Source organism: Roseibium litorale (assembly GCF_014842915.1).
GTDB lineage: Bacteria > Pseudomonadota > Alphaproteobacteria > Rhizobiales > Stappiaceae > Roseibium > Roseibium litorale.
Genome location: NZ_JACYXI010000014.1, coordinates 1 through 55515 on the forward strand (window position 1 = coordinate 1; position 55515 = coordinate 55515).

Sequence of the window (55515 nt, forward strand, 5' to 3'; positions counted from 1 at the left end):
ACATGAGCCCAAAACGAAGAAGGAGAAAGCCAAGAACTTGACCGAACCCACAGACCCGTAACATACCTAAAAGGAGGGTCAATTCTCGGTGGAAATGCCGGGTTACTTCTCAATGGAAATCAACAGCAGTCCCTTCAAGGTTTGTCTCAACTCGCCGGCCAGGTGGATAGCGTCCGGATCTTCGAGAGTGAGGGATCTAGTGAGGGGACCAAGGTGCGGGAGCTCGCGCACGTCACAGATGCGTCCGTTGTGATGAAGGAGCCGACGTCCTGGGCTGTCGATGCCGTGTTGGACGGATTATCGGCCAAGCTGGCGAAAACGGATCAGCTCTCAGAAAAGACACAGCATCTTGATCGGATCATCGAGGCGGCATCTGCTGGAACGGACGCGCATAAAGCGATTGCCGAACGCGCGGAAGCCTACAAGCAGAAGCTTGAAGGCCTCCAGGCTCCGGAGCGCGAGCGGGCGGCTCCCAGGCGTTCGGACGACGGGTATGGCCTGTGAACCAAGGATGAATGCAAGCCGTTGCAGCCTGTCAGGCGAAACAGATGGCGGCGATAGCAGGGGGCGGTCAATTTCCGGTTTTTCCTCAAAAGTGACTTTAGAGGCCGCGCAGCATGCGTAAAAACGGAATCTAGAGAATTTACCCTCTTGACAAGAGGGTCGAAATGTGATTTAATGGTTTGTTAACACAAAAAATGAACAGCATGAACTTTCACACTATCCATGACAAGCAAACTTAATTTTCAGCAAAATGAAGCTAGCGAAATATCCATGGGTAGTCAACAAAAATACTCATGGAGTTAGAGATTTAATGAAAGAAAAATTTACAGAAATGCCACTTGAGTGGTCCAGCGAAGCAGAGAGGGATGTGGCCAATATTGTTGGCTATATTAGGGATAGAAATCCGCAAGCCGCGCATAAGATACTTGATTTAATTGATGAAAAGGCAGCTAGGCTGCCGATCAATCCCAAAATGTGTCGTAAGGGTCGGATGCCAGGCACGCGAGAGATGCTGGTTACGCCGTCTTATGTCCTCATCTATGAGGAAAGTTCGGCTGGGGTTCGGGTTCTCCGAGTTCTCCATACTGCGCAGATGTGGCCGTAATATAGTGTGCTGGCAGGGTGTCCCTGCCAGCCATATTCTCATTCATCAATGGATGAACGGAGACGTTGCATTACCTCTGCATGAGGGCTGGACGGTTCTCTTCTGTTCAGCGCCTCAGAGACTTTGAGCCGGAACCATTCGTCATATGCATCTTCATCAACAATGAGGCCTACGGGAAGCGAGCCTTCCTTGACCACGCGTGTGAGCAAAATTCTGACAGCATCGGAAAGAGTGAGGCCGAAATTGGAGAGCGTTTCGGTCGCTGCGGACTTGAGTTCGTCATCTACGCGCACATGCAACATACTGGTCTGTGTAGCCATGAGTAAAATCTCCGGTTTGTAATCTGCATTATGTATCTCAAATGAGGTACAGTCAAGAGCTGGGAGCATTTTCCTGAATTTTGTGACGCAGCTAAAACAAAGGCCCCGCGGTTGATGGCGAGGTGGAATGCGAGAGATCCAATTTCGAAAGTTGAAGTAGCCTTTTCCAGCCCTTTAGGGCCGGAGCTATCTTTCTATGGAAAGATGGCGGAGCAGTCCGGAGGCTGAACGCGCTGCCCATCAAGCGCCGGAGAGAAGCCGTAGGATTGTGGGAAAGGCGGGCCGCTTGCGCTTGCCTATCCGTTTTTCTCATTTTTGAAGAAGGCCGCCAGGGCCGCGGTTGCGATCATCCTGCCGATTTTGTTCAGGGTGTAGACATCAAGAGGATCGAAAGCCTGTTTTACGACGTTAAAGGCTTCATGCTTTATCGCGCGCCGTGTTGTCGCTGTCGCTGGTTTTGCAGGGTAGTCCTTCGGAGATTTTTGGAACGATCCGTCAATGAGAGCACTTTCGTATATCGGAAGGGCTTTTTTGAGAATGAGACGAAGGGCCTCTTGCTCCGAATGGTGCTGTAGCAGGGCTTCGAAAAGTTTTGAGACCCCTTTTTCCGGGATCGGAGCGGAGACGGAGATGGTCATTTTTTCAGATGCTTCGGCATGCCCAGTCCTGGGCTCTGCTGAATCCGGACTACTCACTGGTTTTTCACGTCTGGTTTTAGGGGGGCGAAAGGCGGTTTCGGGCTCGGGATACGCGCGGGTGTTTTGTGCGGGGTCTGGTGTATTTGCCTGAGACGCGGAATCGGGTTCGAGGGAGGATCCCGCTTGCTCTTCCTTGCGCATTTCGTTGCGAAGTTCGGCATGTGGAATCGTTGGCTTTTTAATCGCCATATTCTCTAATCCTCCAGCTCACCGAGAATATCGAGCGCGATCGCATCGGCTTCGTCAATCGCGGTTTGAAAGTTCTTGGCAAAGAGCTTGTCGTTGGGATTGGCAACGGTTTTTTCCAGGCTCTTGTGAAGGAGACCACGGAATTTCATGTCTTCGAACGCGTTCCGGTTGTGAAGGACGTTCGAGAAGGCGGGGAGTTTGTCCAGTAGATCGCTGGTGCGGTTCTGGGCGACGGTCAATTTGCCGGTTGGGACTCTTGTTTTGAGGATGGCCGCAGACAATGAGATTTGCTCCCGCATCGCGAGCTTCACGGCATGCTGATATGTCTCAAGAGTTTCGTCGGTGTCCAGGGAGGTTAGGGCGGTTGGCAAGACCACGAAATTCGAGTTGACGAGAATGGCGTCGTTGAGATCCGTGCCGCCTCCCTGGGCATCTACAAGGACGATTTCAGTGCCTTCTGCCTCTGCCTGGCCGTAGGCGACTTCAAATTTTTCGAAGGTTTCTGCGATGAAGATTTTACAATCGTCGTCCCAAGTTTCCTTGCTCCTGGCATTGTCGCGCCACTGCGAAATCGGCCTGTTGATGTCGGCTTCGAAGATGGCAATTTTTTTCCGCGCTGGATGAGGCAGGAGGCAATTGCCATGAGCGCAGTGGTTTTTCCTGCGCCGCCCTTGAAGGACATGAAGGTGACGATTTTCATATGAGGATCCGTTTGAATGTGAGGAGGTCAAAAAGATGAAAAGTCTGGCTATCAGAACATCGAGATATAGCTACATCAAGACAACCTGATATCGCAATGTCACGACATTTCAACCAATCAATATCATAACAACATAATATTTCAACATTTCCACAAACTGACTATCTAAACAATCCAACATCCCAGCAAACGAACATTGTGACATTTGGATAGGTCTTGTTGCGCTCAGAAAAGCGGTTTTTGGGGTCTGGCTTCTTAGGCGTACATTTCGCTCGATCCCGGAGGTACGAAGACTGGACGGCGTGTCGAGCGGTGGTTGAGTTTGAGTGAAGAGATCAGCTGAAAGTGGTTGCTCTGCATTAGGGATTTGGGGTATCGTACGTGGCTGGATACTGCAAATGTAACACATTTGCGCTTGGGCGCTCCGCACCCCGCCACGTACCCCCACCAGCGCCCGAGGGCGAGCAAATCCAAGTCCAGATGAAGAGCCAAAACCAAGAAGGAAATCAGACGGCAGACGATGCCAAGACAGCCTCTCCGGAGGACGGATGGACCGTGTTCAGCGTCCGCATGAGAGTGTCCGAAGTTGCCGAGTTGGATGCGCTTTGCGCCGAGCTGGGCGTGAAGAGAAACAGGGTTTTGCGCACGCTGGTCCTGAAAGCGAATGGCTTCCTGGACTATGACAAAGAGACCACGGACGTCTTGCGCAATCTCACGCGGCAGATTTCCGGAATGGCAACGAACATAAATCAGCTCGCGAAACAGGCAAACAAGATGGGTGAACCTGACTTCATCGCCTTCATGGAAGACCGCAAAGGGCTTGGCGGGCTCTTCGCGAAGGTCGAGGCGCAGGTGCAAATTCTCCTCAACGTGAGAAAGCGGAAGGCCGCTGCGAAGGCCCTTTTAGAAAAGGCTCTCGGCAATGATTGAAAAGGTTGTCGATCCGCTCGAAGCGGTCATGGGCGAGGATTGGGGCATCCTGAAAATTCCGGCCTCGATGCGCGGGCCGATGCTGCAGTATGTCCTGGAGCTGCAGAAGAAGATCGCCGGCGGTGGTGGCGGAGGATCGGGTTCGAGCAGCTGGACCGACCGGATGACGACGGCCTTTCTGGCGCAGAAGCCGCAGGCTATGGCGAAGCTCATTCGAACGGGCGGCACGTCCGATTTGCGCGGCATTCGCGATCAGATGGATTACCTTCGCAAAGAGGGCAGCGTTGAGCTTGAGCGCTCAGACCGGTATTTCGGCTTTGTCGTCGATCAGGCGGCCGAGGCTGAAATGATGACCTCCTGGCAGCTCGCGGACGCTGGCGACGGCAAGGCCGACCGGACCAGTCATTTCAGGTCAGCTTTCCGGAAGGCACTGACCATAGTGCGGCTTACCGCACTGGCCGGGCCTGGGCCGAGGAGATGTTCGCCAGCGGCAAATACGGCGATCACTTCGACTATTTCACAGCGTTTCACACGGACCGGGCGCATCCTCACATGCATATCGTTGTGAACCGGCGCGGGCTTGAGGAAGGGTCGTGGCTGAAAGTGTCGCAGCGCGGGCATTTCGATTATGACGAGATGCGGTTCGTCCAGGTCCGGGTTGCGGCCGATCACGGAATTGAGCTCGAGGCAACGCCGCGATTTGCTCGGGGCATCGAGGATAGACCTTACACCGATTGCGAGGTGCAGCGCGCCCGGCGTGAAGAGCGTTCTCCGCAGACCCGCGCTCATGACGCCGTATCCCGTTTGAGGGCCTCGCTGGCAAAGACATTGTTTGTCCGTCAGGTCCGGGGCGATGCGGGCTTTATCGGAGGCGAGCACCCGAATTACAGCCTGCTTTTGCGCGAGGCGGCGCAGCTGATTGAGGAAGGGCGGCAGCTTAAGGCGAGCGGCCCCGCTCATCAGGCGAGGTTGAAACGGACGTTTGACAGCGGCCACAAATTCTACGGCGAGCTTGTGCCGGCCAATATTGTGACGATCAAGGAGATCCGCGAAATGAATGCAGCCATTGATGCGCGGCGGGCCGCGATCTTGAGCAACTTCAAGAAGATCGATGCCGAGCTTTCCTCGCTTCCGGAAGGTCCGGACAAGACACGGTTCGAACGGCTCGCGGCCAGGACCAAGACAGAGGCGGCCCAGTTCATGGCGGACGCTGCTGAGCTGCAGGGCTTCAGGCGTCCGGCCGCAGACAAAGCCTATCAGGGCGTGACCTCCTATGACGACTTCACGGATGAGATTTCCGGGAAGGCAAAAGGCCTGGTCATGGATCTGTCGCGCAAGGCCGGCTTGCCGCCTGAAATCATCGTAGAGCGTTATGGAGGCGACGAGCCTGTTGCCCGGGCCGTTGCTGAAAGCTGGAAGCAAGCCGAGCTGCAGCAGCTCTCGACCTACTATCAGCAGACAGAGGGCCTGGATGCCGAAGCCAGCCAGGCCAAGGCAGGATCAACGCTTGAGACGGTGCACGCGGAGATCCGCGACATCTTCAGCACAGCGCGGCGGGACATTGAAGCCTATGAAGGCCGAAAGGCGCGGCTCGTTTCCAGCATCGGCACGGATGACAATGTGAATGACCGGTTCGCGCAGATGTTGAAAGAGACACTGACAAGTTCGAGGCTCCGCGAGCTCGAAAATGGCGACAGGCAAGCCCTGTCGAGCTTGACCCAGGATCCGGATCAGCAATCCATGCTGGCTCGAAGATACTTGGAAACCGAATTGGCTGATGCCGAGGGAGCGCGCAAAGGTAAGATTGAACTCGCCCTGGGCAAACTGGACCGAGACCAGCAAAACGAGCGGGCGAAGCCGGCTGAAAACGCAAAACACCGGCCGCGCAGGGACGAGGAACATGGGCGGTGAACCCGGAATTGACGAGCCCTATCCGGTCTTGCTGCTAATGGACGAGTTTCCGGCGCTTCGCAAAATGGGTTCCTTGAGCCAGGGGATCACGACGCTGCGGTCCCATGGCGGCCGCATGATGATTGTCGCGCAGTCGATTTCCAACCTGAAGGCCGCCTATGGCAACGATGGCGCGCAAAACTTCTTGGCGAACTGCCACTTGCAATTGTTCATGGCTCCGGCCGATGCGGAGACACCTGAATATGTGTCGAAATCGATTGGCGATTTCACGCGCAAAAGCCGTTCAAAATCGTGGCAAATGAACGAGTTCGGCGGTGCCAACATTTTTGAACGGCAAGAAGGCACACGTCTTTTGCGTCCGGAGGACTTGCGCCGTCTCAGCGACGACGAGGTGGTCTTTCTGATTCAGGGGCATGACGCGGTTCGAGCCAAGAAAGTTTCCGGCACCAAAATCCAGGATGGGTCAATTGAAACAACAGCCGGGGCGCCTACAGTGTCATTCCGCCCTGTACCGCAACTGACCTCTTCTCCTGCTGCCTCACCCGGTAAAGCTCTGCCGGGCGGTAGGAGGTGCCGGATTCCCGTTCGCCGGTGGGCTCCAGCCAGTTCTTGTCCAGCAGGCGGCGGCGGAAGGCGGGTTTGTTGAGGGGGGTGCCCAGGATCGCCTCATGCACGTCCTGAAGGGCGCGGAGCGTGAAGCGCTTCGGCAGCAGGGCGAAGGGCGCTGGAGAATGGTCCAGCTTGCCGCGCAGGCGCAGGACCGCTGTTTTCAGGATGATCTCATGGTCAAAGGCAAGCGGCAGGGGCGTGCCATCCGGGCCAAGGGCCGCCAGATGCGCATCGATTGCTTCGCCTTCCGCCAGACGCAGCGGCGCGAGCTGCAGGCCGGAGCCGGTCTTGACGGCACGGGCCAGGACATCCTCAGGCAGCAGCGCGAAATAGGCGACGGTGATGATCCGCATGCGCGGGTCGCGGTCCGGGGCGCCGAAGGTGTAGAGCTGCTCCAGCCAGCCGCCGGGCGCCTCTTCCTCCGGCAAGCCCGCCTTTTGGGCCAGAACCCGCCTCGCGGCCGCGTCCAGCCCCTCGTCCGGACCGACAAAGCCGCCGGGAAGCGCCCAGCTGCCCTTGTGCGGATGGTCCTGCCGCTGCTGCAGCAGGCTGCAAAGCGCACCGCCGCGCACGGTCATCAGCACCAGATCCACGGTGACCGACGGCCGCGGGAAGGCGGCGGGATCATAGGCTTTGAGGAAATCGGCCTCTGTCATGGGCTTTCACTTATTTTCATATTAAGCATAAGATATGCGTTGACAGGATATATGTCAAATGAATATAAGGTCTGTGTCAGCGGAAGACAGGCAGGGCAGGACAAGTGGTCCAGCGCTCCCGGACAGGTCTTCAGGGCTGGCACATCCGCTCCGGGGAGGCCGGAGCCGTTCTTCAGATCGAGGGAGTCTCGACCATGGCCAAAGCCGATTTCGGCGTCTTCATCGGACGCTTTCAGCCGCTGCATATCGGGCACGAGCATGTGATCCGCCAGGCGCTTGAGCAGGTGGACCGGCTGATCGTGCTGGTGGGGTCCGCAAGCACGGCACGCAATCCGCGCAATCCCTTCACCTTCGAGGAGCGCGCCGCGATGATCCGTTCCGCCTTTGCCTATGAGATCGCGGAAGGGCGCCTGCTGATCGAACCGCTCGGCGATCATCTTTATTCGGACACCGCCTGGGTGACCGAGGTTCAGCGGCGGGTGAATGCTCTGGCGGGAGAGGCCGCGGGCGGCCATCCGGCGCGGGTGGCGCTCACAGGCTATGGCAAGGACGCAAGTTCTTACTATCTCAAGCTTTTCCCGGAATGGAGCAATATTCAGATCAACAGCCAGTATGGCACGTTCAGCTCCAGCGACGTGCGCAAGCGCTACTTCCAGCGCATTCCGGAGGTGCCTGGCACGATCCTGTCCGCCGGTGTCGCCGAGTGGATGGAGGAGTTCAAGATGGGCCCCGCCTTCCGCACCCTGCTGGAGGAGGCCGAATATCTGGCGGACTATCCCAAAAAATGGGGCAAGGGGCCGTTTGTCACCGCCGACGCGGTGGTGATCCAGTCCGGACATATCCTGCTGGTGGAGCGCGGCAACGCGCCGGGCAAGGGGCTTCTGGCGCTGCCGGGCGGCTTTGTCGACCATGACGAGCGCATCCGCGATGCGGCGGTGCGGGAATTGCGCGAGGAAACCGGCATTTCGGACGCCAAGGGGCAGATCCCCCCGGCCATGCTTGCCAGCTTCATCGAGGACAGCCGCACCCGGGTGTTCGATGCGCCGGGCCGCAGCCTCAGGGGCCGGGTCATCACCCATGCCTTCCTGTTCCGCCTGCCGGAGCGGCGCGAGCTGTTCCAGGTGCGGGGGCTGGACGATGCGGCCCATGCCCAATGGTTCCGCCTGGGCGACCTGAAGCCCGGCATGTTCTTTGAAGATCACTGGTCGATCATCGAAGAGATGGCCGATCTTTGAAACGGGTGAGCGGCGGGGGAGGCCTGCCGCGCCCTGGCATCACTGCCTGAAAACCCTGATTGTGAGGAGTTCACATCATGACCAACCTTATTCTGGCGACCGACAGCTACAAGCAGAGCCACTTCCTGCAATATCCGCCCGAAGCGCGCATCATCAGCGCCTATGCGGAAGCCCGCCGCAACGACTTCTCCGACCATGTCGTGTTTCTCGGTCTTCAGGCCTATCTGACCGAATATCTCGGCAAGCCGATCACGGCAGCGGATATCGATGAGGCGGAAGCGGTGTGCGCGGCCCATGGCGTGCCGTTCAACCGGCAGGGCTGGACGGCGATCCTGACCGATCACGGCGGTTATTTGCCCCTGGAATTCAAGGCTTTGCCGGAAGGCATGGTGGTGCCTGCGGGGGTACCTTTGCTGCAGGTGGAAAACACTGACGAGCGCATGCCCTGGCTGACGACCTTCATCGAGACCGCGCTTTTGCGGGCGCTCTGGTATCCGACCACGGTCGCGACGGTCAGCTGGATGTGCAAGGCGGTGATCCGGGCCGGTCTTGAAAAGACCTCGGACGACCCGGAAGGCCAGCTGCCCTTCAAGCTGCATGATTTCGGCGCCCGCGGCGTCTCCAGTGGCGAAAGCGCGGCCCTGGGCGGCATGGCCCATCTGGTCAATTTCATGGGCACGGACACGATGGAAGCGCTGATGGCCGCCCGCCGTTACTATGGCGCGGACATGGCCGGGTTCTCGATCCCGGCGGCCGAGCACAGCACCATGACCAGCTGGGGCCGGGCGCGCGAAGAGGCGGCCTATGAGAACATGCTCGACACGTTTGAAGGCGAAGGCCGCCTGGTGGCCGTCGTCTCCGACAGTTACGATCTGGATGCGGCCGTTCTCGGAATCTGGGGCGGCACGCTGAGGGACAAGGTGCTGAGCCGCAAGGGCACGCTGGTCGTGCGCCCGGACAGCGGCGACCCGATCGAGACGCCCCTGAGGACGGTCAAGACCCTCTGGGAAAAGTTCGGTGGCACGGTCAATGGCAAGGGCTACAAGGTGCTGGACCCGCATGTGCGGGTGATCCAGGGCGACGGCATGACCCTGCAGAGCATTGGCCGTCTGGTGGACCGGATGGTGGAAGAAGGCTTTGCCATCGACAACATCGCCTTCGGCATGGGTGGCGGGCTCTTGCAGCGCATCAACCGCGACACCATGCGCTTTGCGCTCAAGGCCGATGCCATGAAGGACGCGGACGGCACTTGGCGCGATGTCGCCAAGCAGCCCGCGACCGATCCGGGCAAGGCCAGCAAGGCGGGCCGTCAGGCGGTTGTGCTTGAAAACGGCAAGCTGACGGCTGCCCGGCTGGACGACATCGATCCGGCTCAGGACCAGATGATCCCGGTCTGGCGCAACGGCGAATTCCTCATCCGCCACAGCTTCGACGAGGTCCGTGCCAGGGCGAATGGATAAGAGCCAGCGGGTGAGGGCTTGCCTCTGGTGCCAATCCATCTCCGCACCGCTGTTCCCTGGAGACGGCGGTGCGGAGGGGTTTTGTCAGATGCCCAGTTCTCGGCGGAGGGTTTCAAGGCTGTCCATGGCGATGACGCCATCGGCGATGGTGGGGGCAGGGGTTTCCTTGCCCTGAAGCGCGGGGACCACATCGGCCAGCAGCGAATGATAGCCCTTCGGGTCCTCGTTGGCCGCCGCCGTGAAATTCGGCTTCCAGGTCAGGCTGTCCACGTCATCGGCCAGAATGGCCTTCGGATCGTCCACCTTGAAGGGCGGGTTCCGGTTCCAGCGGACCTCGATGACATTGTCGACCTCGATGCGCTGATGATCGCCCATCACCTCGATCCGCTCCACCGGAGCGCCGCGGGACTGCACCGTGCCCATGGCGATGGTGCCGATGGCGCCGCATTCAAAGTCGAAGTTGATGTGGAACAGCACCCGGCCCGGCGCCTTTTCCACCTTGCGGGCGGTCAGCTTCGTCACCGGCGAGACCAGGAAGGACACCAGGTCCATGTAGTGGACGCAGTGGTGCAGGAAGAAGCCGGTATAGTCGACGTTGCCGGCAAAATAGCCGGGCGCGGTCATGTAGTAGCCGGTCAGCCCCAGCACATCGCCGAAACGGCCGGAGCGCAGGATGTTGGCGGCAATCTTGTTGCCCGCCGAATAGCGCTTCATGAAGCCGACCAGCAGCGGCTTCTTCGCCTTTTCCGAGGCGGCCAGCAATTCCCGCGCCCCGGCGGCACTGCCCGACGGCGGCTTTTCCATGAAGACAGGCAGGCCGCGGTCAAGGGCGGCCTTGCCGAAGGCCAGATGCTGGTCCGGCCCGACGGCCATGCCGACCGCATCCAGGCCCGGCGTTGCGATCAGCTCCGCGGCGCTGGTGGTCAGGGTGCGGACGCCGAACTGGCGACCGGCGGTCTTCAGCCGTTCCGCGTCGATGTCGCAGAGCGCGACCAGTTCCACGTCGTGGCGCACCAGTTGGGGAAGAAGCATCTGGGTTGCGTGAACACCGCAACCGATCCAGCCGATTTTCAGGGTCATCTGCGATAATCCGTCAGCATGATGTGAGACTTGATGAAGTCGGCGCTGGCCTTGAGCCGGGCGCTCTCGTCCTCGTGCGGGGCGCGCCACTGGGCAAAGGGCACGCCGAAGCGGTCGTCGTTGCGGCGGAAGGGTTCGAGCGACACCGGGCCGGTGTAGCCGACCTCGTGCAGGGCGCGGAACACTTCAACCCAGTCGGTGGCGCCGGTGCCGGGGAAACCGCGGTGGTTCTCGTTGGCCTGGAAATGCACCAGATGCCTGCCGCCGAGCCGGATCGCCTCGGCCAGATTGGCCTCTTCCATATGCATGTGGAACGTGTCGAGCATCAGCTTCACCGCAGGATGATCGACCGCTTCCAGCAGCTCCATGGCCTGCTGGGTGGTGCAGAGTACGTCGCTTTCAAAACGGTTGAGCGGTTCGACCGCAAGCAGGATGCCGAGCTTTTCCGCATAGTCGCCGGCTTCCTTCAGCCCATCGACGCAGCGCTGCTTGCGGGCCAGGCGCTCGGCCTCTTCCACCGGCTTGGGCGCCCGGCCTGCGAAGACCAGCGGGTTGCCGGTCAGCGGGCCGCCGACGATGGTGGCGCCAAGGGCCTTGGCGCTGTCGGCCGCATATTTCAGATAGTCGATGCCCTTGCGGTGGCAGGCCGGATCGTGGGAGGACAGGTTGCGCTCCAGATTGACCCGGGCGGCCAGCACCACGCCGAGACCAGCGTCATCCAGTGCCTTGCAGGCCTCTGCCGCATCGATCTCGCCGGGTTCTGGAACCAGCAACTCGACGAAGTCGTATCCAAGATCCTTCATGGTCTTGAACAGGGGGAAATGCTCGGCGGTGAACGGCCTTGCATATTGCATTGATATCAACCCGACGGGGTTCATTTCAGGTCCTTCTTTCTTCTCGAAATGCCGGTCCGCATCAGCCCTTGACGGCGCCCTGGGTCAGGCCGCCGATCAGCCGGCGCTGAACGATCAGGAAAAGCAGGGTGGCGGGCATCGCTCCGACGACGGCGCCTGCAGCAAGCAGGCCCCATTCGATCTGGTACTCGCCGATGAGGGTCTGGATCGCCACGGTCACCGGGCGCACGTTCCGTCCGCCCAGGGTCAGGGCGTAGAGATATTCGTTCCAGGCCGTGATGAAGATGTAGATGCCGGTGGAGATGATGCCCGGCATGGTGAGGGGCAGAACCACCCGGCGCAGGGCCGTCAGGCGGGAGCAGCCGTCGATCATGGCCGCCTCGTCCAGGCTCTTCGGGATGGCGCCGATGTAGCTGGTCAGCATCCAGACCGCGAAGGGGATGGCGACCGTGGAATTGGCGAGGATCAGCCCGAAATGGGTGTCCAGAATGCCGGCTTTGCGCATCACCATGAACAGGGGCAGGATCAGGAGCACCACCGGGAACATGTTGATCAGCAGGAACTGCAGCATGAACAGCTTGCGGCCGGCAAAGCGGAACCGCGAGAAGGCATAGGCCGCCGTGACCGAGACCACCAGGCCCAGCACCACCGTGCCGCCTGCGATGATCAGACTGTCCAGCATGTTGCCGAGAAACGAGGTCTGGCGCAGCAGGCGGGCGTAATTGTCCAGGCTCCAGCCGGAGGGCGAGAGGGACACGCCGGTGGCATCCAGAACCCGGCTGGGGGTCAGCGAGGTCAGGATGATCCAGGCAAAGGGGCCCATGGCGAAGAGCACGATCAGGAGCACCGGCAGGTCGGTGGTCAGGATCCGGCGCAGGGTCGAGGGCTTGGTCATCTTTCGACCTCCCGCATGGTGCGCACCAGATAGAGAGCCACCACGGCGCCGAGCAGGATGGTGAAGGTGACGGCGATGGAGGTGCCATAGCCGAAGTCCAGGTTCTGCCGCGCCTTGACGAAGGCATAGAGCGGCAGGGTGTGGGTGGCATAGCCCGGCCCGCCGCCGGTCATGACGAAGATCACGTCCATGGAATTGGCGACCCATATGACCCGGAGCAGTCCGGCCGTTCCCAGCACCGGCGCGATGCCGGGCAGGGTGATATGCAGGAACTGCCGCCAGGACGAGGCGCCGTCGATGGAGGCGGCCTCATACTGGCTTTTCGGGATGCCTTGAAGTCCGGCCAGGATCATGACGGCAAAGAAGGGGAAGCCCTGCCAGGTCAAGGTGGCGATGATGGCGTAAAGGGCCAGATCCGGATCGGCGAGCCAGGGCACGGCCTGCTGCACGACGGAGAGGTAGATCAGGATGTCGTTCAGGACGCCGGTGTTCGGGTCATAGATCCACCGCCACATCAGCGCGATCACGACACTCGGCAGGGCCCAGGGAATGATGATCATCGCACGGGCCATGCCGCGCCAGGGAAATTCCCGGTTAAGCAGCAGGGCGGTGACCAGGCCGAGCGCCATCTGAAGCGGCACGGTCAGGCCGATCCACAGCGCCGTGTGACCAAGCGAAATCCAGAAGACCTTATCGCCGAACAGCTTGATGTAATTGCCGAAACCGACGAAGCGGCTGGCATTTGGCTTCCACAGGATCAGGTCGAAGAAGCTGGTGTAGACAGCCTGCACCATGGGAAAGAAAACGATGAACAGCGTCACCACGAAGGCAGGCGCCAACAGCCCATAGGGCATGAGCCTTGCCGAAAGGGGCGGGCTGATCTTCGTGCCCGGTGAAATGGTCTTGGCGGTCGTCAGCATGGGTCCGGCCTGATAGGGGAAAAGGGTCCCGAAGCGGCAGCGCTGAGGCGCCGCTCCGGGCAGGGGTCTTCGATGGGGTAAGACCCGGGGGAGGGGCTTACTGGTCGAACAGGCCTTCGAGCTGTTCCATCATTTCCTTCGAGGTCACCTGACCTGTCAGGGCCTGCTGCATGCCGATCTGCCAGGCCGTGTTCACGAACTCGGAAGTTGCCGGGGTCTGCGGCAGCACATGGGCGAAGGGCAAGGAGGCTACGGTCGCGTCGACGAAGCGGCGCTCATGCAGGGTCCAGTTTTCCGAACCGCTCTTGGTCACGGTCATCTGGCCGGTGGCCTTGTTGAACTCCACGTTGTTCTCGCCTTCCGCCAGGAAGGAGATCCACTTCCATGCCGCGTCCTTGACCTCGGATGCGGAGAAGACGGCCAGGGATTCATCGCCATAGGATGTCCACTGGCCACCGCCGCATTCAGGCACCGGAACGGCGGAAACCTTGTCGCCAAGCGCATCGACCATGCTCTTGGATGAGCCGATGTGGTGGATGGTCATGGCGGTCTTGCCGCTCTTGAACGCACCGGTGATTTCCTGGAAGCCGTCGTTCGGCGCGGACGGCGGAATGACCTTGTCCTTCTGGTAGAGGTCGATCAGCCACTGGTTGGCGGCAACCGCCTTGTCGCTGGTCAAGCCGCCCTTCTTCAGCTCGGCGCCCTGGGAGAGCACGAAGGCGCCCCACTGGTCCCAGCCGCCCTTGCCGCCGCGCAGGCCGAAGCCGTAGATGTCCGGTGCCTTGGTCAGCTTGATGGCCGCATCGCGGAAGTCTTCGCAGGTTGCCGGCGGCTTGAGGCCTGCCTCGTTGAAGAGGTCGGCGCGGTAATAGAGGTAGAGCACCACATACTGGATCGGCAGGTAATACTGGTTGCCGTCCGAGGCCTTGGTGAGGTTCAGCAGATTGTCGAGAAGATCCGCCTTGCCGGCCCAGGCGTCGATCCGCTCGCCTATCGGCTCCAGAGCACCCATTTCCATCAGCCGGGGCTGGGCGAACAGCTTGACCATGGCCGCATCGGGCGCATTGCCGCCGATCAGCGAGGTGTAGAGCATGTCGTAATAGCTGTTCCACGGCACGTTCTCGGCCTGGATCTCGATGCCCGGATTGGCGGCCTCGAACTTCTTGACCAGATCCTCCATCGGATTTTCCGGATTGTCGAAGTGGTACCAGAACCGCACGGTTTCGGCGTTTGCAGCGCCTGCGGCAAGCATCGCCGAAAAGGCGACACCCGTTGCCAGTGTCTTCAAGAAAGTCATGAACTCCTCCTCCTCAGGTTCAGCGGGCGGCTAGTCTTTGGCGGCCATCCGTCTTGCATCCATGCCTGCGCGGCGGAGCGCCTCCCGTGCCGCCTCCAGGTCGATGGTGTTCTGTAAAAATCCGTGGGTGACGCCCGGCACGATCGTCAGCCGTTCAGGCCGACCAATCGCTTCCAGCCGGGCGGTCAGATTGATGCTGTCCGACAGCAGCGGATCGACGCCTGCCGCCATCAGATGCAGGGGCGGCAGCGCGCTCAGCGCCGCATCCGTGGCCTGAAGCGGACAGGCCAGCACATCCTGCGTCTGATCAGCGGGACCCGCGTACCAGGTCCAGTAACGCTGCATCTTGCCCCGGGTCAGGCCCGGACCCTCTGCAAACTGCCGGTAGGACGGGGTGCCGAAATCCCGGTCGAACGTGCCATAGAAAAGCAGCGCGCCTGCTGCACCCGGCTTTCCGGCCGTCTGTTCATGCAGCAGCACCGAAAGCGCCAGATTGGCCCCGGCGGAATCGCCCGCAACCAGCAAGGGACCCGGCTTTACACCAGCGCTTGCCGATGCCTCGAAGGCCTGGCGGAAGGCGGCGATGGAATCCATCAGCCCGGCGGGGTAGGGATGCTCCGGCGCGAGGCGGTAGTCTGGCACCAGAACCGGCAAGCCGCTCTCGATCGCCAGCAGGCGGGCACAGCGCTCATGGGTTTCCGGGCTGCAGAAGGCAAAGCCGCCGCCATGGACGAACAGGATCGCGCCGGGCGCGGCGGCTTCCGGCACAAGGACTTCCATCCGGCAGGCGATGCTGCCGAGAGACGCATCGGCGGCAAGGTGAACCGTGCTGCGGGCGGCAAGCACCGGCAGATCCAGGTTCCAGTGCCTGTTGGACCGCTCGCTCAGGTCCCGGCCTTGCGCAGGCGAAAGCGTCGTCGGGTCGGGCTGCGGGCCATCTTCGGCCACCACGCGGGCCATCAGTGCCGCCATCTCGGGCGCCAGGTCCGCCGGCAGCCGGTCTTCCGTCTGAGGATCGGGAGCGCTCATTGCGCCGGCTCCACGAAGACATCCGGGCCGAGATCGACAATGGTTGCGATATGGTGGCGCAGAGCCTGGCTGGCGCGGAACAGGTCCTGCTCCTCGATGGCGTCGATGATCGAGCGGTGACGTTCTGCGGTCGCCACGAGATCTCGCGGCGTGCTGCTGCGCAGGATCTTGAAACGGTGATTGTGGATCAGGCAGCGGTGCAGGATGGGGTCCAGCGCAGGCAGATCCGCATCGTGGAAGATGCGCCGGTGGAACTCCCGGTCATGAGCCGCCAGCTCCAGTTCGTCATCCACCTTGGCGGCTGCGATCATTTCGCCCAGCAGGTCGTTCAGGTCGCCAACGAGCGAACGGCTGGGGCGGGACAGGGCCCGGATGATGCCGCTGCATTCGATCTGCTGGCGAACCTTGAACATCTCGATGGCTTCCGCCTCGGTGCATTCGGACACCTGCGTGCCCCGGTGCGCCTTGCGCAGGACAAGACCCTCTTCCTGAAGCTGCAGCAGCGCCTCGCGCACGGTGCCCTGGCTGCAGCCGAAGTGATTGGCCAGCTCCAGTTCGGTCAGCACGGTACCGGCGGGCAGAAGCCCCAGCATGATCTCCCGCTTCAGAGCACTGAAAGCCGCCGCCGACTTGGCCGGCTTGGCAGCGATCGTCTTTCCTGTGGTCCGCTCTGAAAAATACGACATCGCACTCGCTTTCCGCATATCCGCTTGACGCGTTAGGTTCATTATCGATAATGATATTGATAATGATGGTCAAGCCGGAATTTGCAGCAAGAGACGCTGGACCAGACGCTGCAGTTCCGCAAAACCTGACCAGACGATCAAGGGAGGACATGATTTGAGCGCGATTTCTTTGCGGCAGCTCCGCAAGACCTATGGGTCCCTGCAGGTGATCCATGGGGTGGATGTCGAGATCGAGAGCGGGGAATTTCTGGTGCTCGTCGGTCCCTCCGGCTGCGGCAAGTCCACGCTGCTCAGGATGATCGCCGGTCTGGAGGAGATCAGCGGCGGTGAACTGGAAATTTCGGGGCAGGTGGTCAATGCGCTGCCGCCTTCAGAGCGCAACATCGCCATGGTGTTCCAGGACTATGCGCTCTACCCGCACATGAGCGTGCGCGAGAACATGGCCTTCGGTCTCAAGATGCGCGGATCGGACACGCCAGCCATCGACAGCCGGGTTGCCAATGCTGCCGATATCCTGAAGATCCAGCCCTATCTTGACCGGCGGCCGGCCCAGCTTTCCGGCGGCCAGCGCCAGCGTGTCGCCATGGGCCGCGCCATTGTGCGGGAACCGGCCGCCTTCCTGTTCGATGAGCCCCTGTCCAATCTGGATGCGGCCCTGCGGGTCGAGATGCGTCTCGAAATCGCCAAGCTGCACAAGCGGATGAAGGCGACCACTGTCTATGTCACCCATGATCAGGTCGAGGCCATGACCCTGGCCGACCGGATCGTGGTCATGAATGGCGGCGTGATCGAGCAGATCGGCGCCCCGCTCGACCTCTATCACAAGCCCGCCAGCCTGTTCGTTGCCCGCTTCATCGGCAGCCCGACCATGAACACGGTCGCCGCCGATATCCAGCCGGATGGCGCGGGCGGCACGACGATCACTGCGCTTGGATCAACGTTCCGGATTGAAGGCACCGGCTTGCCAACGGGGGAAGTCACCTTCGGCATCCGCCCGAACGATCTGAGGCCCTGTGCTACGGAAGAGGCCTGGTTCACCGGCGAGATTTCCGTCGCCGAGCGGCTCGGCAGCCAGACCTTTCTCTATGTCGAGCTCGGAGACGGCCAGATGTTTTCCGTCGAGATCGACCGCAACGCGGATGTCACCGTCGGCGATCAGATCCACCTCGCCGGCGATCCGTCCGCCATCCACCTCTTCGACAAAACCTCCGGCCGCCGCCTGAACGCCTGATCTGGAAGGGGGGGAGAAGGGCACGGGCCTGCCCCGGACATCGATCCGGGGACTCATGCCGTTCCGTCTCCTGAAAGCAAAGCTTTTCTGCGAGGCCAGGTTACGGCGTGGATGCCATCGTCAAGCCATGGCAAGACGGAGGAGAGGTGGTGCCCCTTATCCCCTCGGCGTCATCCCGGTCAAGCGAAGCGCGAGCCGGGACCGGTGAGCCGGAAGATCATTGGTTTTTGAACCGTTCAATGCCGATAGACCCAGGCTCACCGATCCCGCATCTCTGCTTCGCTGCGTGCGGGATGACGATTTGAGAGTTTTGTCCTCAATCTCCTTACCGTCCAAACCCTGCCGTGTAGGGCAGCCAGGTGGCGAGGCTGGGGAAGGCGATGAGGAGAGCGAGGCTGACAATCATCAGCAGCACGAAGGGCGAGGCGCCCTTGACCACTTCCGACAGGGGCGCGTTGGTGATGCCCTTGATGACGAAGAGGTTCATGCCCACCGGCGGGGTGATCAGCGCCAGCTCCAGGTTGACCATCAAGAGCACGCCGTACCAGACCGGGTCGATCCCCAGATGGATCATCGTCGGCAGCAGGATCGGCGTGGTGATCAGGATGATGGCGATCGATTCCAGGAACATGCCCAGAATGAAGATCAGCACCATGACCGCCAGGATGAAGCCGGTGGCCGACAGGCCCATGCCGGCCACCATTTCGGTGATGGCAACGGGCAGGCGGATGATCGTGATCGCATGACCGAAGACCGCCGCACCCGCGATGATCATGAACACCATCATGGAGGTGCGCATGGTCTGGATGGCGCAGTCGAACAGCAGCTTCCACGAGAAGTTCCGGTAGACGAAGACAGCGATCACCAGTGCGTAGATCGAGCCTGCGGCAGCTGCCTCGGAGGCGGTGAAGATGCCGAAATAGATCCCGCCCATCACCACCGGCGGCGCCAGCAGGGCCCAGATCGAGCGCCGGATCGAGGCGGTCGCCTCCTGCCAGCCCGCCCATTCGGGCGAGGAAACCGCCGGGCGGCGGGAGGCCTGGATCATGCAGAAGACCGCGAAGATCAGCGCAATCATCAGGCCGGGAATGATGCCGGCCAGGAACAGGGCGCCGATGGAGGCTTCCGACACGATGGCATAGAGGATCATCGGGCCCGAGGGCGGAATGAGAATGCCGAGCGTGCCGCCTGCGGCAATCACACCGAGCGCGTCCCGCTCCGGATAGCCGAAGCGCTTCATCTGCGGGATGGAGCTGGCGCCAATGGACAGGGCGGTTGCGACCGACGAGCCGGAAATGGCGGCAAACACCGTGCAGGCAGCGACCGTCGCGACTCCAAGCCCGCCGCGGATATGGCCGATGACCGTGTTGGTCATGTCATAGAGGTCTTCGATCACCTTCGCCTTGATCATGACCTGGGCCATGAAGACGAAGAGCGGAATGGTCGTCAGCGTGGAGAGGTTGAGCGTGGAGAAGATCACGTCGGAGACAGCCCACAACTTGCCCTCATAGATCCACAGGATCGCGCTGCCCATGAGGCCAAGCGCGGCAAAGATCGGGATGCCGGTCAGGAGCAGGGCAATCAGCGCGGCGAAAATCAGAAGGGTCGTCAAGAGGCGCTCCTTCCCATGAAGACCTGGATCAGGCGGCCGAAGGCGGCCAGGCCCAGCAGGACCGCGCCAAGAACCAGGGCGGATTGCGGGATCCACATGGGCGTTTCCAGATACCCGGCGGAATAGGATTCAAAATCGCGGGAGAAGCTGGCCGTGTGCCATCCGGTCACGCCAAGGATCAGCGCGAAGGCCAGCACGCTGGCGTGATACAGCACCCCGGAAATATGCCTCAGGGCCGGTATGCGGGACGAGCGCAGGAAGTCTATCGCGATGTGATCACCGCGCCGGTAGGCTTCCGCCGCCCCGGCCATGACGAGAGACACCACCAGATAGCCGGTGAATTCCTCCGCGCCGCGGAACGGGTTGCCCAGGGCATAGCGGCCGATCACATTGACCGTCGTCACCGCGAGCATCACCAGTATGAGACCTGCGCTTAGCACTCCGCCGGCGCGGATGATCAGATCGATCCCCAACGGCAGACGAGAGGTGGATTGCTCCACCTCTCCCTGATGTGGCTTGCTCATCGCGCGCTTACTGCAGCTTTTCGATCAGCTCGAGCAGCTTGGCACCGTCTTCGCCGGTTTCCTTGGCAAACTCGGCGTCAAAGGCTGGCTTCATGACCGCCTTCAGGGCCGCGTTTTCCTCATCCGTGGCGATGTAGACCTGAACGCCCTTTTCTTCCAGCTGCTTGGGAGCGGCGGCTGCCGCTTCCTGCGAGGCTTCCAGCGCCCAGCCGGCAGCTTCGATGCCAGCCTGTTCAATGGCTGCCTTCGACTTGCCGGACAGGCCCGCATACCAGGACGGGTTCACATAGCCATGCAGATAGGCGGCCAGAACCGGAACCACGGTGAAGTGATCCTGCACTTCATAGTATTTGCGGGAATAGCCAGCGGCCACGTCGGTCACGGCGGCGTCAATGGTGCCGGTTGCCAGCGCCTGATAGACTTCGGAGCCCGGCATTGCGACGGTGCTTGCGCCCATGGCGGTCAGGCCGGAGTCAAAGGCCTTGTTCAGGCCGCGCATCTTGATGCCCTGGAAATCGGCCGGAGCCTTCAGGAAACGGCCCTTGGTGGTGAAGACCGAGGTGTTGGTCTGGAACATCCAGACAATGTTGTGAACGCCCTTGTCTTCCAGCTTTTCTTCCAGAAGCTTGGCAGCGTCAGAGGTCGGCCACTTCTTCCATGCGTCGATGGAGGACATGGTGTAGGGCCCAAGCGTCACGTTCATCAGCGGCAGGGTCTTGCCCCACTGGAAGTTCAGCGAGAAGGCGCATTCGATATCGCCCTTGGCGACGGAGATGATGTTGTCGTTGGCCTTGACCAGGCTGTCCGCGCCAAAGACCTGGACGTCGATTTCACCGTCGGACAGCTTTTCCACTTCCGCGGCCCAGCGGTCGACGACCTTGGCGATGTGGTGCGCGGGCGGCAGCTGGTGGCTGCAGCGCATTTCGGTCGCGGCAGATGCGATGGTTGCGGTCGATGCGGACAGGACCAGAGCCAGTCCAAGTGCTTTCAATGTTCTCATTCTTTCCTCCCAGAGTTTTATTGGCATTTTTCAACCATGCCCCTGACCGCTCCCACATGTCAGGGGGCATTTCTCAGGCGCGCCACTCCATGTTTTGCGGTGGCCCGGATTTCGCCAGAGCGCCGTAGAACACGTCTTCTGGCATGGACCCTTCCGCAACCTGCCGGGCGGCGGCAAGGCCGGTCAGGTCGATCCCTGTTCTGAAACCCATGGTTTCACACAGATAAACCAGATCCTCAAAAACCACATTCCCGGTTGCACCGGGCGCAAACGGGCAGCCGCCCAGCCCGCCAAGAGAGCCATCCAGAACCCGGGCTCCGTTGTCGAGAGCCGCTGCCGCATTGGCGATGCCCATGCCACGCGTGTCATGCAGATGCAGGATGAAGGGCCTGTTCCCGCAGAGCCTGTCCAGCGCTGCCGACAGCTGACCAACCTGCCTGGGCCCGGCGTAGCCGACCGTATCAGCGGCGCCCACGATATCCGCACCGGCGGCCAGGCAGTCCTCCGCCAGGCGCAGCACCTCTTCGGGGGCGACCGCACCGGAAATCGAGCAGCCGAAGGACATGGCAAGCCCGGCATTGACGATCTTGCCGGGCGCAACGGCATCGCGCATCTCCGCCACGCGGCGGACCAGCCCCACAGCCTCGGCACGCGAGCGGCGCATATTGGCTTGGCTGTGCTCCTCCGTGGCCGAGACTACGCAGACGATTTCGCCAACGGCGGTTTGCACCGCCTCTTCCGCGCCCCGTTCATTCAGGGCGAGCGCTGCGGAATGACCGCCTTCCAGCGCCGCGACAGCCTCCACCATCTGGCGCACATCGGCAAACTGGGGGAAGCGGGTGGGGGGAAGAAACGAGCCAATTTCGAAATGGCGCACACCGGCGCCATGCTCGTGATGCAGCCAGGCGCGCTTGGCGGCGCTGTCCGGAAAGGTCTTCACCAGCTGCAGCCCGTCGCGCAGACCGACTTCGCGCAGGGTGACCCGGTCAGAGGGGTAAATGCGTTCTCTTCTGTCCCCTGTGGCACCCATCACGCGGTTTCCTTCACGCCGCCGGTTACCGCCGCAATCGCTGCCTCATCCAGCCCGATGCTGGTGAGGACCGTGGTGGTGTCCGCGCCAACCCCGGCAATGTCGAGGCCGAAAGGTTCGGGCGCAGCGCCATCCACCTCAATGGGGAAGCCCGGCGCGCGGAAGGTCTGGCCCTCGGGCAATCTCGACGCATAAAGGCCGCCCGGCCGGTTGACATGCGGGTCCTGATACATTTCCGCAGGCCGGTGAATGGGGGAGAAGGGAATGCCCGCCGGCTCGAAGGCCGCAATCAGGCTGTCGAAATCATGTTTGCGCACGGCCTCGGCCACCACCGGAATGGTCCAGTCTCGGGCGCCGATCTGATCCATGCGGGTCTGCAGGCGCGGATCGTCCTTCAGGGCGCCAAGGCCGAGCAGGCCGCACAGGATCGCCCATTGGCCTTCGGTGACGGCACCGATGAAGATCTGGCGGTTGTCGCGGGTCTCGAAGATGTCATAGACCGGCCAGGAGAATTCACGCTCCGGCATGGGCGGGGCCTCGCGGCCCTCGATGTCATATTGCACCATGTGCTGGGCCACGAGCAGCAGGCAGTTCTCGAACAGGCCGACGCGCACCGCGTGGCCCTTGCCGTCCTTCTGCCGCTGGATCAGCGCGCCGAGCACGCCGAAGGCGCCGAACAGCCCGCCCATGATATCATTTGCGGACGAGCCGATGCGCAGCGGCCGGCCGGTCGGGCCGGTCATATAGGCCATGCCGGTCATCATCTGGACGACCTCGTCCATCGCCGTACGGTTCTCGTAAGGGCCCTTCAGGAACCCCTTGCAGGAAGCGACGATCAGCGCGGGGTGGCGCTTGCGCAGCTCGGCGGCGGAAAAGGCCATCTTGGCGAGGGATTCGTCGCGGAAATTTTCCAGGAAGACATCGGCGGTCGCGATCAGCTTGTCCAGCGCATCGCGTCCTTCGGCCGTCTTCAGATCCAGGGTGATCGACCGCTTGCCGCGGTTGAAGGTCGGATAGAAGCCCCGTCCCATGCCGGTCAGGTGCCGGGTCTTGTCGCCCTCCGGCGGCTCCACCTTGATCACTTCAGCCCCGAGAAAGCCGAGGAACATGCCGCAGGACGGCCCCATGATCATGTGGCTCATCTCGACGACGCGGATTCCCTCCAGCGGCTTAAAGGCATCAGACATCTATGGTTCCTCCTGAAGGAACCCTAGCCAAGGCTTCTCCATCGAGATATTACAATGTTTCGATAATATCATTCTGATTTATAGAACGCATGGACAGCCGCCAGCTCCGCTACTTTGCCGCCATCTTCGAGCACCGTAACCTGTCCAGCGCGGCGGCGACCCTGCGTGTGGCCGCCTCGGCGCTGAGCCATCACCTGTCCAATCTGGAAGCGGAACTTGGGTGTGTCCTGTTCGACCGCAAGCCGCGCGGCATGGAGCCGACGGCGGCGGGCCACCGGCTATACGACCACGCCCGGGTGATCCTGAAGTCGATCAGCGCGGCGGAAGCGGACCTGCGCCAGGCGGGCGGCAAGATCGCCGGTGCCGTGTCCGTGGGGATGGCCTATTCCGTGGTGAAGGCCATCGGCGTCGACCTGGCCCGCCGGGTGCTGAGCGACTATCCCCATGTGGATCTGGCTTTGACGGAAAGCCTGTCCGGGGCGACGCTGGCGAGCCTCATGGCCTCGGACGTCGACATTGCGATGGTCTATAATCCGCCGGCAGATCCGCAACTGCGCATGCGGGCCGTTCTTGACGAGCGCCTGGTGCTGGTGGGCAAGCCCGGGATCATTGGCGGGAGCCTGGAGCCGATCCCCTTCAATGAGGTGCTGGACCTGCCTCTCATTCTTCTGCGCCAGGGGGTTTCGGCCCGGGCGATCCTGGATGACATGAGCCTTCTGAAAAAGATCGAAAGCCGGGCGAAGCTGCAAATGAACTCTGTTCAGGCGATTGCCGGTTCGCTGGAGGCGGGCCTTGGCTGCGTGATCGGCAACAAGCTGTTCATGGCGGACCAGATTGCCCGGGGCGATGTCCATGTGCGCCCGATCACTGACCCGGTCCTGACCCGCACGCTTTATCTCTGCGAACTCACCAGCCGCCCGCCGACCTTCGCCATGGAAGCCATCCGCAATCTCATCCTCGACCTCACCCGCACCGCCGTGCGCAACGGCAAATGGGAAGGAACACTGATCGGGGAGTGAGAGAAGAAACCGTGACGCTCCTCCTCAACGCGTTGAAAGAGAAACCGGACGAATAGAGATTTTGTCTTGTTGATCTGGCCTCACAGTAGACTAAAAGCGGAAGTTCCAGAAATTTTTCAATAATATCAATAGCTCTCTTGTCATGACCTGACCGGGGTTCTAGTCAGGTGGCCGGGCGTGTCCGTCTTCAATTCGGGACACACTTTCTGCCGCGTGCGGATTTCTTGGGGCAGCAAAGGGCTGGCCTTCGCAAGACGGATTGCAGCCCGGGCAACTTGGGTAGTCCGGGCAATTGAGGAAGTTGGGGGGAATTTGGAATGATTTTGAGACGTCTTGCTTTGATGCTGGCCTTGCTGCCGGTCACGCCTGCGGCGGCGGAGCCTTTCTCCAGCGGGGACTGGGAAGCAGCAAAAATTGGCGGGAAATGCCTCGTCTACACCAACAGGTCAGCCCGGGACACCTCCGGCTCCCTGCAATTCAGCTTTGATGTCAAAGGCTATAACGCGGACTTCAGCTACGAATACGAGCCCTACACGGCCAATGAAGACGCACCCTGGAGCGACACAGACACGGTTCTGATCTCGGTCGACGATGAGGAAATCTGGCTGGGAGAAGAAATGTCTCCCGTTGGCCAGTCCAATCCGAACCGCCTGTCGATGACCTCCGGCTTCGTCAAGGACATGGTAGCGGCTGTCGCGAAGGCCGGGCAGATGATCGACATATCGGTCGAGCGGGAGAGCCTCGGCGAAACCTGGCTCTATGGCCGCTTCTCGCCTGCCGGCTTCAAGGAAAGCCTCTCGAAGGCTGCCGAAATGTGCGATTTCGACCCAGCCAAGCTGCCAGAATCCTGATCTGGTCAGATCTGGCCTGGTCGTGCCTTTCCAGATCGTCCGGCGGCACCCGATGCAGGTGCCGCCGCGCGGCTTCAGCCACCCGGGAATTTCAACCGGTGTTCAAACGCCCGGTTACTCCGCGTAGTTTAACGGGATGAAGCCATACATCGTTTCATCCCGCACCACATGGCCGATTCCCGGAAATGGGATATGTGCGCCGGCAACCAGATACTTCTGCTCGGCCGCTTCTTCCAAAGCAATGGCGCGGGTTTTTACGGCTTCGTGGCCATCAACGTCAAACGTGACATAGACGTCCGGATCATCGAACTGGATATAGTCTCCGTGGACGATATCGCCCCATATGACAAGCTTCTGCCCCTTCGAGGAAATCACGATCGAACTGTGACCGGGCGTGTGCCCCGGTCTGGGGATCGAGTCAAAGCCGGGTAGCGGCGGCGTGTTTTCCTTGAACAGCCGGATGCGGTCCGCTTTGATGTACGGATCAAGCGAGGCCTTTAAGCGGGTGAAGTCCGCCTCCAGTTCCTGAAGCTGTTTGGGGCGCGCAGAGCGGTTGATCCAGAAATCATATTCGCTTTCGGCAACATGAATGTCTGCGTTCGGATACTGCGGGATGCCGTCAACGGTCAGCCCTCCGCTATGATCGGCATGAATATGCGTGAGCACGATGGCGTCGATTTGCGGCGGTTGATAACCCGCATTGGCCAGATGGGAGATCAGCTTCCCCGCGACCGGGCCAAATAAAGTGCCTGTCCCTGCATCGACAAGAACGAGACGCTTCCCATCATTGATCAGGAACGCATTGATGGAGACATGGGGTTTCGTGCCAAGAAAATTGGCATCGAGTTCCTGCTGCAATTTGTCTTCGGCTTCATCCTGGTAAATCTTTGCAAGCGGCAGCGGCATGGTTCCATCTGAAATCGCGGTAATTTCCAGATCGCCCAGCATGAAGCGGTAGAACCCCGAATTCGCCACCTGTGAAAATGCGGCGGCTGGGAAGGCGATGCGAGGGGCGAGAGGCAGCATCGCGGATGCGGCTAAGAGAGACAGCGCTTGTCGGCGGGTGGTCATTGGTTTCTCCTTTGTATGATGGACCGGAGATAGCCATTGCCGCCCGTGCTGATTACCACTATTTTTCGAATTTCAGTGTTCTGAAAATCTAAGTAATTGCCAGTGACGGATCTGAACAAGCTCAAGATTTTTCTGGAAGTTGCCCGCACCGGAAGCTTTTCGGCTGCGGCGGCCCGGCTTGGTATTCCGGCAAGCAGGGTCAGCCGCAATATCTCTGAACTGGAAACGGATCTTGGCACGATCCTGCTGCTGCGAACGACGCGCCGCGTGTCTCTGACTGAAGCGGGAACCCAGCTTCTCGACATCACCGGAAAGCCCATTGAAACGCTCGACCAGGGGATCAACAGCTTCCTGACGTTTGGCCGGGCTGCCCGTGGCACCTTGCGTATTGCAACCTCGGTGAGTTTCGCACTGACCTTCCTTCCGGAGATCCTCGCCGATTATGGAAAGCGATGCCCTGAGGTTAAGGTGGATGTTGCAACCAGCCATCGGAACGTCAACCTGACTGGCGATAGCATCGACGTCGCGATCCGCACGGGCGAGCCGGCGGATAGCAACATGATCTACCGGAAAATCGGTCAGATAAGACAAGGGCTTTTCGCAGCGCCGGGCTATTGCAGCGCATTGAAGCTGTCTTCCCCCGACGATCTGCACGCGGCCAGGTTCATCGCCCATCGAGCGCGGATGAACCGGGATATTCTGGACGTGTCATTGTCGAACGGTCAGGACCGCTTCTCGTTGAAGCGGGTTCCTGCTTTGATTGCCGACGATCCCGCAATTGCGGAGAAAATCGCGATCAGCGGGGCCGGTATTGCATTTCTGAGTTACGATCTTGCGGCGGACAGCATCAGCCGTGGTTTGCTGCAGCCGGTGCTGCCGCAGTGGTCCGGGCCCGCAGTCCCTGTTTACTACCTTGTGCACAGAGGAACGGCCAAGCTGACGAAAATCGCAGAGTTCCTCAAATCAGCTCGTAAGATCATGGCGAAATGAAACGCGGGCGCCGCTAAAAATCGATAGCTGCTTTGACGCGCCCTGGGACATGACGGCGCCTCAGCGGGCCTGCCTTCACCCCGGCAGCATTCCCAATCGGGATGACGTCCTGGACCTGCCGCTGATACGCGAAGTTGCTCACCCCTCTTCAGCCAATGCGGGCCATGTGTGCGGAAAGGGAAAAGCCGTCTCGATCTGCCGCGCCAGACGCAGAAGCCGCCAGTCGCGGTTGAAGCCGCCGATGAGCTGGATACCGATTGGCATCCCTGTCCTGGAGGGCTCAGCGGGCAAGGTGATGGCCGGGTGGCCGATGGCATTGACCCAGCCCGTATAGACCGCATGGCCGCGCGGCCCCACCGGCTGACCATCAATCTCCGGCGGATAGTCTATGCTGATGGCCCAGGGCATGGCGGCGGCAGACGGCGTGAGGATGGCATCCACCTCGCAAAAGACCCCGGCCGCCTTGCGTCTGAGACCGGCAATGGCATCCATCAGCGCGAAGAAGCCGCCGCAGCCGGTGGCGCGGCCTTCCGCTGCCATGTCCCGGTATTTGGCGGAGGCCTTCTGGAAATCGTTCCCGATCGTCTGTTCCAGAAACGCCAGCCCGCTCTTGCCAATCAGCGGCCAGCCTGCGGTCAGCGGAGAAATATCCAGCGGCAAGGGGCCCTCCGTAACCGTGTGGCCCAGCTCCTTCAGCTGATCCGCGAAGGCGCGGCAGGAGGCGGCAATGGTGGGGTCCAGCGGGGCATCACCAAAGTGCTCCACATAGAGGATCTTCAGCGGGCCGGGCGCCTGATCGAGGCTTGCCCCGGCCTCCTCTTCTTGCCTGTGCCAGGACCTTGGATCCAGCGTATGCGGACCTGCCATGGTCTGGAAGATCAGGGCCGCATCTTCCACCGTGCGGGTGAGGGGTCCGATCACCTCCAGATCCAGGAGGATCTGGGGCAGGCACTCTACGCGCGGCACCCGCCCGATGCTGGGTTTCAGGCCGATCAGGCCGGTGTATCCGGCGGGCCGGCGGATCGAGCCGCCGCCATCGGTGCCAAGGGCGGCGGGAAAGAGCCCGGCCGCCACCCCCGCGACAGAGCCGCCGCTGGAGCCGCCGGGGGTCAGGGCCGGATCGAACGGGTTGCGGGTGGGGCCGAAGAGCGGATTGTCGGTGAAGCCTTCCAGGGTGAACTCGGGCACATTGGTCTTGCCCAGAATGACCATGCCGGCAGCCTTCAGCCGGGCGACCGCGATTTCATCCGCATCCGGCACATAATCCGCATAGCTGGGGCTGCCCCAGGTGGTGCGGATGCCTGCGGTGAGGATGTTGTCCTTGACCGCCAGGGGAATGCCGTCGAGCGGGCCAAGCGGGCGTCCCTCCGCCCGGCGGCGGTCGGAGGCCTGTGCCTGGGCCTCCGCCTCCGGATTGGGGGTGACAAGCGCGTTGAGCTGCGGGTCCAGCTTGCGGATCCGGGCGGTGAAGGCCTCCAGCAGGCTCACCGCCGTGACCTCTCCGGCTTGCAGCGCTGCGGAAAGCCCGGTCAGGGGCAGGCGCCAGACCTCCGTCATTGGAACATGCTCTGCGGCAGGAACAGCACGATCTGCGGGAAGGCGATCAGGAGCAGGGTGAAGACCAGCATGATCACCGCATAGGGCAGGGCGCCGCGCACCGCATCCATGAAGGGGCCGCCGTCGAGCCGCACGCCATGGACCACGTAAAGGTTCATGCCGACGGGCGGAGTGATCAGGCCCAATTCGCACATCAGCACGACAAAGATGCCGAACCAGACCGGATCGATGCCTGCGGCCACGATCACCGGCACGGCGATGGGAATGGTCAGGACCTGCATGGACAGGACATCCATGAACATGCCGAGCACCAGATAGAACAGGATCAGCACCAAGAGCAGGCCGGTGGCCGACAGGCCCAGGGAGGCAATCCAGGTGGTCATGGCCTGAGCCGCGCCGGTCAGGGACAAGGTGACGTTGAGCACGAAGGCGCTGGTGACGATCAGGAGCACCATGCCCGTAGTCTTGGCGGTCTGGATGAAGCAGCGGTTGAGGAAGTCCTTGGTGAACTTGCCATGCAGGGCAACGAAGATCATCGCGGCCACAACGCCGAGCGCGGCGGATTCCGTGGGCGTGGCAATGCCCAGATAGATCGAGCCCATGACGATGAAAAAGATCACCACCGGCGGGAACAGGGCCTTCAGCGCCCGCAACTTGACGGCAAGCGGCGCGGAGACTTCGGTCATGCCGTGTTCGCCCCGGTTGGCGAAGGCAATGTAGCCCATGAAGCAGAGGGTCAGGAGCACGCCCGGCACGATGCCGGCGACGAAGAGCTGGCCAATGGACTGCTCCGCCATGGAGCCATAGACGAGCAGGTTGACGCTTGGCGGAATGAGGATGCCGAGCGTGCCGCCTGCCGCCAGGCTGCCCAGCGACTTGTCACTGGCATAGCCGCGCTTGTCGAGGGTGGGCATGGCCACGGTGCCGATGGTGGCCGCGGTTGCGACGGACGAGCCGGAAGTGGCGGAAAACAGGGCGCAGCAGCCGATGTTGGTGTGCAGCAGGCCGCCCGGAAGACGGCCGAACCAGAGCGACAGCGCCCCGTACATCTGATCGGCGATGCCGCTGCGCAGCAGAAGTTCGCCAAGGAGAATGAACAGCGGGATGGCGGTCAGGAGGTTCTCGTTCTGAACGCCCCAGACAACGGCCCCCATGGATTCCACCAGCGGCCAGCCGAAGGCCAGAACACCGGCGACGATGCCGGTCAGGGCCATAACGGCGGCAATCGGAACGCCTGCCAGCATGATGGCCAGCATGAGGAAGAAGGCCAGGAAAATCGCGGTTACAGACATGCCAGATTACCTCTGCTCCAGATCGTCGAGTTCGTCGCGGAGCTCTTCCATGGCGCCTTTCGGGCCGAAGTTCCGGTTGATGGCGGCAATGTCGCCGCGCAGAAGGTCGCGGAGGCCGCATCCCAGCAACAGGACGCAGGCGAGGAAGAAGACGGCCAGCGCCCCGTACCAAAGCGATTGCGGATAGATCAGGGGCGTTGCCCAGGGCGTCGCGGCGGTGCTGCCATAGTCCAGCGTGTCCTTGATCACCGTGTAGCAATAGCGGATGAAGAACAGGCCGACGCCGGTGAGAAACAGCAGGGAAATGAGGTTCATCACCGCTTGCAGGCGCGGGCCGAGCCGGTCGTGCAGGAAGTCGATGCGCACATGCCCGCGTTCGATCAGGGCAACCGTGAAGGCGAGGGACCCGCAAATGGCGAGGACATAGCCCCCCAGCTCGTCGGCTCCCTGGAAGGAATGGTTGAAGAGCTTCCGGCTGACCGTCTCGAGGGAGACGAACAGGGACAGCCCCAGAAGCAGGATTCCGAAAATCCAGCTGACCGCGATGGTGAAACGATGCATGGCCCGGTTCCAGGATGCGCCGCACGGCACGCGCGGCAGGAAAGACGTTCATGCGCCGGACCCCGGGGCAGGGGCCCCTGAACTGAGATCCGGCGCATCAGGGCGGGATGGCTTACATGCCGAGGCGCTTGCCGACGGTTGCCTTCCAGTCAGCCGAGCAGGTCGGACGGGTGGCGTCGCAGACTTCTGCCCAGGCCGGGAAGGAGAGTTCCTTCACCGCATTCTGGACCAGAGCCAGATCTTCCTCGGAAATCGGCACTTCGGTGAGGTTGTACGGCTTGTTCAGCTCGCACGGGGTCTTGCCGACATTGCAGCGCATGGCATCGTCGAACAGCTCTTCCGAATAGACCCAGATGTCATCGACCAGGCCCTTGAAGGCCGTTTCCAGCTTGGCCTGCTCTTCCGGAGAGAACTTGTTCCAGGTGTCCAGGTTGATGCCATAGCCGTTGACGGCGATCTGGAAGGCGAGCGGCAGAACGTGGGTGGTGACTTCCGGCCAGGCGGCGGAGTTGGCCGAGCTCGGACCGGTCACGGCGCAATCCACGACGCCGCGGGAAAGCGACTGCTGCACTTCAGCAAAGCCGAGCGGAACCGGAATGCCGCCGACGGACTCGATGAACTTCGCCAGGTTCTGGTCATAGACGCGGACCTTGTAGCCCTTCAGGTCCTTGAGACCCTTGATCTCGGGCTTGCAGAACAGAACCTGCGGGCCGAAGGGCCAGACACCCAGAAGCTTGGTGTTGAACTTCTCCTGCAGGGCCTTGTCGACGATGGGAAGATATTCCTCGACCGTCTTCTTGCCATCCGCATAGGTCGGGTTCAGGCCGACAAGATCGAGGCCGAGAATGCTCGGGTCATCGCGGCTGACCTGGGACAGGCGCAGGGAGACCACGTTGAACAGGCCGCCCTTGAGGATGCGCAGTTCTTCCGTGTCCTTGATGCCCGTCACGTCCAGTGGCTGGAAATTGACGGAGATGTCGAGGCCGGTTTCCTTGGCCAGGTTCTCGAAGAAGGGAACTTCCTTGTTCTTCTGGATCAGGCCGGTGGAACCGGGCTGGCCGAGAACCTTGAGTTCGATGGTTTCTGCAAGAGCCGGTTGAGCCAGGCCGGCGGCGATTGTGAGGGCTGCTAAGATTTGACGCACTTGGAACTCCCCAGTTAGGTGACGGGAAGCACTTTGCAACCAGCATGCCACCCGCCGGACCAGCGCTGGGGAAGGCGCGCGCTCAGCCCCCGGCCGCAAACCCCTGAACAGCGCTTCCCGCGACATCACCCGTGCGTCTCACATGGGCCTTCAGGAGGCTTCCTGCACGCTCTGTATCGCCCGCTTCCATGGCCTCCATGATGGCGTCATGTTCGGCCATCGCCTCGTGCCAGCGGTCTTCGTCGGCCAGCGCCCAATAGCGGTAATGGCGGGCGCGGATCATCAGGTTTCCGTGGGTCTCGATCAGGATCGGGTTGCCGGACATTGCCACGATCTTCAGGTGAATCTGGTGGTTGAGCGCGAAATATTCCTTGCGCTCTCCGGCCTTGTGATGGCCCGCCATGCGATCGTGCATGGCCCGCAAGCGTTTGATATCTATCGGCTTTGAAACGGCGATCACTAGCTCGACGGCCAATTGTTCCAGTGCGGAGATGACCTGGAACAGCTGATGCATTTCGCCCGGCGTAAGACTGGCGACGCGCGCGCCCCGGTTCGGCAGATGCTCGATCAGGCCTTCGTGGGTGAGCGCCTTGATCGCCTCGCGCATCGGCGTTCTGGAGACGGACAGCGCCTCGCAAAGCTCCGTCTCCACGATCCGGTCGCCGTCCTTCAGCGTGCCCTCGATGATGAGCGTGCGCAGGTGCTCGGCGATCTCTTCCGGAAGGGACCGGCGGCGGATCGCATGCGTCTTTGTGGTTGTGTTTTTTATTTTCTCAAGCCGCACCGAAGCGCCCTTCCTGATCGTGTGATCTCATTTTCAGAAGATAGAAAATGCCTATAAGACAATCAACTAGGATTAAAATGTATACAGAATACAATATGGGATAAACAGAATATGCCATCCCCCGGCCGGAATGGACATACTCGGCGGAACAAGATCCAAAGGTTTGAAGGACTTGGCAGAAAAAGCGTGAGCCGCGCGGGCTTTGGCATGGGGGTTGCGACAGGAAAGGAGAAAGAGCGGCACAGCCCGCCCGCCCAAAGACCATAAAGACCGGAACCTGCAGAATGCCCCTTCCCAAGCGCCATCTCCTTGGCATGCTGACCCCGTCCTCCAACACCATCCTGGAACCCGTCACCGCCGCCATGCTGGCGGACACGGACACTGTCTCGGCCCATTTTGGCCGGTTCCGCGTCACGGAAATCTCCCTCGGCGATCAGGCTCTCGGCCAGTTCGATCTGGAGCCGATGCTGGCAGCCGCCGAGCTTCTGGCCGACGCCCGCGTGGGCAGCATCTGCTGGAACGGCACCTCCGCCGGCTGGCTCGGCTTCGACCGGGACGAGGCCCTGTGCGCGGCCATAACCGAGAGAACAGGGGTGCCTGCCTGTTCTTCCGTTCTGGCCGTCAACGAGATCTTCGCCCGCACCGGCGTCAGGCGTTACGGTCTGGTCACGCCTTATCTGCCGGAAGTGCAGGAGCGCATCATCGCCAATTATGCGTCCGCCGGCTACAACTGCGCGGCGGAACGCCATCTGGACCTGAAGGTCAATTACGCCTTCTCCGAAGTGACGCCCGAGCAACTGGAACAGATGATCCGGGAGGCCGCCGCCGAAGGCAAGCCCGACGCCATCGTCATCTATTGCACCAATCTGGCAGGCGGGCCCCTGGTCGAGCGGCTGGAGCAGGAGCTGGGCATTGCCATCTACGACACGGTCCAGACCGCGGTCTGGGCCTCCTTGCGCACCTGCGGGGCAGATCCCCGGCAGATCAAGGGCTGGGGCCGGCTGTTCCGGGACCTGGATTAAGCGGCGCACAGACCATGACCAGCTACAACAGAGACTTTCTCGGCTATGGCCCGCAGCCGCCCCAGCCCCACTGGCCGGGTCAGGCGCGGGTCGCCATCTCCCTTGTGATCAATGTGGAGGAGGGTTCCGAGTTCTCCATCCGCCGGGGGGATGAGGTCAATGACCGGATCTTCGACATGCTGGCCGAACCGTCCGGCCATCCGGACATCGCCATGGAGAGCCACTTCGACTATGGCCCGCGGGCAGGCTATTGGCGGATCATGCGGGTTCTGGAACGCCATAAGGTGCCCGCGACCCTCAGCGCCACCGGCGAGACCGCAGCCTTCTATCCCTGGCTGTTCAGGGATGCGGTCGGCCGTGGCCATGAAGTGTCGGCCCATGGCTGGCGCTGGGAGGCCCATGGCGCGCTGACACCGGAGCAGGAAAGCGGCCGGATCGCCCGCACCTTCGAGGCATTGGGCGAGGCTTCCGGCACGCCGCCTGTCGGCTGGCACACCCGTGGCACCGCAAGCCCCCTGACCCGTGACCTCCTGATCCGGCACGGCGGCTTCCTCTATGACAGCGACGCCTATGATGACGATCTGCCGAGGACGATCGGTGCGGACAGCACCCGGCCTCATGTCATCGTACCCTATGCGCTGGACACCAACGACATGCGCTTCCAGCTGCCCAACGGCTTCCGGGACGGGGCGGACTTTGCCCGCTATCTCTGCGCGGCCTATGACTGGCTGTGGGAGGAGGGGGCAACCTCGCCCAAGATGATGAGCATCGGCCTGCACATGCGCATCATCGGTCGGCCTGCCCGCATCGGCGGCCTTGCCAGCTTTCTGGACCATGTGGCCGCCCGGGGCGGTGCCTGGTTCGCGACCCGCGAAGCCATTGCCTGCCACTGGCTTCGCCAGCACCCGCTTCAGCCGTCCCCACAGTCTTTCCCGCAGCCCGGAGACATCCGCTCATGACCCCTTCCTTCGATACCATCATTTCCGGCGGAACGGTCGTCACCGCTTCCGACACGTTCAAGGCCGACATCGGCATCCGGGGCGGCCGGATCGTGGCCATTGCCGACACGCTGACCGGCGCCGCCGAAGTCATCGATGCCAGTGGCCGTCTGGTCATGCCCGGCGGCATCGACAGCCATGTCCATATCTCCCAGCCCTCCGGCGAGGGCGTGGTCATGGCCGATGACTTTGACAGCGCGACCCGCTCGGCGGCCTTTGGCGGCAACACCACGGTCATGCCCTTCTGCTTTCAGGAGCAGGGCCAGAGCCTGCGCGACGCCTTGAGCTGGTATCACGGTCTGGCCGAGGGCCAGTGCCATGTGGATGTCAGCTTTCACCTGATCGTCTCCGACCCGACACCCCAGGTGCTCGGACAGGAACTGCCGGCTCTGGCGGAGGAGGGCTACACCTCCTTCAAGATGTTCATGACCTATGAGGGGCTGAAGCTGACCGACCGCCAGATCCTGGAGACCATGACGGCGGCAAAGCTCTCCGGCGCGCGGGCCATGATCCATGCGGAAAACGACGACGCCATCAATTTCCTGCGCGATCAGGCCGAACTTGCGGGCGACACGGCCCCGAAATTCCACGCGCTCACCCGGCCCATTCCCGTGGAGCGGGAGGCGACCCACCGGGCCATTTCGCTCGCGGAAATCGCCGGTGTGCCGCTGGTGATCGTCCATGTCTCCAACCGGGAGGCCATGGAGGAAATCGCCAGGGCGCGGGCGCGGGGGCTGAAAATCTACGGCGAAACCTGCCCGCAATATCTGGTGCTGACGGCTGAGGATCTGGATAGTCCCCAGGGCGCCAAGAATGTCTGCTCGCCGCCGCCCCGCGACACGGCCAGCCAGGCGGCCTGCTGGGAAGGGATCGAGCAGGGCATCTTCAATGTCTATTCCTCCGATCACTGCCCCTTCCGCTATGACGACACGGCGGGCAAGAAGCATCCAATGGGCGAAAAGAGCTTCCGCTGGATTCCGAACGGCATTCCGGGCGTCGAAACCCGCCTGCCGATCCTCTTTTCCGAAGGCGTCGTGAAGGGCCGGATTTCCCCGCAGCGCTTCGTGGCGCTGACCGCGACCAACCACGCCCGGCTTTACGGCCTCTATCCGCGCAAGGGCACCATTGCGATTGGAGCGGATGCGGATATCGTCCTGTGGGATCCGGAGCGGCAGATAACCCTGTCCCAGGACATCCTGCATCACGGCTCGGACTATACGCCCTATGAGGGCTTTGAGGTCACCGGCTGGCCTGTCCTGACCATGGTGCGCGGGCAGGTCGTGGTTCGCGACGGAACGCTCTCCACCTCTTCCTCCGGCCTCCATATCCCAAGGGAAAAGCCGCAGGCGTGACGCCGGGAGGAGGGGGCTGGGCCACCAGGCAACGCCATCTCCCCGCGTCCATCATTGGGGCGGCACGCCAGGACCACGTGGAGATCCGCGCCCGAACCCCAATTTGCACCCCTCAGTTCTCCACCGTCAGCTGGATGCGGTCGGCGGCGAAGCGGGTGCGGGAGACCTGGACCGGGGTGCCTGCCTCGTCGACGTTGACAAGGTCCGTCACCAGAACAGGCGCCCCTTCGGCAAGCTGCAGCCAACGGCTTTCCTCCGGTTCCGCCAGCCGGGCAGAGATCTCCGTCTTCTTGCGGATGTAATCGGCAACGCCATGGGCGGCAAGCGCCTTGGTGATGGAGCCGGTCTCCGCGTAGCGGGAGACGAGGTCCGGGAACCGGTGCGCCGGGAACCAGTTCGTGCTGAGGGACACGGCGATGCCGTCGGCCACATGGAGGACCTCCAGTCTGTGAACCGCTTCCTGCCCCAGAGACAGCCGCAGCTTCTCCACCAGCCAGGGCTGGGCCGCTTCCCGTCCGCTGCCGATCAGCCGTCCGCCCGGCTCGCGCGACTGGCGGCTGATGATCTCGGAAAACCGGGTCCTCGGGCCAATCGGATAGGTGAGGGGAGAGGGCGCGTTTTCGACAAAGGTGCCGCGGCCCTGGCGTGAAGACAAAAGCCCTTGCGCCGAAAGCTCCGAAATCGCGCGCCGGATGGTGTGCCGGTTGACGCCGAAACGGGCCGACAGCACCTGCTCCGTGGGCAGTTTTCCGCCCTCTTTCCACGTGCCGTTGCGGATGTCGGTCCTCAGGCGCTCGGCAATCTGCCGCCACAGGGCGACCCCCGCCGTCCGTTCCATTTCCAGGTTCCCGCCAGGTTGTTCGTCCAAAAGGGCCATCGGCTGTCATGTCTCCGTCACTTACCGGCGCTAATCCTAGAGTCCTGAAATCTAGTTGTCTAGATTAGTAGATAAATTAGGCGTGGGTATGAACAGGGAAACAGCCATGACGCGGCAGGAAGCAATGGCAGTGCTTGCGCGCTCCAGCCTGGAGAAGTTGCGTGCCGCCTGGGACGGATGGGACAGCAAGCCGGCGACAGAGCTGCTGCGCGGGCCGGAGACCGGCATGATCATGATCCGGGGCCGGACCGGCGGCAGCGGCGCGCCGTTCAATCTGGGCGAAGCCAGTGTGACCCGCGCCACGGTGCGCCTCGGCACCGGCGAAGTCGGCTTTTCCTGCATTTTGGGCCGCGACACGGAAAAAGCGCGCCTTGCCGCGATTTTCGACGGGCTGTGGCAGCGTGATGGCGACAGGGGCCGGATCGAGCAGGATCTGCTGCTCCCGCTGGCAGAGCGCCTTGCCGCTGCGGACCGCACCGTCCGGGCGCAGACCGCCGCCACCCAGGTCAATTTCTTCACCATGGTCCGCGGAGACGACGAATGAGCAGCCTTTCCTACAGCGGCGGCTTTGCGGAGCCGGTGTTCGCGGCGCAGGCGGCCTTCCGCGCGGTGCTCGACGCCTTTGCCCGTCCGGGCAATGTCATTTCAAAGCCCGCTGAAACCCGCCCTCCGGAGCCGTTCCTTGGCGTGACGGGCGATCTTCTCTGCACTTTGGCGGATACAGACACGCCGGTCTTTCTGGCTCCTCTCGCAGACGAAGACAGCGCGGCGGCCGCCTGGCTCCGGTTTCACACCGGCGCGGAAGTGACCCGCGATGCCTCCAGGGCGGTCTTTGCCGTCTGTACCAGTCTCAAGGCCCTGCCGGCGCTCAGCCAGTTTCCGCAGGGCACGGCGGAGTATCCCGACCGCTCCACAACGCTGATCCTGCAGGTGGAAAGCCTGGAGGGCGGGGAGACGCAGGTGCTTCTGTCCGGCCCTGGGCTGGCGCAGGAGCGGCCCTTTGCGCCCAAGGGCCTGGCGGAGCCGTTCTGGCACGAGGTGGCCCGCAACAACGGGCAATACCCGCGCGGGGTGGATTTTCTCTTCGTCAGCGCTTCGGCCATCGCCGGGGTGCCCCGGTCCACCAAGATCCAGCTGCAAGGGGCCTGAACCATGTATGTTGCCGTCAAAGGCGGAGAAACGGCCATCCGGAACGCGCACCGGCTGGTGGCGGACAAGCGCCGGGGCGACCGGTCGGTGCCCTCTATCAGCCTGGACCAGATCGTCAATCAGCTGGCGCTGGCCGTGGACCGGGTGATGGCCGAAGGCTCGCTTTACGATCCTGAGCTTGCCGCGCTTGCGATCAAGCAGGCCCGGGGCGACATGATCGAGGCGATCTTCCTGCTGCGCGCCTTCCGCACGACCGCGCCCCGGTTCGGCTTTTCCGAACCGCTGGACACCTCGAACATGCTGGTGGAACGGCGGATTTCCGCCACCTTCAAGGATCTTCCGGGCGGCCAGCTGCTCGGCCCGACCTTCGACTACACCCACCGTCTGCTCGATCCTGAGCTCGCAGGCGATGCCGAGATCCCGGCTCCCGAGCTGGCGGAGGCCGGAGACGGGGTGATGCCGCGCGTCACCGATCTTCTCGGTCAGGAAGGCCTGATCGAAGCCGATGCAGACGCCGGCGAAGAGGCTGAGACCGGCGATCTGACCCGCGAGCCCCTGTCCTTCCCGGCGGACCGCGCGTTGCGGCTGCAGGCTCTGGCGCGGGGCGATGAGGGCTTCCTGCTGTCGCTCGGCTATTCCACCCAGCGCGGTTATGCGCGCAGCCATCCCTTTGCCGGCGAAATCCGGCTGGGCGAAGTGGAAGTGATGGTCGAGATCCCGGAGCTGGGCTTCACGGTGTCCATTGGCCGGATCGAGGTCACCGAATGCCAGATGATCAACCAGTTCAAGGGCTCGGCCAAGGTGCCACCCCAGTTCACAAGGGGTTATGGCCTGGTCTTCGGCCACGCGGAACGCAAGGCCATGAGCATGGCCCTGGTCGACCGGGCGCTGCGCTGGCGGGAGCTGGGCGAGGAAAAGACCGCCCCGGCCCAGGACGAGGAATTTGTCCTCTCCCATTCGGACAATGTGCAGGCGACCGGCTTCGTGGAGCATCTGAAGCTGCCTCACTATGTCGATTTCCAGGCGGAGCTGGAGCTGGTGCGCCGGATGCGCGCCAAACATGAGGCAGCCGTGCGTGACTCTGCCGGTCAGGACGAGAGTAAAGCCAAGCAGCAGGAGGCCGCAGAATGATCTCCGCAGCCTATAATTTCGCTTATCTCGACGAGCAGACCAAACGGATGATCCGCCGGGCCATTTTGAAGGCCGTTGCGATCCCCGGCTACCAGGTGCCTTTCGCCAGCCGCGAAATGCCCATGCCCTATGGCTGGGGCACGGGCGGTGTGCAGGTGACGGCAGCGGTGCTGGGGCCGGACGATGTGCTCAAGGTGATCGACCAGGGCGCCGACGACACCACCAATGCCGTTGCAATCCGGGGCTTTTTTGAAAAGACCGCCCGGGTCCGCACCACCACGGCGACGGCGGAGGCAACGGTGATCCAGACCCGCCACCGCATCCCGGAAGAGCCGCTGACCGCCGGACAGATCCTCGTCTATCAGGTGCCGATCCCCGAGCCCCTGCGGTTTCTGGAGCCGCGCGAGACGGAAACCCGCAAGATGCATGCTCTGACCGAATACGGCCTCATGCATGTTAAGCTTTACGAGGACATCGCCCGGCACGGCCATATCGCCACCACCTATGCCTATCCGGTGCATGTGGCCGGGCGCTATGTGATGGACCCCTCGCCGATCCCCAAGTTCGACAATCCGAAGATGAACGATTGCGAGGCGCTGCAGCTCTTCGGCGCGGGGCGTGAAAAGCGGATCTATGCCATTCCGCCCCATACCGAGGTGGTGAGCCTGGATTTCGAGGATCATCCCTTCCGCGTCCAGGAATTTGCCGAGCCCTGCGCCCTGTGCGGCTCGACCGGCGTCTATCTCGACGAGGTCATTCTCGATGACAGGGGCGGGCGCATGTTCGTCTGTTCCGACACGGATTATTGCACCAGCCACCGGCCTTCCGGCCCGGACGATCAGAGCGCTGCAGAATGGGAGAACGCCCGATGAGCCTTGCTCCTGAAACGGGTCTGGACACAGCCAAGGGCGCCGCTCCGGCCGCCGATGCGGACTTGCCGCTGCTGCGGGTTTCTGGTTTGAGCAAATTCTACGGTGACCGCGTTGGCTGCCGGGATGTCTCGCTTGCCGTGTGGCCAGGCGAAGTGCTTGCGATTGCAGGGGAAAGCGGCTCCGGCAAGACGACGCTGCTGAACTGCCTGGCAACGCGCCTGACGCCCACCTCCGGTGTGGTTGAGTACCGTATGAGAGACGGTTCCGTCCGCGATCTTTACCGACTGAGTGAGGCCGAACAGCGCCTCTTGATGCGCACCGACTGGGGTTTTGTGCATCAGAACCCGATCGACGGGCTACGCATGAATGTGTCCGCAGGTGCAAACGTCGGCGAGCGGCTGATGGCCGTCGGCGCCCGGCACTATGGCAAGCTGCGCAGCGAGGCGGAGCGGTGGCTGGAGCGGGTGGAAATTCCCGCCAGCCGGATTGATGACGATCCACGCGCCTTTTCCGGCGGCATGCGCCAGCGGCTGCAGATCGCCCGCAATCTGGTCACCGGCCCGCGTCTGATCTTCATGGACGAGCCGACCGGCGGCCTGGACGTCTCGGTGCAGGCCCGGCTGCTGGATCTTCTGCGCCAACTGGTTGCAGACCTGGGCCTCGCGGTGGTCATCGTCACCCATGATCTGGCGGTCGCCCGGCTTCTGTCCCACCGGATGATGGTGATGAAGGGCGGGGAGGTGATCGAGGAGGGTCTGACGGACCGGATCCTGGATGACCCGCGCGAGCCCTACACCCAGCTTCTCGTTTCCTCGATCCTGCAGGTGTGATGATGCCAGCCCGTCTTATCGTCTCCGGTGTCTCCAAGAGCTTCGTCATGCATCTGCGCGGCGGCGTGCAGATTCCGGTCATCTCCGGCGTCTCCTTTTCGCTCGATGCAGGCGAATGCGTCGTGCTCGGCGGGCCGTCGGGCATCGGCAAGAGCTCGATCCTGAAAATGGTCTACGGCAATTATGGCGTGGACAGCGGCCAGATCATCGCCGTGCGCCCGGATGGCAAGATGACCGATATCGCGTCCGCAAACGCGCGGACCATTCACGCCTTGCGGCGCAGCACCATCGGCTATGTCAGCCAGTTCCTGCGCGCCGTGCCCAGGGTGTCGGCCCGCGACGTGGTGGCTGAGCCTCTGGCTGGCCAGGGGATTGCGCGCGAGGAGGCTCTTGGCCGGGCCGAGGAGTTGCTGGAAAAGCTGAACCTGCCCAAGGCCTTGTGGGATCTGCCGCCTGCCACCTTTTCCGGTGGCGAACAGCAGCGTGTGAACATTGCCCGCGGTTTCATCACCTCCCATCCGGTCCTGCTGCTCGATGAGCCGACCGCCTCTCTCGACGCGCAGAACCGCCAGGTGGTGGTCGATCTGATCCGCGACAAGAAGGCAGCGGGAACGGCCATGCTCGGCATCTTCCACGATCAGGACGTGCGCGACGCCGTGGCGGACCGGATTGTCGATGTGGCCCGTTTCTCCGGGCGGGGGGAGGCTGCGGCATGACCCGGCTTTCCGAAACACCGCTGGTGCACCCTACGGCCACTGTCACCGCCTCGACCCTCGGGCGCTATACCGAGGTGGCCGACCGCTGCCGGATCAATGAATGCGTGGTGGGAGATTATTCCTATCTGATGCAGGACTGCGACGCCTTTGCGGCGGATATCGGCAAGTTCTCGAACATCGCCAGCCATGTCCGGCTCAACGCCACAAACCATCCGGTTTCGCGGGCAACCCTGCATCATTTCACCTACCGGGCAGGCGACTATTTCGAGGATGCGGAGCACGAGGCGGAGTTCTTCGGCCAGCGCCGGTCCAAGCGCGTGGTCATCGGCCATGACACCTGGATCGGCCACGGGGTGACGATCCTGCCGGGCGTCACCGTCGGCACCGGCGCCGTGGTCGGGTCCGGCGCGGTCGTGACGAAGGATGTGGAGCCTTACACCATCGCTGGCGGCGTTCCGGCAAAGCCGATCAAGCGCCGGTTCCCACCGGAGATCGCTGAGCAACTGCAGGCACTGGCCTGGTGGGACTGGTCCCACGCTGCCTTGCGCAGCGCGCTCGATGACTTCCGCAAACTGCCGGTTGAGGCCTTTCTGGAGCGCCATCAGCGCCCGGAGCAGGCGGAACACGACACTTAGCCGAACAAAAAAACGCAGCGTCACCGGAGTGTCATGGAAGCGAAATTCGCACGCCACACAAACGCGCTAGGGACGAGCGGAAAACAGGGAGAAATCCATGGTTGCCATTACGATTGACGGACTCTCCAAGCGCTTCGGGCGCATGCGGGCTCTGACAGATATTTCCCTCGAAATCCAATCGGGAGAGATGGTTGCCCTGATCGGCGCGTCGGGCTCGGGAAAGTCCACTCTGATCCGTCACATGGCCGGTCTGGAGTGCGGCGGCGGCACCAGCGGATCGATCGCCATCCATGGCGAAGAGATGCAGAAGGACGGCAAGCTCTCCCGCAACGCCCGCGTTCTGCGCCGGGAAATCGGCGTTGTGTTCCAGCAGTTCAATCTGGTGACCCGGTTGCCGGTTCTCACCAATGTTCTCATCGGCTTTCTGGGGCAGATCAGCCAGCTGCGCGGCACATTTGGCCTGTTCTCGGCAGAGGAAAAGCAGGCTGCCATGCGGGCGCTGGCCCGGGTCGGGATTGCGGACACCGCACGGCAACGCGCCTCGACCCTGTCGGGTGGTCAAAAGCAGCGCGCGGCCATTGCCAGAGCCCTTGTGCAGGGCGCCAGGCTCATGCTGGCGGACGAGCCGATCGCCTCGCTCGATCCGGCCTCTTCCAAGCGGGTTCTGGAGATCCTGTCCGGCCTCAACAAGGAAGACGGCCTGACCGTCGTCGTCGCCCTGCACCAGGTCGAATATGCCCGGCGCTATTGCCCCCGCGCCATCGCACTCAAGGACGGTCAAATTGTCTACGACGGCCCGTCGTCGGCGCTGGACAATACCTTCCTGAAAGAACTTTACGGCGAGGCGTCCGAAGAGCTGATCCTGCCGGACGCTCCGGTCAATGACACGCCCGTCAAACGGCCCGCCGTGGCCATCAGATCTGGCGCTCCTGCGCTGGTAACTGCCTGACGCAACCCGCTCAGGCCCCAAAGTCCGTAACTGGAGGACAGTCCATGAATGCATTTCTCAAGAATGCTGCTGCAGCGGTTTTTGCCCTGACCCTGACCACCGCAGCCCACGCGGAAACGACAGACATCAACTTCGGCATCATCTCCACCGAGTCCCAGCAGAACCTGAAGACCCAGTGGGATCCGTTCCTGGCCGAAATGGAAAAGGAAACCGGCCTGAAGGTTCACGCCTTCTTCGCCTCCGACTATGCCGGTGTCATCGAAGGCATGCGTTTCGGCAAGGTGCAGGTTGCCTGGTTCGGCAACAAGTCCGCCATGGAAGCCGTTGACCGTTCCGGCGGCGAAGTCTTCGCCCAGACCGTCGACAGCGAAGGCAACCCGGGCTACTGGTCGCTGCTCCTGGCCCACAAGGACAGCCCGCTCAACTCCCTCGACGATGTTCTGAAGTGCGATGGCACGCTGAACTTCGGCATTGGCGATCCGAACTCCACCTCGGGCTTCCTGGTTCCGACCACCTTCGTCTTCGCCAAGAACAACATTGACCCGAAGACCTGCTTCAAGACGGTCCGCAACGCCAACCACGAGACCAACGCTCTGGCAGTTGCCAACGGCCAGGTGGATGTTGCCACCAACAACACCGAAAACATGGCCCGCATCGAGAAGAACAACCCGGAAGCCTTCAAGAACATCAAGGTGATCTGGAAGTCTCCGCTGATCCCGTCCGACCCGATCGTCTGGAAGAAGGACCTCGACGAGGCGACCAAGGACAAGGTCTACAAGTTCTTCATGTCCTATGGCCGTCTGGGCACCCCGGAAGAAGTCGCCAAGGCGCGTGAGATCCTGGCCGCCCTGCAGTGGGCACCGTTCAAGCCGTCTTCTGACGCCCAGCTCTACCCGATCCGGGTTCTGCAGCTGTCGAAGGAAATCTTCAAGATCCAGGGCGACGACAAGATGTCCGCTGAGGAAAAGACCGCCAAGATCAAGGACCTCGAGACCGAGAAGTCCAAGGTCGAAGAGCTGATGGCCAAGGTTCCGCAGGCATAAGCGGCCCGCTGAGCGAACGATAAATCCGGATTGACGGCGCCGCCTGAAGGCGCCGTCAGTTCCAAACGCCTTGCTGGATCAGACCATGACGACACAGACTTCCGGACAGGCCCTTGAGGCCGTGCCAATCCCGCCGAAGGACCTCTCCCGCAGCCTGTTCAATTTCCTCGTCTGGGGCGTCCTTGCGGCGGCCCTAGCCTGGAGCTGGGCGCCCGCCGAGATGGAACGGTTCGTCTATCTGTTCACCGATGCCGGCAACATGGCGGAATATGCCTCCGGCTTCCTGAAGCCGAACTTCCGGGATCTGGACTATTATATCAGCGAGATGATCCTGACGGTTCAGATCGCCATCTGGGGCACGGCCCTTGCCGTTGTGGCGGCCATTCCCTTCGGCATCCTGTCGTCCAACAACATGATGCCCTGGTACATTTATCAGCCAGTGCGCCGCCTGATGGATGCCTTCCGGGCGATCAACGAAATCGTCTTTGCCGTTCTCTTCGTCGTCGCCGTTGGGCTCGGCCCCTTTGCCGGTGTGATGGCCCTGTTCATCCACACAACGGGCATTTTCGCCAAGCTGTTTTCCGAGGCCGTCGAGGCCATCGACCCCTATCCGGTCGAAGGCATCCGGGCGACAGGGGCCACGAAGCTGCAGGAAATCATCTTCGGGGTCATTCCCCAGGTTCTGCCGCTCTGGATTTCCTATGCGCTTTACCGGTTCGAATCCAACGTCCGCTCCGCCACCGTGCTGGGTCTTGTCGGCGCGGGCGGTATCGGCCAGGTGATGTTCGAGTCCATCCGCGGCTTCTATTACGCGGAAAGCGCGACAATCCTGATCGTAGTCGTGGTCACCGTGACCCTGATCGACCTGATCTCGCAGCAATTGCGCAAGCTGGTGATCTGACCCGGCCCGCGCAGCCTTTTCTTTCTCCCCTTTTTTGCCGGGCGGCTTCTCCCGCCGCCCGTTTCAGGACGGACCTGATATGGAAACCATCTTCACCAATGCGCGGCTGGTTTTGCCGGACAGCGTGATCCACGGCGGCATCCTTGTCCGCGATGGCCTGATTGCCGGGATCAGCACCGGCGGAACCGGAAACATTCCCGGCGCGATCGACTGCGAGGGCGACTGGCTCATTCCCGGCCTGGTGGAGCTGCACACCGATCATCTTGAAAGCCATTATACGCCCCGCCCGAAGGTGCGCTGGAACCCGGCAGCGGCGGTTCAGGCCCATGACGCCCAGATTGCCGCCTCCGGCATCACCACGGTGTTCGATGCGCTGCGCGTCGGCATGGACGAGGATGCCCGGATCAGCGCGGCCGACATGCGGCTGCTGGCGGATGCGATCAACGCGGGACAGAACGGCGGTCGCCTGCGCGCCGAGCATTTCATCCACCTGCGCTGCGAAGTGTCCTGCGCCGATGTGGTGGAAGGCGTGCATCTCTTCGAGGGCGATCCGCGTGTCCGGCTCGCCTCGCTGATGGACCACACGCCGGGCCAGCGCCAGTTCGTCAGCCTGGACGCCTACAAGGTCTATTACCAGGGCAAGACCGGCATGTCGGATGCGGAATTCGACGCCTTTACCGCCCGGCGGCAGGCGCAGGCGGGCAAATTTTCAAACGCCAACCGTGCGGCCCTTGCAAGCTTCTGCCAGGACAGGGACATCGTACTGGCCAGCCACGACGACGCGACGCTGGACCATGTCGGCGAGGCGCAGGAACAGGGCATTCTCGTTGCCGAATTTCCAACCACGCTGGAAGCGGCCAAGGCCTCCCATGCTGCGGGCATGAAGGTGCTGATGGGCGCGCCGAATGTGGTGCGCGGCGGCTCCCACTCGGGCAACATTGCCGCCCGTGATCTGGCCGAGCACGGCGTTCTCGACATCCTGTCCTCGGACTACGTGCCCTTCAGCCTGCTCCATGGCGCCTTCCTGCTGGCGGAAGCGGTGGAGGGCATTTCGGTCAGCACGGCAATCAACATGGTCACCAAGGCGCCCGCGGAAGCCGTCGGCCTGACAGACCGCGGCACGCTGGAGACCGGCAAACGCGCCGATCTGGTGCGTCTCCGCATCGAGACGGACGTTCCGGTCGTCCGCTCCGTCTGGCGCGAAGGTCAAAGGGTGTCCTGATGCCGGAAAGCTCTGGCGTCTTTGCCGCGGTGGTCGGGCCAAGCGGGGCGGGCAAGGACAGCCTGATCTCCTTCGCCAGATCGGAACTCGCGGACGACCCGCGCTTTGTCTTCGTCCGGCGGGTGGTGACGCGCCGGTCAGATGCCGCGCTGGAAGACCACGACAGCCTGCCGCCGGAGGCGTTTGACCGCAGGGCGCAGGAGGGCGGCTTTGCCCTGTTCTGGCGGGCCCACGACCTGAGCTACGGCCTGCCCGCATGCATCCATCAGGATCTGGCCGAAGGCCGCATCGTGGTCGCCAATCTCTCCCGCAAGAGTATCGGCGAGGCCCGTGTGGTCTTTCCGGAGTGCCGGATCTTGTCCGTGACGGCCCCAGTGGAGGTCCTCAGGGCGCGTCTCATGGCGCGCGGACGGGAAAGCGCGGCGGATGTGGAGGCCCGGCTAAACCGGCCAAAGGTGTCGCTCACGGGACTGGGCGTGATTGAAATCGAAAACGCCGGAACGCTTGCGGATGCGGGCGGGCGGTTCGTCGAGGCGCTTCTGCGTCTGGCCGGGGAGGGGGAACGGCAGCCCGTCCGCTCCGGTCCGGCGCATCTCTCCCACACGGCAAGGGCAGGTTCCGCCCCTCAAGATGCGGATTGAACCGTCTGGTCTCTTCCCGGCTCTCCGGTTTTCGTCACTCTCCGGCGGGGAGGCTGACTTCGGCCAGGAAGCCGGAGCTTTTGCCGGGAACCGGCGACTTGAGCACCAATTCGCCCCCGGTCCTATCGGCGATGGTGGCGACGATCGCAAGACCCAATCCCGCGCCCTTGCTGGAGGGGGTGGGGCGCTCGAAACGATTGGTCAGGCCCTGGAGCACATCTGCTGAAATCGCTGGACATTCGTTTTCGACCGAGAACTGTCCGTGCGGCGACAGCTCGACCTTGATCGCCGTCTTGGGCGCCGCATAGCGGAAGGCATTCTCGACCAGGTTCCGGATCAGGATACCAAGAGCATCGGGGTCGATATCCGACAGGACCGGTTGTTCCGGCATGGAGAGGTGGATGTGTTCCACCGGAAACAGCCGTTCCAGATCCTCCATGATGATCCGCAGAACCGGCCGCACGTCGCGCGGAGTGTCCGTGCGCAGACGCCCGCCCTCTGCCCGGGCCATTTGCATCAGGCGTTCGGACACGCGGGTCAGCCGCTTGAGGGAAGCCTCGATCTCGCCAGCCCTCCTGGCGGCATCCGGATCGGATGTTTCGGACTGGAGCCGCTGAGCCTGAGCAATGGCCCCGGCCAGCGGCGTGCGCAGCTCGTGGGCGGCATTGGCCGCAAAGCTGCGTTCGGCGTCAAAGGCGGCCTTGAGCCGCGACAACAAGCCATTCAGCGTGTCGGTGATCGGTGTGATTTCACCGGGAAGCGCATCCGCATCCACCGGTGACATGTCGCGTGCACCGCGCGTGGCCAAGGCATCCCGGAACTGGCGCAGCGGTGCCAGACTGCCCCGCAGGACGAACCCGACGGCAAGCAGCGTGATCGGGATCACCGCCAGCAGCGGCAGGCCAAGACCGATCTGCGCTTCGCGCGCGGCCTTTTCACGGCGGGACAGAGGTTCGGCGACGGTCAGGCGGATGCTGCCTTGCAAGGCGTCTTCATTATAAAGCCGCAGCGTCGCGGTCTGCCGGAAGCCCGGGCCGTCATATGCCGGAAAGAGAGCCGGATCGGCGGCATGGGACTGCACCAGAACGTGCCCTTCCGCATCACGGATAATATAGGTGAGGCGCTCCTCGTGCGCCCGGATTGCCGCCAACCGCTGCGTAACGCCGTCGTCATCCCGGCCGACAATATCGATAACAGCCAGAGGCAACAGGCGCTGCGCGACTTCCATCAGCGCTGCGTCGAAGACCTCGTTCATCTCCTTCTGCACCTGGACAGCCGTCACGGCCGCCGCACCGATCCAGAGCAGTGTCGACAGGAGGCCGATGCCCAGGGTCAGCCGGACCTGAAGGGTGCGGGGCAATCTCATCCGGCGCCCAGCCGGTAGCCGAGGCCGCGCTCGGTCACGATGGTATTGGCCCCCAGCTTCTTGCGCAGGCGGCTGACGTGAACCTCAATGGTGTTGCTCTCGATTTCCTTGTCGAAGGAGTAGAGCCGTTCTTCCAGTTGACCCTTGGACAGAAGCTGTCCGGGCCGTTGCAGAAAGGCCTCGAACAGAACCCACTCGCGTGCGGTGAGCTGCACCGGTTTGCCGTCCTTGCGGATGCTGCGGGCCGCGAGATCGATCTCCAGCGGGCCATGGGAGATGATCGGATTGGGATTGCCGCTGTAGCGCCGCGCAACGGATCCGATGCGCGCGGACAGCTCGGCGAGATCGAAAGGCTTGACCATATAATCGTCTGCGCCTGCATTCAGTCCGCTGATCCGGTCGGACACCTGGTCAAGAGCCGTCAGGATGATCACGGGGGTGACATCGCCCCGCGCTCTGAGGTCCTTGAGAAAGGGAATGCCGCGGCCATCGGGCAGCATCAGGTCCAGCAGAACCAGCTCGAAGCTGGCGCTGTTGATGGCGTCACGCGCCTCGTCAAGCCGGGTGACCCAATCAACAGAATGGCCATCTCCCGCAATCTGGTCGCGCACGGCTGTTCCCAGCACGGTGTCATCTTCAATCAGCAATACCCGCATTCCGCACGCGACCTCCGCATTCCGCTTCAGCATAGCTTCTATCGTACAGCTGACACAAAGCTGAAGGCGCATCGAATCCGTCTTCAGGATCCTGTAAGTTTCATAGCGCAAGTGTTCTGCCAATATCCAAGGCGGCCCGCGTTCCCGGCAGGTTGGCCCTCGGTTATTCCGGAATGGAGTTTGGCCTGTGAAAATACCCCTGACAGCTCTTCTGATCGCCGCAAGCGCCGCTCTGACTGGAACCGCCCGCGCCGACGACGACTGCTTTGTTCCCATGAGGGACTGGCAACCCCGCGAAGCCGTGAGCAAGTTTGCGCAGGAAAAGGGCTGGACCGTGCTCCGGATCAAGATCCATGACGGGTGTTACGAAGTTATCGGGCAGACAGCCGAAGGCCAGCCCATCGAGGTGACGCTCCACCCGGCAACTCTTCAGGTGCTTGACTATGAGCTTCGGGACCGCGATCACAAACGCCGGGAAGGCAGACACGGCGAAAAGGACTGAGCCAGTTGCCGGTCCTGCCTTGCCCTTCGGCTGTTTCCAGGCCGTTTGAGACCTGGAACCCTGTTGTTTTTCAATGAGTCATTCCCACTCACGGTCTCAAGCCTGCATGTTCCGCCATGGGGCGAAATGGAAACGGGGCCTTACCTGAACGCAAGCTGAAGCAGAAATCCGTTTGCCGTCAGGAAGCGCTCAGGCTCGGAGGTGAGATTTGCTTCATCGGATCACATGAAAGGATCTTCCCGATGAAAAAGACCCTCGCTCTCCTGGCCGCCGCCACCGCATTGACTGCCGTGATCGGCGTGTCCGCCTACAGCAGCCTCCTCGGCCCCGTTTCCGGTGGCGGAAATCTCGCCCACCTCCTCTCCGGCGCCGATACGGAACAGGCTCCGGTCATTCTGGCCGGCGGTCATGATGACGAACGCGGCAACAAGCGTCTTCGCAGGGGCGATGACGACCATGGCCGCTACGGCGAACATGATGATGATGATGACGACGATGATGACGATGACGGCGGCAACGCCCGCGGTCAGTCAAACCCGGCGCCGGCTGGCACCGTCGCTCCGCCGAAGAACGGACTTTTCGGCACAGGCACACCGAAAGTGCAGGTCAACTGAACCGGCATGACACTTGCGCAGAAAAGGTGGTGAGGGGCCTCCCTATACCCTCACCACCTGGCCCCAACGAACACAGCAGAAGGCAGACACCTATGAAATCGCTCCTGGCCGCACTCGCCCTGACAACAGCCCTGACACTTCCCTCGATTGCGTCTGCGCGTCCTGTGACCCTGACCACAACCCTCAAGGACTACGGGGGCAACGGGGCATATGTCGCGCTGTATGTTACCGACGCGACGGGCGCCTATGCCGGCAGCCTCTGGATGGCGGGCGGGAAGTCCAAATACTATCAGCATCTGAGCGACTGGTACCGGGCGACCAACGGCAACCGGGCGGAGATCGACGGCATCACCGGCGCCAGCGTCGGGGCAGGCCGCACGCTCAAGATCACTCTGGACCTCGCCGATGCCCTGTTTGACGCTGGCTATGAGCTGCATATCGACGCAGCCGTCGAAGACATGCGTGACAGCCCGAATGAAGTCGCCGTACCCTTGACCTCGGCTGGTGCGGGAAAGGCCACGCGCGGCCGCCGCTACATCGACTCCTTCAGCTATAATTTCTGAGGAGACAAGCATGATCCGCGTCCTCCACCGCTGGCCGGGACTGCTGGCGGCAGCTCTTCTGGTTGTTATTGCCTTGAGCGGTGCCGCTCTCTCGCTCTTCCCGGCTGCCGAGACCCTTACGGTGCCGGAAGTCGAGGCCGGCTTGCCGGTGGCGGATCTCGCGCAACGCATTCAGAACACCTATCCCGGGGTCGAACAGATCCGGCGGGCGCCCTCTGGCCGGATCACGGCATACTGGTTCGACAATGGCACACCCGGCTCGGCCGTGATCGACCCGGCAACCGGAATCCGGGCCGCTTCGGCGGACCCGAACGCAACCGAACGCTGGCTGACGAACCTTCACCGGTCCCTGTTTCTGGGCGATACCGGACGGATCGTCTCGGCGATCGGCGCGGGCGCGCTTCTGGTGCTGACCCTCTCCGGCATGTTTCTGGTTGCCCGCCGCACGGGCGGCTGGCGCCGCTGGTTCACCCCGCTTCAGGGACCGCTGGCAGGCCGCCTGCATGTGGAAGTGGCCCGGATCGCGATCGCCGGACTGCTGCTTTCCTCTGTAACCGGGCTCTGGATGACCGCCGCCACCTTCGAGCTTCTGCCTGAAGGCGGCAGCGCCCCCGCTTTTCCGGCGGACGTCAGCGGCAGCACCGGTGTTGCCCTGAAGGCGATCCCGGCACTGCAGCAGACTGCCGTAACCAGTTTTCGCGAGCTGTCGTTCCCCTATGCGGGCGATGCCACCGATGTCTTCACCCTGAAAACCGACGCCGGGACGGGTTACATCGACCAGGGCACGGGCCAGCTGCTCGTCTGGTCCGGTCTGTCGGCCTATGAGCGCGTTTCCGAAACCGTCTATATGCTCCACACCGGGCGGGGCGCGTCTCTGCTTGGTCTGGTTCTTGGGGTGATGGCGCTCGGCGTTCCGGTGATGGGCGGAACCGGTCTTCTCGTCTGGGCAAACGGGCGCCTGGGACGGCCAAGGCTGCGCGGCAACGTGGCGGCTGGAAAAGCTGAGACAATTCTCCTTGTCGGCAGCGAAGGCGGCAGCACCTGGGGCTTTGCCGCAACGCTCCAGAGCGCGTTGAAGGCTGCAGGACAACAGGTGCATGTCGCTCCCATGTCCAGCTTCGCACCGGGCCGCTACGCCAATGCCCGCCGGATTGCCGTCCTCGCCGCGACCTATGGCGACGGAGATGCCCCGGCCTCAGCGGCGGGCTTTCTCGACAAGCTGCGCGCGCTGGACAAGGCGCCCGGGGCTCCTCTTGCCGTCCTTGGCTTCGGTGACCGCAGTTTTCCCGCTTTCTGCGCCTTTGCAAAACAGGTTGAAGAGGCGGCAAGGGCCAAGGGCTGGCCATTCCTGATGCCGATGGATACGGTCGACCGCCAATCGCCGCAGGATTTCGCCCGCTGGGGCCGCAGCTTCGGCGCGGCGGCCGGTGTTGATCTCGAACTCAACCACCAGCCCCAGATGCCGGCGGCCACCAGCCTGACACTCCTCTCCCGCCGGGACTACGGCGCCGAGGTCCAGGCCCCGGCGGCAATCCTGCGCTTCGCGATCCCGCAGGCGTCTCTGTGGGCGCGTCTGACTGGCCGTGGCTTCCAGACGTTCAAGCCAGGCGATCTCATGGGCATCGTGCCCGAAGGATCAACCTTGCCCCGCTTCTATTCGCTGGCGTCCGGCACGGAGGACGGTTTTGCCGAGATCGCGGTGCGCAAACACCCCGGCGGCCTGTGCTCCGGTCAGCTGATGAACCTTCAGCCGGGCGGAAGCGTGCGGAGCTTCATCCGCCGCAATCCGGACTTTCACCCCGGCCGCGGCAAGGCGCCCCTTCTGCTGATCGGGGCGGGCACCGGTATCGGGCCTCTGGCCGGGTTCATCCGCTCCAATGCCTCCCGCCGTCCGGTTCACCTGTTCTTCGGCGCGCGCCACCCGGACAGCGATTTCCTCTATGCGGAAGAGCTCGCCGAATGGTCAAGGGACGGGCGGGTTGGCCGGGTGGAGATGGCCTTTTCCAGAGGACAGCCGCCCATCTATGTCCAGGACGCCCTCCTGAAGGATGCCGCCGAAGTCTCCCGCCTGATCGCGGAGGGCGCACGGATCATGGTTTGCGGCGGACGCGGCATGGCCCGGGGCGTAAGCGAGAGCCTGACCGCAATTCTTGCCCCTTCCGGACAGACACCGGCAATGCTGAAGGCCGAGGACCGCTATGTCGAAGACGTTTACTGAGCTGTGCCGCCACGCCCTGAACGGGGCGACCATGGGCACCCGCTGGTCGGCGCTGTTTCATCAGCGGCAGGGTTTCGACCCGGCACCGGTGCAAGCCGCGCTGCAGGCCGCCGTGGAGGAGGTCGACGCGCAGATGTCGACCTGGAAACCGGACAGCGATCTGATGCGCCTCAACGCCGCGCCGGCCGGAACCTGGTGGCCTGTTCCAGCCCGGCTCATGCAGGTGCTCGACGCGGGGCTGACGATTGGCCGGGCGTCCGGCGGGGCTTTCGACATTGGCCTTGGCGATGCGGTCACCGCATGGGGGTTCACCGCCAGCGATGCCGATACGGCAAGGATACGCGCGGCCCTGAAGGCCGTGCGCCATCCCGCCCACACCGTTCTCGAACTGGACCGTGAGGGGCTTCTGGTCAGGAAGCTGGCCCCTCTGACGCTTGACCTCAACGGGATTGCCAAAGGCTATGGTGTCGACCGTCTTGCTGAAACGCTCGGCGAATTCGGTATCAAAGACGCTCTTGTCGGCATTGACGGCGAGTTGCGCGCCCTCGGCTTGCAGCCTGACGGCAATCCCTGGACGGTTGCGGTCGAGGCTCCGGACAGGGAGACCAGAACGCCGCATTCCATCCTGGCCTTGCAGGACGCCGCAGTGGCGACTTCCGGCGACTACCGTCACTGGATCGAGGCCGGCGGCCGGCACCTTTCGCATACCATGGATCCGCAGCGCGGCGCGCCCTTGCAGACATCGCCAGCCTCCGTCACCGTTGTTGCCGGGAGCTGCATGGAAGCCGATGCCTGGGCCACCGCCATGATGGTTCTGGGTGCTGACGAGGGGGGGCAGCTCGCTCAGCAACAGGGTCTCGACGCCTTGTTCCTGACGAGGCAGGGACCCCGGATCGTGTCCCGCGCCACCGGCAAGCTGTTCGCAGGCGCTCCGGCGGAATGATCCGGATGGAATGGTCAGGGGCAGGTTGCCGCGACCTTCTCGAGTGACTGCAAGAAGCCCTCGATGTGTTTTTCCTCAATGGCTTGCGACACGGCGATAAGTCCACGGTCCGCGATGAAATAGCCGTCCTCCAGAAGCCTGAAACGCAGGAGCTTTTGGCGCGTGAGCGCTTCTTCCGGGGTCGTGCCTTCGGCATGGATGTTCATGATGGAACCCATGCCGGTGATCTTGAACGGGGCTCCGGTCCGCTTGAAGATGTCTTTGATCGCTGCCTGCAGGTCTTCGCCGGTCTGATAGAGCGCCGTCAGCTTATCGGCCGTCAGATAGGTGTCGATGGCGGCAAGACCGGCTGCCATTGTCAGCCGGTTGTTGTTGAAGGTTCCCGCATGCGGGAGCGCGCCGGGCCGCGCCGGATCGAAGCGGTCCATGATGTCAGCCCTGCCACCGAAAGCGCCAAAAGCCATGCCGCCGCCGAAGAATTTTCCGATGGTCGTCATGTCCGGTATCACGCCGAATATTGACTGTGCCCCTCCGTAGGACATCCGTGCCGTCTGGACCTCATCGAAAATGAGAATGGCGCCATGTGTTTGCGTCAGATTGCGAAGGACTTCGAGGAAGGCGCGATCTGCAACCCTGCATCCTCCGGCTCCTTGCATTGGTTCAACCAGAACAGCAGCGATTTCGCTTCCTTCAGCGGCAAAAGCGGTGCTTGCGGCGGCTGCGTCATTGAAGGGCAGAAGAAGGTAGTCGAAGGGCGCGTTGACCGGCGAGGAGCCGTGGCCGAAGCTGAGAAAGCCGCCATGATACGCACCGTCGAAGACGGCGATCTTCCCGCGTCCTGTCGTAAGTTTCGCCGCCATGACGGCCATCATGTTGGCTTCAGTGCCGGAGTTGGCAAAACGGAGCCTGTCCATGGAGGGAAAACGCTCAACGATGCGTTCGGCAAACGCCACTTCGTAGGGTGTGTGCGAACTCAGCCCGAAACCATCGGCATGAGCCTGGGCGACAGCTTCCGCCAGCACGGGAGAGGTGTGGCCGAAGATGCCGGCCGTGAATTCTCCCAGAAAATCAATGTACTCGTGACCATCCACGTCGCGGATCCGGCAGCCCTCGGCGCTTTCGATACAGAGCGGGAACGGGTCGGACCAGAGCGACGTACGGGTGTTTCCACCGGGCATCACGGCCCTCGCGCGGTCCAGCATGGCCGCGCTCTTGGGGTTCCGGTTGCGGTAACCCTCGATGGCTGCCTGGAGGCTTTCGGCGAGGCCGGACTTGGATGTAACAGACATTATCTTGAACTTTCAACAGCTTGGATAATCAGACCGCAATGCGTCCGGTGGGGTCCAGGCCGGTGAGCACGCCTGAACCGGGGGTGTCGAAGGCTTCTGCGAGGAGGTCTCCGGTCGTCGGGCCAAGTGTGAAGCCCTGATGGCCGTGCCCGAAGTTGAAGAGCAGTCCCTTGTGCCGGGGGCTTGGGCCGACAAGGGGAAGCATGTCCGGGAGACAAGGACGGGTGCCGAACCACTGAGGCTCTTCGATCTGACGGCCGAGGTCGATCAGCTCACCCAGAGCCTGCCTTCCGCGAACGAGCTGTTTCGGTTCAGCCGGTGCATCCAGGGGGACGAGAGCGGCGCCGGTCGAGATGCGCAGACCCGTCTGCATGGACGCGGCAACGACGCCGTTTGCTGCATCCATGAAGGGGCGGCGCAGAGGCGTGCGGCTTTCGTAGTGGCCATGATAGCCACGCTTGTAGACCATCGGGATACGATAGCCGAAGCTGCGCAACAGTTGCGGCGACCATGGGCCGAGGGCGACGACGACCGTGCTGGCCTGTTGTGTCCCGCCCGCCGTGCTGACCGACCAGCTCCCGCCGGCCTGTTTCAGG

The 55515-nt window shown here is 62.4% G+C and carries 57 protein-coding genes and 1 pseudogene (1 of these 58 only partly in view); 31 read left to right on the plus strand and 27 right to left on the minus strand.

Annotation, left to right across the window (positions count from 1 at the left end; all coding sequences use genetic code 11):
* Positions 1 to 141 precede the first annotated feature (141 nt).
* Both IG616_RS18620 and IG616_RS18625 read left to right on the plus strand, forming a co-directional pair.
* Positions 142 to 504 (plus strand): hypothetical protein, encoded by a 363-nt coding sequence (locus IG616_RS18620; RefSeq protein WP_192149695.1) that lies wholly within the window; start codon positions 142 to 144, stop codon positions 502 to 504.
* 310 nt (positions 505 to 814) lie between these two features.
* Positions 815 to 1108 carry a type II toxin-antitoxin system RelE/ParE family toxin gene (locus IG616_RS18625; RefSeq protein ID WP_246476311.1) on the plus strand — a complete coding sequence of 98 codons (294 nt, stop codon included), beginning with the start codon at positions 815 to 817 and terminating at the stop codon, positions 1106 to 1108.
* A 38-nt stretch (positions 1109 to 1146) separates the two neighbouring features.
* On the opposite strand, the gene IG616_RS18630 is transcribed toward IG616_RS18625, so the two are convergent.
* The 3 genes from IG616_RS18630 to IG616_RS23210 form a co-directional block, all read right to left on the minus strand.
* The gene (locus IG616_RS18630; protein WP_192149696.1) at positions 1147 to 1428 is read right to left on the minus strand and encodes a type II toxin-antitoxin system RelB/DinJ family antitoxin; all 282 of its coding nucleotides are present in this window, start codon (positions 1426 to 1428) and stop codon (positions 1147 to 1149) included.
* A gap of 296 nt (positions 1429 to 1724) precedes the next feature.
* Entirely contained in the window at positions 1725 to 2315 is a 591-nt protein-coding gene (locus IG616_RS18635) for a VirC2 family conjugal transfer protein (RefSeq protein WP_192149697.1), read from the minus strand.
* 5 nt (positions 2316 to 2320) lie between these two features.
* The gene (locus tag IG616_RS23210; protein ID WP_246476312.1) at positions 2321 to 3046 is read right to left on the minus strand and encodes a P-loop NTPase family protein; all 726 of its coding nucleotides are present in this window, start codon (positions 3044 to 3046) and stop codon (positions 2321 to 2323) included.
* A 449-nt stretch (positions 3047 to 3495) separates the two neighbouring features.
* Between IG616_RS23210 and IG616_RS18650 the strand changes: the two genes are divergently transcribed.
* The 3 genes and pseudogenes from IG616_RS18650 to IG616_RS23450 all read left to right on the plus strand — a co-directional run.
* Complete coding sequence (locus IG616_RS18650) at positions 3496 to 3945, plus strand: DNA mobilization endonuclease VirD1/MobC family subunit (RefSeq protein ID WP_192149703.1); 450 nt, start codon at positions 3496 to 3498, stop codon at positions 3943 to 3945.
* A 357-nt stretch (positions 3946 to 4302) separates the two neighbouring features.
* The gene (locus IG616_RS22870) at positions 4303 to 5856 is read left to right on the plus strand and encodes a relaxase/mobilization nuclease domain-containing protein (protein ID WP_209007765.1); all 1554 of its coding nucleotides are present in this window, start codon (positions 4303 to 4305) and stop codon (positions 5854 to 5856) included.
* Positions 5846 to 6283 (plus strand): annotated as a pseudogene (locus tag IG616_RS23450) (type IV secretory system conjugative DNA transfer family protein); the annotation flags it as partial. The gene IG616_RS22870 and the pseudogene IG616_RS23450, both read left to right, overlap by 11 nt.
* Before the next feature lie 61 nt (positions 6284 to 6344).
* Here the strand turns inward: IG616_RS23450 and IG616_RS18665 are convergent.
* Positions 6345 to 7121, minus strand: coding sequence for an NUDIX hydrolase (locus IG616_RS18665; protein WP_192149707.1), 777 nt, complete (start codon positions 7119 to 7121; stop codon positions 6345 to 6347).
* Between the two features lie 104 nt (positions 7122 to 7225).
* Between IG616_RS18665 and IG616_RS18670 the strand changes: the two genes are divergently transcribed.
* A complete protein-coding gene (locus IG616_RS18670; protein WP_343072397.1) occupies positions 7226 to 8356 on the plus strand; it encodes a bifunctional nicotinamide-nucleotide adenylyltransferase/Nudix hydroxylase in 1131 nt (376 codons plus the stop codon).
* Between the two features lie 77 nt (positions 8357 to 8433).
* Complete coding sequence (locus IG616_RS18675) at positions 8434 to 9816, plus strand: nicotinate phosphoribosyltransferase (RefSeq protein WP_192149709.1); 1383 nt, start codon at positions 8434 to 8436, stop codon at positions 9814 to 9816.
* An 84-nt stretch (positions 9817 to 9900) separates the two neighbouring features.
* Here the strand turns inward: IG616_RS18675 and IG616_RS18680 are convergent, their stop codons facing one another.
* From IG616_RS18680 to IG616_RS18710, 7 genes are all read right to left on the minus strand, one after another.
* Positions 9901 to 10896: a Gfo/Idh/MocA family protein gene (locus tag IG616_RS18680; protein ID WP_192149711.1), complete on the minus strand. Its 996-nt coding sequence runs from the start codon at positions 10894 to 10896 to the stop codon at positions 9901 to 9903.
* Complete coding sequence (locus IG616_RS18685) at positions 10893 to 11774, minus strand: TIM barrel protein (RefSeq protein WP_192149713.1); 882 nt, start codon at positions 11772 to 11774, stop codon at positions 10893 to 10895. The genes IG616_RS18680 and IG616_RS18685 overlap by 4 nt, the downstream gene beginning before the upstream one ends.
* 37 nt (positions 11775 to 11811) lie before the next feature.
* Positions 11812 to 12645 carry a carbohydrate ABC transporter permease gene (locus tag IG616_RS18690; RefSeq protein ID WP_192149715.1) on the minus strand — a complete coding sequence of 278 codons (834 nt, stop codon included), beginning with the start codon at positions 12643 to 12645 and terminating at the stop codon, positions 11812 to 11814.
* A complete protein-coding gene (locus IG616_RS18695) occupies positions 12642 to 13565 on the minus strand; it encodes a carbohydrate ABC transporter permease (RefSeq protein ID WP_192149717.1) in 924 nt (307 codons plus the stop codon). Before IG616_RS18695 ends, IG616_RS18690 begins: the two co-directional genes overlap by 4 nt.
* A 97-nt stretch (positions 13566 to 13662) precedes the next feature.
* Entirely contained in the window at positions 13663 to 14862 is a 1200-nt protein-coding gene (locus IG616_RS18700) for an ABC transporter substrate-binding protein (RefSeq protein WP_192149719.1), read from the minus strand.
* A 30-nt stretch (positions 14863 to 14892) separates the two neighbouring features.
* The gene (locus IG616_RS18705) at positions 14893 to 15891 is read right to left on the minus strand and encodes an alpha/beta hydrolase (protein WP_192149721.1); all 999 of its coding nucleotides are present in this window, start codon (positions 15889 to 15891) and stop codon (positions 14893 to 14895) included.
* Positions 15888 to 16577, minus strand: a complete 690-nt coding sequence (locus tag IG616_RS18710) for a GntR family transcriptional regulator (protein ID WP_192149723.1) — start codon at positions 16575 to 16577, stop codon at positions 15888 to 15890. Before IG616_RS18710 ends, IG616_RS18705 begins: the two co-directional genes overlap by 4 nt.
* Positions 16578 to 16731: 154 nt before the next feature.
* On the opposite strand from IG616_RS18710, the gene IG616_RS18715 reads away from it, so the two are divergent.
* Positions 16732 to 17808 carry an ABC transporter ATP-binding protein gene (locus IG616_RS18715; RefSeq protein ID WP_192149725.1) on the plus strand — a complete coding sequence of 359 codons (1077 nt, stop codon included), beginning with the start codon at positions 16732 to 16734 and terminating at the stop codon, positions 17806 to 17808.
* Between the two features lie 325 nt (positions 17809 to 18133).
* On the opposite strand, the gene IG616_RS18720 is transcribed toward IG616_RS18715, so the two are convergent.
* The 5 genes from IG616_RS18720 to IG616_RS18740 form a co-directional block, all read right to left on the minus strand.
* Positions 18134 to 19420: a TRAP transporter large permease gene (locus tag IG616_RS18720; protein WP_192149727.1), complete on the minus strand. Its 1287-nt coding sequence runs from the start codon at positions 19418 to 19420 to the stop codon at positions 18134 to 18136.
* On the minus strand, positions 19417 to 19944 hold the full coding sequence (locus IG616_RS18725) for a TRAP transporter small permease (RefSeq protein ID WP_192149729.1): 528 nt from the start codon (positions 19942 to 19944) through the stop codon (positions 19417 to 19419). Before IG616_RS18725 ends, IG616_RS18720 begins: the two co-directional genes overlap by 4 nt.
* A gap of 7 nt (positions 19945 to 19951) precedes the next feature.
* On the minus strand, positions 19952 to 20944 hold the full coding sequence (dctP, locus tag IG616_RS18730; RefSeq protein ID WP_192149731.1) for a TRAP transporter substrate-binding protein DctP: 993 nt from the start codon (positions 20942 to 20944) through the stop codon (positions 19952 to 19954).
* A 73-nt stretch (positions 20945 to 21017) separates the two neighbouring features.
* Positions 21018 to 21974, minus strand: coding sequence for a beta/alpha barrel domain-containing protein (locus IG616_RS18735; RefSeq protein ID WP_192149732.1), 957 nt, complete (start codon positions 21972 to 21974; stop codon positions 21018 to 21020).
* Positions 21974 to 23161 carry a CaiB/BaiF CoA transferase family protein gene (locus tag IG616_RS18740; protein ID WP_192149734.1) on the minus strand — a complete coding sequence of 396 codons (1188 nt, stop codon included), beginning with the start codon at positions 23159 to 23161 and terminating at the stop codon, positions 21974 to 21976. Before IG616_RS18740 ends, IG616_RS18735 begins: the two co-directional genes overlap by 1 nt.
* An 89-nt stretch (positions 23162 to 23250) precedes the next feature.
* Here IG616_RS18740 and IG616_RS18745 point away from each other — a divergent pair, with 89 nt between their 5' ends.
* Positions 23251 to 24180: a LysR family transcriptional regulator gene (locus IG616_RS18745; protein WP_192149736.1), complete on the plus strand. Its 930-nt coding sequence runs from the start codon at positions 23251 to 23253 to the stop codon at positions 24178 to 24180.
* Positions 24181 to 24497: 317 nt separating this feature from the next.
* Positions 24498 to 25031 (plus strand): hypothetical protein, encoded by a 534-nt coding sequence (locus tag IG616_RS18750; protein WP_192149738.1) that lies wholly within the window; start codon positions 24498 to 24500, stop codon positions 25029 to 25031.
* A 114-nt stretch (positions 25032 to 25145) separates the two neighbouring features.
* Here the strand turns inward: IG616_RS18750 and IG616_RS18755 are convergent, their stop codons facing one another.
* The gene (locus tag IG616_RS18755; protein WP_192149739.1) at positions 25146 to 26102 is read right to left on the minus strand and encodes an MBL fold metallo-hydrolase; all 957 of its coding nucleotides are present in this window, start codon (positions 26100 to 26102) and stop codon (positions 25146 to 25148) included.
* 102 nt (positions 26103 to 26204) lie between these two features.
* Here IG616_RS18755 and IG616_RS18760 point away from each other — a divergent pair, with 102 nt between their 5' ends.
* A complete protein-coding gene (locus tag IG616_RS18760; protein ID WP_192149741.1) occupies positions 26205 to 27092 on the plus strand; it encodes a LysR substrate-binding domain-containing protein in 888 nt (295 codons plus the stop codon).
* Between the two features lie 138 nt (positions 27093 to 27230).
* Here the strand turns inward: IG616_RS18760 and IG616_RS18765 are convergent, their stop codons facing one another.
* The 5 genes from IG616_RS18765 to IG616_RS23390 form a co-directional block, all read right to left on the minus strand.
* Positions 27231 to 28649, minus strand: a complete 1419-nt coding sequence (locus IG616_RS18765; protein WP_192149743.1) for an amidase — start codon at positions 28647 to 28649, stop codon at positions 27231 to 27233.
* Positions 28646 to 29941 carry a TRAP transporter large permease gene (locus tag IG616_RS18770; protein WP_192149745.1) on the minus strand — a complete coding sequence of 432 codons (1296 nt, stop codon included), beginning with the start codon at positions 29939 to 29941 and terminating at the stop codon, positions 28646 to 28648. The genes IG616_RS18765 and IG616_RS18770 overlap by 4 nt, the downstream gene beginning before the upstream one ends.
* A 6-nt stretch (positions 29942 to 29947) precedes the next feature.
* Entirely contained in the window at positions 29948 to 30502 is a 555-nt protein-coding gene (locus IG616_RS18775; RefSeq protein WP_192149747.1) for a TRAP transporter small permease subunit, read from the minus strand.
* Positions 30503 to 30614: 112 nt separating this feature from the next.
* A complete protein-coding gene (locus tag IG616_RS18780; RefSeq protein WP_343072398.1) occupies positions 30615 to 31646 on the minus strand; it encodes a TRAP transporter substrate-binding protein in 1032 nt (343 codons plus the stop codon).
* 82 nt (positions 31647 to 31728) lie between these two features.
* Entirely contained in the window at positions 31729 to 32430 is a 702-nt protein-coding gene (locus IG616_RS23390; RefSeq protein WP_192149750.1) for an FCD domain-containing protein, read from the minus strand.
* Between the two features lie 284 nt (positions 32431 to 32714).
* On the opposite strand from IG616_RS23390, the gene IG616_RS18790 reads away from it, so the two are divergent.
* Genes IG616_RS18790 through hydA form a run of 3 tightly spaced genes read left to right on the plus strand, consistent with a single transcriptional unit; the run spans position 32715 to position 35802 of the window.
* Positions 32715 to 33452: a maleate cis-trans isomerase family protein gene (locus IG616_RS18790; RefSeq protein WP_192149752.1), complete on the plus strand. Its 738-nt coding sequence runs from the start codon at positions 32715 to 32717 to the stop codon at positions 33450 to 33452.
* 14 nt (positions 33453 to 33466) lie between these two features.
* Complete coding sequence (locus IG616_RS18795; protein WP_192149754.1) at positions 33467 to 34411, plus strand: polysaccharide deacetylase family protein; 945 nt, start codon at positions 33467 to 33469, stop codon at positions 34409 to 34411.
* A complete protein-coding gene (gene hydA, locus IG616_RS18800) occupies positions 34408 to 35802 on the plus strand; it encodes a dihydropyrimidinase (protein ID WP_192149756.1) in 1395 nt (464 codons plus the stop codon). Before IG616_RS18795 ends, hydA begins: the two co-directional genes overlap by 4 nt.
* Before the next feature lie 112 nt (positions 35803 to 35914).
* On the opposite strand, the gene phnF is transcribed toward hydA, so the two are convergent.
* Complete coding sequence (phnF, locus tag IG616_RS18805) at positions 35915 to 36679, minus strand: phosphonate metabolism transcriptional regulator PhnF (protein ID WP_281393180.1); 765 nt, start codon at positions 36677 to 36679, stop codon at positions 35915 to 35917.
* Between the two features lie 106 nt (positions 36680 to 36785).
* On the opposite strand from phnF, the gene phnG reads away from it, so the two are divergent.
* From phnG to phnN, 12 genes are all read left to right on the plus strand, one after another.
* Positions 36786 to 37223 (plus strand): phosphonate C-P lyase system protein PhnG, encoded by a 438-nt coding sequence (phnG, locus tag IG616_RS18810; protein ID WP_246476315.1) that lies wholly within the window; start codon positions 36786 to 36788, stop codon positions 37221 to 37223.
* Positions 37220 to 37828, plus strand: coding sequence for a phosphonate C-P lyase system protein PhnH (gene phnH / locus IG616_RS18815; protein WP_192149760.1), 609 nt, complete (start codon positions 37220 to 37222; stop codon positions 37826 to 37828). The genes phnG and phnH overlap by 4 nt, the downstream gene beginning before the upstream one ends.
* Positions 37829 to 37831: 3 nt before the next feature.
* Complete coding sequence (locus IG616_RS18820) at positions 37832 to 38959, plus strand: carbon-phosphorus lyase complex subunit (RefSeq protein WP_192149762.1); 1128 nt, start codon at positions 37832 to 37834, stop codon at positions 38957 to 38959.
* Complete coding sequence (locus IG616_RS18825; protein WP_192149764.1) at positions 38956 to 39831, plus strand: alpha-D-ribose 1-methylphosphonate 5-phosphate C-P-lyase PhnJ; 876 nt, start codon at positions 38956 to 38958, stop codon at positions 39829 to 39831. Before IG616_RS18820 ends, IG616_RS18825 begins: the two co-directional genes overlap by 4 nt.
* Positions 39828 to 40661: a phosphonate C-P lyase system protein PhnK gene (gene phnK, locus IG616_RS18830; RefSeq protein WP_192149766.1), complete on the plus strand. Its 834-nt coding sequence runs from the start codon at positions 39828 to 39830 to the stop codon at positions 40659 to 40661. The genes IG616_RS18825 and phnK overlap by 4 nt, the downstream gene beginning before the upstream one ends.
* Before the next feature lie 2 nt (positions 40662 to 40663).
* Complete coding sequence (gene phnL / locus IG616_RS18835; protein WP_192149768.1) at positions 40664 to 41377, plus strand: phosphonate C-P lyase system protein PhnL; 714 nt, start codon at positions 40664 to 40666, stop codon at positions 41375 to 41377.
* A complete protein-coding gene (locus tag IG616_RS18840; protein ID WP_192149769.1) occupies positions 41374 to 42012 on the plus strand; it encodes an LbetaH domain-containing protein in 639 nt (212 codons plus the stop codon). Before phnL ends, IG616_RS18840 begins: the two co-directional genes overlap by 4 nt.
* Before the next feature lie 97 nt (positions 42013 to 42109).
* The gene (gene phnC / locus IG616_RS18845) at positions 42110 to 42961 is read left to right on the plus strand and encodes a phosphonate ABC transporter ATP-binding protein (protein ID WP_192149771.1); all 852 of its coding nucleotides are present in this window, start codon (positions 42110 to 42112) and stop codon (positions 42959 to 42961) included.
* Between the two features lie 44 nt (positions 42962 to 43005).
* On the plus strand, positions 43006 to 44004 hold the full coding sequence (gene phnD / locus IG616_RS18850; protein WP_192149773.1) for a phosphonate ABC transporter substrate-binding protein: 999 nt from the start codon (positions 43006 to 43008) through the stop codon (positions 44002 to 44004).
* 85 nt (positions 44005 to 44089) lie between these two features.
* Positions 44090 to 44905, plus strand: coding sequence for a phosphonate ABC transporter, permease protein PhnE (phnE, locus tag IG616_RS18855; protein WP_192149775.1), 816 nt, complete (start codon positions 44090 to 44092; stop codon positions 44903 to 44905).
* Between the two features lie 79 nt (positions 44906 to 44984).
* Positions 44985 to 46127: an alpha-D-ribose 1-methylphosphonate 5-triphosphate diphosphatase gene (locus IG616_RS18860; protein WP_192149777.1), complete on the plus strand. Its 1143-nt coding sequence runs from the start codon at positions 44985 to 44987 to the stop codon at positions 46125 to 46127.
* Positions 46127 to 46768 carry a phosphonate metabolism protein/1,5-bisphosphokinase (PRPP-forming) PhnN gene (gene phnN, locus IG616_RS18865; RefSeq protein ID WP_192149779.1) on the plus strand — a complete coding sequence of 214 codons (642 nt, stop codon included), beginning with the start codon at positions 46127 to 46129 and terminating at the stop codon, positions 46766 to 46768. Before IG616_RS18860 ends, phnN begins: the two co-directional genes overlap by 1 nt.
* 34 nt (positions 46769 to 46802) lie before the next feature.
* On the opposite strand, the gene IG616_RS18870 is transcribed toward phnN, so the two are convergent.
* Both IG616_RS18870 and IG616_RS18875 read right to left on the minus strand, forming a co-directional pair.
* Positions 46803 to 48134 carry an ATP-binding protein gene (locus IG616_RS18870; RefSeq protein ID WP_192149781.1) on the minus strand — a complete coding sequence of 444 codons (1332 nt, stop codon included), beginning with the start codon at positions 48132 to 48134 and terminating at the stop codon, positions 46803 to 46805.
* Positions 48131 to 48790, minus strand: a complete 660-nt coding sequence (locus IG616_RS18875) for a response regulator transcription factor (RefSeq protein WP_192149782.1) — start codon at positions 48788 to 48790, stop codon at positions 48131 to 48133. The genes IG616_RS18870 and IG616_RS18875 overlap by 4 nt, the downstream gene beginning before the upstream one ends.
* Positions 48791 to 48977: 187 nt before the next feature.
* Between IG616_RS18875 and IG616_RS18880 the strand changes: the two genes are divergently transcribed.
* From IG616_RS18880 to IG616_RS18900, 5 genes are all read left to right on the plus strand, one after another.
* Positions 48978 to 49292 (plus strand): PepSY domain-containing protein, encoded by a 315-nt coding sequence (locus IG616_RS18880; protein ID WP_192149785.1) that lies wholly within the window; start codon positions 48978 to 48980, stop codon positions 49290 to 49292.
* A 242-nt stretch (positions 49293 to 49534) separates the two neighbouring features.
* Complete coding sequence (locus tag IG616_RS18885; RefSeq protein ID WP_192149787.1) at positions 49535 to 49906, plus strand: hypothetical protein; 372 nt, start codon at positions 49535 to 49537, stop codon at positions 49904 to 49906.
* Between the two features lie 92 nt (positions 49907 to 49998).
* Positions 49999 to 50469: a DUF2271 domain-containing protein gene (locus IG616_RS18890; protein ID WP_192149789.1), complete on the plus strand. Its 471-nt coding sequence runs from the start codon at positions 49999 to 50001 to the stop codon at positions 50467 to 50469.
* A gap of 10 nt (positions 50470 to 50479) precedes the next feature.
* Positions 50480 to 52687, plus strand: coding sequence for a PepSY domain-containing protein (locus tag IG616_RS18895; protein WP_192149791.1), 2208 nt, complete (start codon positions 50480 to 50482; stop codon positions 52685 to 52687).
* The gene (locus tag IG616_RS18900) at positions 52668 to 53630 is read left to right on the plus strand and encodes an FAD:protein FMN transferase (protein ID WP_192149793.1); all 963 of its coding nucleotides are present in this window, start codon (positions 52668 to 52670) and stop codon (positions 53628 to 53630) included. The genes IG616_RS18895 and IG616_RS18900 overlap by 20 nt, the downstream gene beginning before the upstream one ends.
* Positions 53631 to 53644: 14 nt before the next feature.
* Here the strand turns inward: IG616_RS18900 and IG616_RS18905 are convergent, their stop codons facing one another.
* Together IG616_RS18905 and IG616_RS18910 are read right to left on the minus strand one after the other, a co-directional pair.
* Entirely contained in the window at positions 53645 to 54919 is a 1275-nt protein-coding gene (locus IG616_RS18905) for an aspartate aminotransferase family protein (RefSeq protein ID WP_192149795.1), read from the minus strand.
* Positions 54920 to 54947: 28 nt separating this feature from the next.
* On the minus strand, positions 54948 to 55515 hold the 3' portion of the coding sequence (locus IG616_RS18910) for an NAD(P)/FAD-dependent oxidoreductase (RefSeq protein ID WP_192149796.1). 671 nt of this gene lie beyond the right edge of the window; only the last 568 of its 1239 coding nucleotides appear in the window; its start codon lies off the right edge, out of view — the gene reads right to left on this strand; the stop codon is at positions 54948 to 54950.

Excerpts from the sequence above, each read along its gene's own strand:
- IG616_RS18625 (WP_246476311.1), top strand. The coding sequence starts at position 815 with ATGAAAGAAAAATTTACAGAAATGCCACTTGAGTGGTCCAGCGAAGCA.
- IG616_RS18630 (WP_192149696.1), bottom strand. The coding sequence starts at position 1,428 with ATGGCTACACAGACCAGTATGTTGCATGTGCGCGTAGATGACGAACTC.
- IG616_RS18635 (WP_192149697.1), bottom strand. The coding sequence starts at position 2,315 with ATGGCGATTAAAAAGCCAACGATTCCACATGCCGAACTTCGCAACGAA.
- IG616_RS18650 (WP_192149703.1), top strand. The coding sequence starts at position 3,496 with ATGAAGAGCCAAAACCAAGAAGGAAATCAGACGGCAGACGATGCCAAG.
- IG616_RS18665 (WP_192149707.1), bottom strand. The coding sequence starts at position 7,121 with ATGACAGAGGCCGATTTCCTCAAAGCCTATGATCCCGCCGCCTTCCCG.
- IG616_RS18675 (WP_192149709.1), top strand. The coding sequence starts at position 8,434 with ATGACCAACCTTATTCTGGCGACCGACAGCTACAAGCAGAGCCACTTC.
- IG616_RS18680 (WP_192149711.1), bottom strand. The coding sequence starts at position 10,896 with ATGACCCTGAAAATCGGCTGGATCGGTTGCGGTGTTCACGCAACCCAG.
- IG616_RS18685 (WP_192149713.1), bottom strand. The coding sequence starts at position 11,774 with ATGAACCCCGTCGGGTTGATATCAATGCAATATGCAAGGCCGTTCACC.
- IG616_RS18690 (WP_192149715.1), bottom strand. The coding sequence starts at position 12,645 with ATGACCAAGCCCTCGACCCTGCGCCGGATCCTGACCACCGACCTGCCG.
- IG616_RS18695 (WP_192149717.1), bottom strand. The coding sequence starts at position 13,565 with ATGCTGACGACCGCCAAGACCATTTCACCGGGCACGAAGATCAGCCCG.
- IG616_RS18700 (WP_192149719.1), bottom strand. The coding sequence starts at position 14,862 with ATGACTTTCTTGAAGACACTGGCAACGGGTGTCGCCTTTTCGGCGATG.
- IG616_RS18705 (WP_192149721.1), bottom strand. The coding sequence starts at position 15,891 with ATGAGCGCTCCCGATCCTCAGACGGAAGACCGGCTGCCGGCGGACCTG.
- IG616_RS18710 (WP_192149723.1), bottom strand. The coding sequence starts at position 16,577 with ATGTCGTATTTTTCAGAGCGGACCACAGGAAAGACGATCGCTGCCAAG.
- IG616_RS18725 (WP_192149729.1), bottom strand. The coding sequence starts at position 19,944 with ATGAGCAAGCCACATCAGGGAGAGGTGGAGCAATCCACCTCTCGTCTG.
- dctP (WP_192149731.1), bottom strand. The coding sequence starts at position 20,944 with ATGAGAACATTGAAAGCACTTGGACTGGCTCTGGTCCTGTCCGCATCG.
- IG616_RS18735 (WP_192149732.1), bottom strand. The coding sequence starts at position 21,974 with ATGGGTGCCACAGGGGACAGAAGAGAACGCATTTACCCCTCTGACCGG.
- IG616_RS18740 (WP_192149734.1), bottom strand. The coding sequence starts at position 23,161 with ATGTCTGATGCCTTTAAGCCGCTGGAGGGAATCCGCGTCGTCGAGATG.
- IG616_RS18745 (WP_192149736.1), top strand. The coding sequence starts at position 23,251 with ATGGACAGCCGCCAGCTCCGCTACTTTGCCGCCATCTTCGAGCACCGT.
- IG616_RS18750 (WP_192149738.1), top strand. The coding sequence starts at position 24,498 with ATGATTTTGAGACGTCTTGCTTTGATGCTGGCCTTGCTGCCGGTCACG.
- IG616_RS18755 (WP_192149739.1), bottom strand. The coding sequence starts at position 26,102 with ATGACCACCCGCCGACAAGCGCTGTCTCTCTTAGCCGCATCCGCGATG.
- IG616_RS18765 (WP_192149743.1), bottom strand. The coding sequence starts at position 28,649 with ATGACGGAGGTCTGGCGCCTGCCCCTGACCGGGCTTTCCGCAGCGCTG.
- IG616_RS18770 (WP_192149745.1), bottom strand. The coding sequence starts at position 29,941 with ATGTCTGTAACCGCGATTTTCCTGGCCTTCTTCCTCATGCTGGCCATC.
- IG616_RS18775 (WP_192149747.1), bottom strand. The coding sequence starts at position 30,502 with ATGCATCGTTTCACCATCGCGGTCAGCTGGATTTTCGGAATCCTGCTT.
- IG616_RS18790 (WP_192149752.1), top strand. The coding sequence starts at position 32,715 with ATGCCCCTTCCCAAGCGCCATCTCCTTGGCATGCTGACCCCGTCCTCC.
- IG616_RS18795 (WP_192149754.1), top strand. The coding sequence starts at position 33,467 with ATGACCAGCTACAACAGAGACTTTCTCGGCTATGGCCCGCAGCCGCCC.
- hydA (WP_192149756.1), top strand. The coding sequence starts at position 34,408 with ATGACCCCTTCCTTCGATACCATCATTTCCGGCGGAACGGTCGTCACC.
- phnF (WP_281393180.1), bottom strand. The coding sequence starts at position 36,679 with ATGGCCCTTTTGGACGAACAACCTGGCGGGAACCTGGAAATGGAACGG.
- phnG (WP_246476315.1), top strand. The coding sequence starts at position 36,786 with ATGACGCGGCAGGAAGCAATGGCAGTGCTTGCGCGCTCCAGCCTGGAG.
- phnH (WP_192149760.1), top strand. The coding sequence starts at position 37,220 with ATGAGCAGCCTTTCCTACAGCGGCGGCTTTGCGGAGCCGGTGTTCGCG.
- IG616_RS18820 (WP_192149762.1), top strand. The coding sequence starts at position 37,832 with ATGTATGTTGCCGTCAAAGGCGGAGAAACGGCCATCCGGAACGCGCAC.
- IG616_RS18825 (WP_192149764.1), top strand. The coding sequence starts at position 38,956 with ATGATCTCCGCAGCCTATAATTTCGCTTATCTCGACGAGCAGACCAAA.
- phnK (WP_192149766.1), top strand. The coding sequence starts at position 39,828 with ATGAGCCTTGCTCCTGAAACGGGTCTGGACACAGCCAAGGGCGCCGCT.
- phnL (WP_192149768.1), top strand. The coding sequence starts at position 40,664 with ATGCCAGCCCGTCTTATCGTCTCCGGTGTCTCCAAGAGCTTCGTCATG.
- IG616_RS18840 (WP_192149769.1), top strand. The coding sequence starts at position 41,374 with ATGACCCGGCTTTCCGAAACACCGCTGGTGCACCCTACGGCCACTGTC.
- phnC (WP_192149771.1), top strand. The coding sequence starts at position 42,110 with ATGGTTGCCATTACGATTGACGGACTCTCCAAGCGCTTCGGGCGCATG.
- phnD (WP_192149773.1), top strand. The coding sequence starts at position 43,006 with ATGAATGCATTTCTCAAGAATGCTGCTGCAGCGGTTTTTGCCCTGACC.
- phnE (WP_192149775.1), top strand. The coding sequence starts at position 44,090 with ATGACGACACAGACTTCCGGACAGGCCCTTGAGGCCGTGCCAATCCCG.
- IG616_RS18860 (WP_192149777.1), top strand. The coding sequence starts at position 44,985 with ATGGAAACCATCTTCACCAATGCGCGGCTGGTTTTGCCGGACAGCGTG.
- phnN (WP_192149779.1), top strand. The coding sequence starts at position 46,127 with ATGCCGGAAAGCTCTGGCGTCTTTGCCGCGGTGGTCGGGCCAAGCGGG.
- IG616_RS18870 (WP_192149781.1), bottom strand. The coding sequence starts at position 48,134 with ATGAGATTGCCCCGCACCCTTCAGGTCCGGCTGACCCTGGGCATCGGC.
- IG616_RS18875 (WP_192149782.1), bottom strand. The coding sequence starts at position 48,790 with ATGCGGGTATTGCTGATTGAAGATGACACCGTGCTGGGAACAGCCGTG.
- IG616_RS18885 (WP_192149787.1), top strand. The coding sequence starts at position 49,535 with ATGAAAAAGACCCTCGCTCTCCTGGCCGCCGCCACCGCATTGACTGCC.
- IG616_RS18890 (WP_192149789.1), top strand. The coding sequence starts at position 49,999 with ATGAAATCGCTCCTGGCCGCACTCGCCCTGACAACAGCCCTGACACTT.
- IG616_RS18895 (WP_192149791.1), top strand. The coding sequence starts at position 50,480 with ATGATCCGCGTCCTCCACCGCTGGCCGGGACTGCTGGCGGCAGCTCTT.
- IG616_RS18900 (WP_192149793.1), top strand. The coding sequence starts at position 52,668 with ATGTCGAAGACGTTTACTGAGCTGTGCCGCCACGCCCTGAACGGGGCG.
- IG616_RS18905 (WP_192149795.1), bottom strand. The coding sequence starts at position 54,919 with ATGTCTGTTACATCCAAGTCCGGCCTCGCCGAAAGCCTCCAGGCAGCC.